Source organism: Mycolicibacterium komossense (assembly GCF_025822605.1).
Taxonomy (GTDB): Bacteria; Actinomycetota; Actinomycetes; order Mycobacteriales; family Mycobacteriaceae; genus Mycobacterium; species Mycobacterium komossense.
Window position 1 is genome coordinate 345,560 of the sequence record NZ_JACKTY010000029.1, and the last position, 56,940, is coordinate 402,499.

57 protein-coding genes, 1 pseudogene and 1 riboswitch (1 of these 59 running past the window's edge) are annotated in these 56,940 nt (G+C 66.3%); of the genes and pseudogenes, 20 read left to right on the plus strand and 38 right to left on the minus strand.

What is annotated here, in order from left to right; all coding sequences use genetic code 11:
- On the plus strand, positions 1-49 hold the final stretch of the coding sequence (locus H7J73_RS15085; RefSeq protein WP_264068264.1) for an Lrp/AsnC family transcriptional regulator. It extends 431 nt beyond the left edge of the window; only the last 49 of its 480 coding nucleotides appear in the window; the start codon falls outside the window, past its left edge; its stop codon occupies positions 47-49.
- Here H7J73_RS15085 and H7J73_RS15090 read toward each other — a convergent pair.
- Entirely contained in the window at positions 46-525 is a 480-nt protein-coding gene (locus H7J73_RS15090; protein WP_264068265.1) for an Lrp/AsnC family transcriptional regulator, read from the minus strand. The genes H7J73_RS15085 and H7J73_RS15090 overlap by 4 nt on opposite strands.
- 213 nt (positions 526-738) lie before the next feature.
- Here H7J73_RS15090 and H7J73_RS15095 point away from each other — a divergent pair, with 213 nt between their 5' ends.
- Complete coding sequence (locus tag H7J73_RS15095; RefSeq protein ID WP_264068266.1) at positions 739-1,608, plus strand: SDR family oxidoreductase; 870 nt, start codon at positions 739-741, stop codon at positions 1,606-1,608.
- 258 nt (positions 1,609-1,866) lie between these two features.
- Positions 1,867-2,289 carry a hypothetical protein gene (locus H7J73_RS15100; protein ID WP_264068267.1) on the plus strand — a complete coding sequence of 141 codons (423 nt, stop codon included), beginning with the start codon at positions 1,867-1,869 and terminating at the stop codon, positions 2,287-2,289.
- A 1,149-nt stretch (positions 2,290-3,438) separates the two neighbouring features.
- Here the strand turns inward: H7J73_RS15100 and guaA are convergent.
- The 5 genes from guaA to guaB all read right to left on the minus strand — a co-directional run bounded on the left by guaA (position 3,439) and on the right by guaB (position 10,223).
- On the minus strand, positions 3,439-5,013 hold the full coding sequence (gene guaA, locus H7J73_RS15105; protein ID WP_264068268.1) for a glutamine-hydrolyzing GMP synthase: 1,575 nt from the start codon (positions 5,011-5,013) through the stop codon (positions 3,439-3,441).
- A 9-nt stretch (positions 5,014-5,022) separates the two neighbouring features.
- Positions 5,023-5,511, minus strand: a complete 489-nt coding sequence (locus tag H7J73_RS15110) for a DUF1003 domain-containing protein (protein WP_264068269.1) — start codon at positions 5,509-5,511, stop codon at positions 5,023-5,025.
- A gap of 70 nt (positions 5,512-5,581) precedes the next feature.
- Complete coding sequence (locus H7J73_RS15115) at positions 5,582-7,318, minus strand: GMC oxidoreductase (protein WP_264068270.1); 1,737 nt, start codon at positions 7,316-7,318, stop codon at positions 5,582-5,584.
- Positions 7,319-7,449: 131 nt separating this feature from the next.
- Entirely contained in the window at positions 7,450-8,562 is a 1,113-nt protein-coding gene (locus tag H7J73_RS15120; RefSeq protein ID WP_264068534.1) for a GuaB3 family IMP dehydrogenase-related protein, read from the minus strand.
- A 65-nt stretch (positions 8,563-8,627) separates the two neighbouring features.
- The gene (guaB, locus tag H7J73_RS15125; protein WP_276031271.1) at positions 8,628-10,223 is read right to left on the minus strand and encodes an IMP dehydrogenase; all 1,596 of its coding nucleotides are present in this window, start codon (positions 10,221-10,223) and stop codon (positions 8,628-8,630) included.
- Positions 10,224-10,401: 178 nt separating this feature from the next.
- On the opposite strand from guaB, the gene H7J73_RS15130 reads away from it, so the two are divergent.
- Positions 10,402-10,806, plus strand: a complete 405-nt coding sequence (locus H7J73_RS15130; RefSeq protein WP_264068271.1) for a DUF5319 domain-containing protein — start codon at positions 10,402-10,404, stop codon at positions 10,804-10,806.
- Positions 10,807-10,825: 19 nt separating this feature from the next.
- Here H7J73_RS15130 and H7J73_RS15135 read toward each other — a convergent pair whose 3' ends face one another.
- The 3 genes from H7J73_RS15135 to H7J73_RS15145 form a co-directional block, all read right to left on the minus strand.
- Positions 10,826-12,109, minus strand: coding sequence for an anti-sigma-D factor RsdA (locus H7J73_RS15135; RefSeq protein ID WP_264068272.1), 1,284 nt, complete (start codon positions 12,107-12,109; stop codon positions 10,826-10,828).
- Positions 12,102-12,680, minus strand: a complete 579-nt coding sequence (locus tag H7J73_RS15140; RefSeq protein WP_264068273.1) for a sigma-70 family RNA polymerase sigma factor — start codon at positions 12,678-12,680, stop codon at positions 12,102-12,104. The genes H7J73_RS15135 and H7J73_RS15140 overlap by 8 nt, the downstream gene beginning before the upstream one ends.
- A gap of 88 nt (positions 12,681-12,768) precedes the next feature.
- Positions 12,769-13,641 carry a hypothetical protein gene (locus tag H7J73_RS15145; protein ID WP_435405499.1) on the minus strand — a complete coding sequence of 291 codons (873 nt, stop codon included), beginning with the start codon at positions 13,639-13,641 and terminating at the stop codon, positions 12,769-12,771.
- Between the two features lie 387 nt (positions 13,642-14,028).
- Between H7J73_RS15145 and H7J73_RS15150 the strand changes: the two genes are divergently transcribed.
- Positions 14,029-14,319: a WhiB family transcriptional regulator gene (locus tag H7J73_RS15150; protein ID WP_264068274.1), complete on the plus strand. Its 291-nt coding sequence runs from the start codon at positions 14,029-14,031 to the stop codon at positions 14,317-14,319.
- A gap of 62 nt (positions 14,320-14,381) precedes the next feature.
- Here the strand turns inward: H7J73_RS15150 and H7J73_RS15155 are convergent, their stop codons facing one another.
- The 13 genes and pseudogenes from H7J73_RS15155 to H7J73_RS15215 form a co-directional block, all read right to left on the minus strand.
- Positions 14,382-15,743 carry a threonine/serine exporter family protein gene (locus H7J73_RS15155; RefSeq protein ID WP_264068275.1) on the minus strand — a complete coding sequence of 454 codons (1,362 nt, stop codon included), beginning with the start codon at positions 15,741-15,743 and terminating at the stop codon, positions 14,382-14,384.
- 365 nt (positions 15,744-16,108) lie between these two features.
- Complete coding sequence (gene groL / locus H7J73_RS15160; RefSeq protein ID WP_264068276.1) at positions 16,109-17,734, minus strand: chaperonin GroEL; 1,626 nt, start codon at positions 17,732-17,734, stop codon at positions 16,109-16,111.
- 100 nt (positions 17,735-17,834) lie between these two features.
- Positions 17,835-18,137, minus strand: a complete 303-nt coding sequence (gene groES, locus H7J73_RS15165; protein ID WP_264068277.1) for a co-chaperone GroES — start codon at positions 18,135-18,137, stop codon at positions 17,835-17,837.
- A gap of 241 nt (positions 18,138-18,378) precedes the next feature.
- The gene (gene tsaD, locus H7J73_RS15170) at positions 18,379-19,404 is read right to left on the minus strand and encodes a tRNA (adenosine(37)-N6)-threonylcarbamoyltransferase complex transferase subunit TsaD (RefSeq protein ID WP_264068278.1); all 1,026 of its coding nucleotides are present in this window, start codon (positions 19,402-19,404) and stop codon (positions 18,379-18,381) included.
- Positions 19,401-19,877 carry a ribosomal protein S18-alanine N-acetyltransferase gene (rimI, locus tag H7J73_RS15175; protein ID WP_264068279.1) on the minus strand — a complete coding sequence of 159 codons (477 nt, stop codon included), beginning with the start codon at positions 19,875-19,877 and terminating at the stop codon, positions 19,401-19,403. The genes tsaD and rimI overlap by 4 nt, the downstream gene beginning before the upstream one ends.
- Complete coding sequence (gene tsaB, locus H7J73_RS15180; protein ID WP_264068280.1) at positions 19,874-20,515, minus strand: tRNA (adenosine(37)-N6)-threonylcarbamoyltransferase complex dimerization subunit type 1 TsaB; 642 nt, start codon at positions 20,513-20,515, stop codon at positions 19,874-19,876. Before tsaB ends, rimI begins: the two co-directional genes overlap by 4 nt.
- Positions 20,512-20,952 (minus strand): tRNA (adenosine(37)-N6)-threonylcarbamoyltransferase complex ATPase subunit type 1 TsaE, encoded by a 441-nt coding sequence (tsaE, locus tag H7J73_RS15185; protein WP_264068538.1) that lies wholly within the window; start codon positions 20,950-20,952, stop codon positions 20,512-20,514. The genes tsaB and tsaE overlap by 4 nt, the downstream gene beginning before the upstream one ends.
- A 28-nt stretch (positions 20,953-20,980) precedes the next feature.
- Entirely contained in the window at positions 20,981-22,105 is a 1,125-nt protein-coding gene (locus H7J73_RS15190) for an alpha/beta fold hydrolase (RefSeq protein ID WP_264068539.1), read from the minus strand.
- 11 nt (positions 22,106-22,116) lie between these two features.
- A complete protein-coding gene (gene alr / locus H7J73_RS15195) occupies positions 22,117-23,271 on the minus strand; it encodes an alanine racemase (protein ID WP_264068540.1) in 1,155 nt (384 codons plus the stop codon).
- Positions 23,272-23,354: 83 nt separating this feature from the next.
- Positions 23,355-24,749, minus strand: a complete 1,395-nt coding sequence (gad, locus tag H7J73_RS15200; protein ID WP_264068282.1) for a glutamate decarboxylase — start codon at positions 24,747-24,749, stop codon at positions 23,355-23,357.
- 10 nt (positions 24,750-24,759) lie between these two features.
- A complete protein-coding gene (locus H7J73_RS15205; protein ID WP_264068283.1) occupies positions 24,760-26,190 on the minus strand; it encodes an NAD(P)H-hydrate dehydratase in 1,431 nt (476 codons plus the stop codon).
- A 190-nt stretch (positions 26,191-26,380) separates the two neighbouring features.
- Positions 26,381-26,874 (minus strand): annotated as a pseudogene (locus H7J73_RS15210) (integrase catalytic domain-containing protein); the annotation flags it as partial.
- Between the two features lie 18 nt (positions 26,875-26,892).
- Positions 26,893-27,384 (minus strand): CGNR zinc finger domain-containing protein, encoded by a 492-nt coding sequence (locus H7J73_RS15215; RefSeq protein ID WP_264068285.1) that lies wholly within the window; start codon positions 27,382-27,384, stop codon positions 26,893-26,895.
- A 90-nt stretch (positions 27,385-27,474) separates the two neighbouring features.
- On the opposite strand from H7J73_RS15215, the gene H7J73_RS15220 reads away from it, so the two are divergent.
- From H7J73_RS15220 to H7J73_RS15230, 3 genes are read left to right on the plus strand one after another with little or no spacing between them, the layout of a single operon-like run.
- Positions 27,475-28,356: an alpha/beta fold hydrolase gene (locus H7J73_RS15220; protein WP_264068286.1), complete on the plus strand. Its 882-nt coding sequence runs from the start codon at positions 27,475-27,477 to the stop codon at positions 28,354-28,356.
- A 19-nt stretch (positions 28,357-28,375) separates the two neighbouring features.
- Positions 28,376-29,329 carry a DUF8686 domain-containing protein gene (locus H7J73_RS15225; RefSeq protein WP_264068287.1) on the plus strand — a complete coding sequence of 318 codons (954 nt, stop codon included), beginning with the start codon at positions 28,376-28,378 and terminating at the stop codon, positions 29,327-29,329.
- Positions 29,326-29,703: a hypothetical protein gene (locus H7J73_RS15230; RefSeq protein WP_264068288.1), complete on the plus strand. Its 378-nt coding sequence runs from the start codon at positions 29,326-29,328 to the stop codon at positions 29,701-29,703. The genes H7J73_RS15225 and H7J73_RS15230 overlap by 4 nt, the downstream gene beginning before the upstream one ends.
- 9 nt (positions 29,704-29,712) lie before the next feature.
- Here the strand turns inward: H7J73_RS15230 and glmS are convergent, their stop codons facing one another.
- Positions 29,713-31,578, minus strand: a complete 1,866-nt coding sequence (glmS, locus tag H7J73_RS15235) for a glutamine--fructose-6-phosphate transaminase (isomerizing) (protein ID WP_264068289.1) — start codon at positions 31,576-31,578, stop codon at positions 29,713-29,715.
- A 66-nt stretch (positions 31,579-31,644) separates the two neighbouring features.
- On the opposite strand from glmS, the gene H7J73_RS15240 reads away from it, so the two are divergent.
- Positions 31,645-32,487, plus strand: coding sequence for a dienelactone hydrolase family protein (locus H7J73_RS15240; protein ID WP_264068290.1), 843 nt, complete (start codon positions 31,645-31,647; stop codon positions 32,485-32,487).
- Positions 32,488-32,531: 44 nt separating this feature from the next.
- On the plus strand, positions 32,532-33,572 hold the full coding sequence (locus H7J73_RS15245) for an LLM class F420-dependent oxidoreductase (protein WP_264068291.1): 1,041 nt from the start codon (positions 32,532-32,534) through the stop codon (positions 33,570-33,572).
- A gap of 203 nt (positions 33,573-33,775) precedes the next feature.
- Here the strand turns inward: H7J73_RS15245 and H7J73_RS15250 are convergent, their stop codons facing one another.
- The 6 genes from H7J73_RS15250 to H7J73_RS15275 form a co-directional block, all read right to left on the minus strand.
- A complete protein-coding gene (locus H7J73_RS15250) occupies positions 33,776-35,206 on the minus strand; it encodes a hypothetical protein (RefSeq protein WP_264068292.1) in 1,431 nt (476 codons plus the stop codon).
- Between the two features lie 3 nt (positions 35,207-35,209).
- Positions 35,210-35,506 carry a type VII secretion target gene (locus H7J73_RS15255; protein ID WP_264068293.1) on the minus strand — a complete coding sequence of 99 codons (297 nt, stop codon included), beginning with the start codon at positions 35,504-35,506 and terminating at the stop codon, positions 35,210-35,212.
- Between the two features lie 51 nt (positions 35,507-35,557).
- On the minus strand, positions 35,558-36,895 hold the full coding sequence (glmM, locus tag H7J73_RS15260) for a phosphoglucosamine mutase (protein WP_264068294.1): 1,338 nt from the start codon (positions 36,893-36,895) through the stop codon (positions 35,558-35,560).
- Positions 36,896-37,001: 106 nt separating this feature from the next.
- On the minus strand, positions 37,002-37,454 hold the full coding sequence (rpsI, locus tag H7J73_RS15265) for a 30S ribosomal protein S9 (RefSeq protein ID WP_276031350.1): 453 nt from the start codon (positions 37,452-37,454) through the stop codon (positions 37,002-37,004).
- Between the two features lie 80 nt (positions 37,455-37,534).
- Positions 37,535-37,978 carry a 50S ribosomal protein L13 gene (rplM, locus tag H7J73_RS15270; protein ID WP_264068295.1) on the minus strand — a complete coding sequence of 148 codons (444 nt, stop codon included), beginning with the start codon at positions 37,976-37,978 and terminating at the stop codon, positions 37,535-37,537.
- A 227-nt stretch (positions 37,979-38,205) separates the two neighbouring features.
- Positions 38,206-39,474 carry a helix-turn-helix domain-containing protein gene (locus H7J73_RS15275; RefSeq protein ID WP_264068542.1) on the minus strand — a complete coding sequence of 423 codons (1,269 nt, stop codon included), beginning with the start codon at positions 39,472-39,474 and terminating at the stop codon, positions 38,206-38,208.
- Between the two features lie 157 nt (positions 39,475-39,631).
- Positions 39,632-39,752, plus strand: a riboswitch (cobalamin riboswitch).
- Positions 39,753-39,792: 40 nt separating this feature from the next.
- On the opposite strand from H7J73_RS15275, the gene cobO reads away from it, so the two are divergent.
- The 5 genes from cobO (at position 39,793) to H7J73_RS15300 (ending at position 45,183) form a co-directional block, all read left to right on the plus strand.
- A complete protein-coding gene (cobO, locus tag H7J73_RS15280) occupies positions 39,793-40,407 on the plus strand; it encodes a cob(I)yrinic acid a,c-diamide adenosyltransferase (protein ID WP_264068296.1) in 615 nt (204 codons plus the stop codon).
- A gap of 7 nt (positions 40,408-40,414) precedes the next feature.
- On the plus strand, positions 40,415-41,812 hold the full coding sequence (locus H7J73_RS15285; protein ID WP_264068297.1) for a cobyrinic acid a,c-diamide synthase CobB: 1,398 nt from the start codon (positions 40,415-40,417) through the stop codon (positions 41,810-41,812).
- On the plus strand, positions 41,812-42,903 hold the full coding sequence (cobT, locus tag H7J73_RS15290) for a nicotinate-nucleotide--dimethylbenzimidazole phosphoribosyltransferase (protein WP_264068298.1): 1,092 nt from the start codon (positions 41,812-41,814) through the stop codon (positions 42,901-42,903). Before H7J73_RS15285 ends, cobT begins: the two co-directional genes overlap by 1 nt.
- 69 nt (positions 42,904-42,972) lie before the next feature.
- Complete coding sequence (locus H7J73_RS15295; RefSeq protein ID WP_264068299.1) at positions 42,973-43,608, plus strand: precorrin-8X methylmutase; 636 nt, start codon at positions 42,973-42,975, stop codon at positions 43,606-43,608.
- A 60-nt stretch (positions 43,609-43,668) separates the two neighbouring features.
- Positions 43,669-45,183 (plus strand): precorrin-2 C(20)-methyltransferase, encoded by a 1,515-nt coding sequence (locus H7J73_RS15300; RefSeq protein ID WP_264068300.1) that lies wholly within the window; start codon positions 43,669-43,671, stop codon positions 45,181-45,183.
- Between the two features lie 22 nt (positions 45,184-45,205).
- On the opposite strand, the gene H7J73_RS15305 is transcribed toward H7J73_RS15300, so the two are convergent.
- The 6 genes from H7J73_RS15305 to H7J73_RS15330 are packed head-to-tail and all read right to left on the minus strand — an operon-like array spanning position 45,206 to position 50,691.
- Entirely contained in the window at positions 45,206-45,649 is a 444-nt protein-coding gene (locus H7J73_RS15305) for a hypothetical protein (protein ID WP_264068301.1), read from the minus strand.
- Positions 45,646-46,008 (minus strand): glycerol dehydratase reactivase beta/small subunit family protein, encoded by a 363-nt coding sequence (locus H7J73_RS15310; RefSeq protein WP_264068302.1) that lies wholly within the window; start codon positions 46,006-46,008, stop codon positions 45,646-45,648. Before H7J73_RS15310 ends, H7J73_RS15305 begins: the two co-directional genes overlap by 4 nt.
- Positions 46,001-47,875, minus strand: a complete 1,875-nt coding sequence (locus tag H7J73_RS15315; RefSeq protein ID WP_264068303.1) for a diol dehydratase reactivase subunit alpha — start codon at positions 47,873-47,875, stop codon at positions 46,001-46,003. Before H7J73_RS15315 ends, H7J73_RS15310 begins: the two co-directional genes overlap by 8 nt.
- A 27-nt stretch (positions 47,876-47,902) precedes the next feature.
- Positions 47,903-48,496 (minus strand): propanediol/glycerol family dehydratase medium subunit, encoded by a 594-nt coding sequence (locus H7J73_RS15320; protein WP_264068304.1) that lies wholly within the window; start codon positions 48,494-48,496, stop codon positions 47,903-47,905.
- On the minus strand, positions 48,493-50,217 hold the full coding sequence (locus tag H7J73_RS15325) for a propanediol/glycerol family dehydratase large subunit (RefSeq protein WP_264068305.1): 1,725 nt from the start codon (positions 50,215-50,217) through the stop codon (positions 48,493-48,495). Before H7J73_RS15325 ends, H7J73_RS15320 begins: the two co-directional genes overlap by 4 nt.
- A 9-nt stretch (positions 50,218-50,226) precedes the next feature.
- Positions 50,227-50,691 (minus strand): diol dehydratase small subunit, encoded by a 465-nt coding sequence (locus H7J73_RS15330; protein WP_264068306.1) that lies wholly within the window; start codon positions 50,689-50,691, stop codon positions 50,227-50,229.
- Positions 50,692-51,035: 344 nt separating this feature from the next.
- Between H7J73_RS15330 and H7J73_RS15335 the strand changes: the two genes are divergently transcribed.
- The 5 genes from H7J73_RS15335 to H7J73_RS15355 all read left to right on the plus strand — a co-directional run bounded on the left by H7J73_RS15335 (position 51,036) and on the right by H7J73_RS15355 (position 55,043).
- Complete coding sequence (locus tag H7J73_RS15335; protein ID WP_264068307.1) at positions 51,036-51,806, plus strand: (2Fe-2S)-binding protein; 771 nt, start codon at positions 51,036-51,038, stop codon at positions 51,804-51,806.
- Between the two features lie 212 nt (positions 51,807-52,018).
- Entirely contained in the window at positions 52,019-52,663 is a 645-nt protein-coding gene (locus H7J73_RS15340) for a response regulator transcription factor (RefSeq protein WP_264068308.1), read from the plus strand.
- 57 nt (positions 52,664-52,720) lie between these two features.
- On the plus strand, positions 52,721-53,359 hold the full coding sequence (bluB, locus tag H7J73_RS15345) for a 5,6-dimethylbenzimidazole synthase (RefSeq protein ID WP_264068309.1): 639 nt from the start codon (positions 52,721-52,723) through the stop codon (positions 53,357-53,359).
- Positions 53,356-54,492 (plus strand): uroporphyrinogen-III C-methyltransferase, encoded by a 1,137-nt coding sequence (gene cobA, locus H7J73_RS15350; RefSeq protein WP_264068311.1) that lies wholly within the window; start codon positions 53,356-53,358, stop codon positions 54,490-54,492. The genes bluB and cobA overlap by 4 nt, the downstream gene beginning before the upstream one ends.
- Positions 54,492-55,043, plus strand: coding sequence for a histidine phosphatase family protein (locus H7J73_RS15355; RefSeq protein ID WP_264068312.1), 552 nt, complete (start codon positions 54,492-54,494; stop codon positions 55,041-55,043). The genes cobA and H7J73_RS15355 overlap by 1 nt, the downstream gene beginning before the upstream one ends.
- A gap of 4 nt (positions 55,044-55,047) precedes the next feature.
- On the opposite strand, the gene H7J73_RS15360 is transcribed toward H7J73_RS15355, so the two are convergent.
- From H7J73_RS15360 to H7J73_RS15370, 3 genes are all read right to left on the minus strand, one after another.
- The gene (locus H7J73_RS15360; protein ID WP_264068313.1) at positions 55,048-55,482 is read right to left on the minus strand and encodes an OsmC family peroxiredoxin; all 435 of its coding nucleotides are present in this window, start codon (positions 55,480-55,482) and stop codon (positions 55,048-55,050) included.
- Entirely contained in the window at positions 55,479-56,087 is a 609-nt protein-coding gene (locus H7J73_RS15365) for a cob(I)yrinic acid a,c-diamide adenosyltransferase (protein WP_264068314.1), read from the minus strand. Before H7J73_RS15365 ends, H7J73_RS15360 begins: the two co-directional genes overlap by 4 nt.
- A gap of 79 nt (positions 56,088-56,166) precedes the next feature.
- Complete coding sequence (locus H7J73_RS15370; protein WP_264068315.1) at positions 56,167-56,892, minus strand: MIP/aquaporin family protein; 726 nt, start codon at positions 56,890-56,892, stop codon at positions 56,167-56,169.
- Positions 56,893-56,940: the final 48 nt, after the last annotated feature.

Genomic DNA, 56,940 nt, shown 5'->3' on the forward strand with positions numbered 1-56,940 from the left:
ACTGCGAGGCGGCGTCGGACAGGGATCGACAGCATCGCCTCCGGGTTAGTTTTGCCGGTCGACCGCATCGCGAAAACCTGCCCACAGATAGGAGTCCTCGAGAATCTCGAGGACCATCACCGTCTCGAGTCGCTCGATCCCCCGGATCCGTCGCACGGTCTCATGCACGAACGTCGACAGATGCTCGTTGTCGGCGCAGCGCACATCGAGCACGAGGTCGTAAGCCCCGAGCGCGGCACCGACGAACTTGACCTCGGGGTGCGCCGACAGCTGGCGAGCGACGCTGGCAACGGTTACTCCGCGGACCCGGATCGAGACGTGGGCCTCGACCTCTCCCAGCCTGGTCGCGTCGGGCATGCCGACCACTTGCACGATCCCCAGCTTGCGCAGCCGGTTGTAGCGGGACCGTACGGCGGCTTCGCTGAGCCCCACGTAACGACCGATCTCGCCGAACGATCTACGGCCGTCGATACGAAGCTGGTCGATGATGCGTCGATCGAAGCTGTCCGCGGCCAAGGGATCCATGTACATGATTCTGCGTCGGATCGGCGAGTTCTGCGCGAAAACGTAGCGCATGTTCGAATCGCCCTCCTCACGAATCTTTGGGACATCCGGTGATCACCTACTTGGGGTCCGCTGTGAATGCGCTGCAAAAGACGGAGGACGGGGCGCGCGGAGCCATCCGGATCTACATTGGCAGCAGCGACATTCACCACCACCAGAACGGGACCGACGGCCATGACCAGCCCATCGAGGTTGACGAAAGTACTGATCACCGGTGCGGGCACTGGATTCGGGCTCGAAGTCGCAATGCGATTGGCCGAGAAGGGATTCGACGTCATCGCCGCCGTCGAGATCTACGCCCAGGTCCAGACACTCAAGCGCCAGGCGGCCGAACGAGGCGTCGCGTTACAGGTCGAGAAACTCGATGTCACCAACGACGGTGACCGCCGTAAGGCACTGGGGTGGGATGTCGAGATTCTCGTGAACAACGCCGGTGTGGGCGAGGGCGGTTCGGTGGTCGACATTCCCGCAGCGAACATCCGCAACCAGTGGGAAGTCAACGTCACCGGGCCTCTGCTACTCACCCAGGGGATCGCCAAGCAGATGATCAGACGTGGTGCGGGCCGCATCGTCTGGGTTTCCTCGCGCGAAGGCCTCAACGTCAACCCGTTCACTGGCATTTATGCCGCCTCCAAGCATGCCGTGGAAGCGATCGCCGAAACGATGAAGCTCGAATTGCAGGAGTTCGGGATCGAGATCGCCACAGTCAACCCCGGCCCCTTCCTCACCGGCTTCAACGACCGCATGTTCCAGACACACGAAAGCTGGGAGGACGACGCGTCACAACGACTCTTCGACTACTCCAAGCTCGCGTTCCCCCGAGCGCAATTCGACCCAGAGCCGGTGTACGCCACCATGACCGCGGTCGCCGCAGGAGAAGTCGACGCCTATCGCAACCTCGAGCCCAAATCGATGATCGAAGAGACGAAGAGTCTGATCGAGGCTCCGTGGGGCAAGAAGACCACCGATGGGCTCGGTAGCCGGCCCGATCAGATCCAGCACTCCTACGACATGGAGCCCGAAACCCCGGTCGCACCGAGTTAGGTCAGATTTGCGGTGGCATCTGACTAAAGGGCTTCGCGCACTCCGCGCCGAAGTCGAGTAGCAAGTCAGCCGAAGCTGCCGCCAGATCCGTCGTCTGCTCTCAGCTCATTGCGGCCCTCCAGGAGATCCGCGCACGCCGTCGGCGTGGACAACCTGATCGCCGACCTGCTCACGATGCTGGTGCGGTTGCTGACCCAGACACACTCGATTGAATCGACTGAACGAATGAACACCTGCGGGTAATACCACCACGACCAAATGACTAGTCAAGTCATTACGCGCCGGTACCACCGCTATGTGCTGGACAAATCGGGCGCGCGCGACAAGGTCCTACTCCACGGGCTGGTGGACCGGGTGCCACTCGAACGCGTTCATTACGAAGTTGCCCAAGCCAATGGAAAAGCACCCTTACAGGACGTGCAGAGAAAGCCCATGAATCTCATCGACACCTTGGTCGGCGAGCGGCTGTTCGTCATTGGAAACCTGATAGATAACGGCGCCCGTTTCGAGCCCTGGAATACGCCACTGCCTGCTTCGATTCAGCGCCTCCGCGATATGTACATCGACGGTTACAACGATCCCGACACTTGGCAGTGGGCCTGCTGGCTCAATCTGACCACTAAGGGTGAACATGATTGCGCTACCGCTCGAAAGCGCCTCAACAGCGCATCAGGGACCTGAGCCGGCCGCGCCAACAAAGGCATTGAGCACGACATTGCTCAACATCGCGACGTCCGGACCCAAGACAGCACGTCGGCTCGATTCAACGAACACGGATTGCTGAATGAGAATCCCACGTCCTGGAACCGAAGTTCTCGCCGCGAAATAGCTGTGCTGAGCCCAAATCCAAAGGCCCGCAGCCGCAAAGCAACCGGTGCTGCGAACCGCACCAATCCTGTCTGCAGGAGACGACACCAACGGCACTGTTTCGATATCGACAGCCCCGAGGTCGACCAACGTGCAGCCTGCGAGCTCCAACAGCATTTTCGAAGCTACAGCACCGGAGTATCCGTACACTGCGATCGTCTCGCAACCATCCCTTCCACCGTCGGGCTGCGGGCCGCAGACGGAAATCCGCCAGGGTTGGCCCGATCTGCCTTCAAGTCGGCCCGAGCGCCAACCCGCCGGGAGATCCAGGCCTACGAGCCAGCCGGGCATCTGCTCTCTCGAAAGTTGTTGTAGATCAATGACATACCGCGATACCAAACCTACCAATGATGAGGCGGTGGAAACCCTGCCCCACTCCTCCGACGGCAGATCGACTGAGCCATTGCTCGTCATGGGCTAAGCACCCACTTACCCAACTCTCCGATTCCGGCCAATATCCCGATGCCGATACCGCCGATCACACCGATTACGCCGATGTCCTCCGGGGCGACTGGCGGAGCCCCTGCCCCTATCGTTGGGCTCGGCAAGCTGGGAAAAGGTAGTGGCTCCGGTGAAGACACCGCTATCGGTGCTGGGGCCGGCAATGGGGCCGGGTTCGGCTGCGGTGCTGACTGTGCCGGTCTCGGCCGCCGGCGAGTCGCACCTTGCTTCCAGCACGACCAGACCATCGATATCTGCTTCGAGCAAACCCATCTAAAGGCTATAACTAGGACGCGCGAATCGCGTTTACACCAATTTTGAGTGCCAACAGAGAAGCGACGCAGCAACGCCTCGCCACTTGAATCTGCTGGCGTGAACTTCGGCGACCTGAGTTGGCCCGCTTGGAGCGACATTCACCGAAGCGCTGACGCAGATTCGCTCGCTAAACGGGCAGAAGGACACCCGACTTCGGTCGAGTGACCGGTGGGACACGTGTAATCCCACCGCCCTCGCGCCGAGCAATTACTCCCACTCGATGGTGCCCGGCGGCTTGCTGGTGATGTCCAGCACCACCCGGTTGACCTCCGGCACCTCGTTGGTGATTCGGGTCGAAATACGTTCCAGCACTTCGTAAGGCACCCGCGTCCAGTCCGCGGTCATGGCGTCCTCACTGGAGACCGGCCGCAGTACGATCGGATGCCCGTAGGTGCGACCGTCGCCCTGCACACCGACAGAACGAACATCTGCGAGCAAGACCACCGGGCACTGCCATATCTGCGCGTCCTGGCCGGCCGCGGTCAGCTCTTCGCGGGCGATCGAGTCAGCCCTGCGCAGGGTATCGAGCCGCTCAGCGGTGACTTCACCGACGATGCGAATACCGAGGCCAGGGCCCGGGAAGGGTTGGCGCCCAACGATTTCCTCGGGCAGGCCCAGCTCCCGCCCGACCGCGCGCACTTCGTCCTTGAACAGCAGGCGCAGCGGCTCGACGAGCTTGAACTTGAGATCAGCGGGTAGGCCGCCGACATTGTGGTGACTCTTGATGTTGGCAGTACCGGTACCACCGCCGGACTCCACCACGTCGGGATAGAGCGTGCCCTGCACCAGGAACTCCGTCTCCGCAGAGTCCGGGGTGTCCGCCATGGCGTCGCGCACCGCACCTTCGAAGGCGCGGATGAATTCGCGGCCGATGATCTTGCGCTTGCCTTCCGGGTTGGTCACACCAGAGAGCGCGTTGAGGAAGGTTTCTTCGGCGTCGATAGTGACCAGCTTGGCGCCGGTGGCCGCGACGAAATCGCGTTGCACCTGCTCCCGTTCACCCGCGCGCAGCAGCCCGTGATCGACGAACACGCATGTCAGGCGGTCACCGATGGCCCGCTGAACCAGGGCCGCCGCCACTGCCGAATCCACTCCGCCGGAGAGGCCGCAGATCGCGTGACCGTCGCCGATCTGCGTACGCACCTGCTCGACGAGAGCGTCGGCGATATTGGCTGGCGTCCACGCGGCGTCGATCCCGGCGAATTCGTGCAGGAAGCGGCTGAGCACTTGCTGGCCGTGCGGGCTGTGCATCACCTCGGGGTGGTACTGCACACCCGCCAATTGGCGGACCCGGTTCTCGAATCCCGCGACGGGCGCGCCGGTACTGGTGGCCACCACATCGAATCCGTCCGGCGCGACCGTGACAGCGTCGCCGTGGCTCATCCACACCGGCTGCATCTCCGGTAATCCTGAATGCAGATCGCCGCCAACGACTTTCAGCTCGGTGCGACCGTACTCGCTGGTGCCGGTGTGGGCGACGGTACCGCCGAGGGCCTGCGCCATCGCCTGAAATCCGTAGCAGATGCCGAACACCGGAACCCCGAGGTCGAACAGCGCAGGGTCGAGCTGCGGGGCACCGTCGGCGTAGACGCTGGCCGGGCCACCGGACAAGACGATCGCCTGCGGGTCCTTGGCCTTGATGTCTTCGACGGTGGCGGTATGCGGGATGACTTCGGAGAACACCCGCGCCTCCCGCACCCGGCGGGCGATCAGCTGGGCGTACTGCGCGCCGAAATCGACGACAAGCACAGGGCGCGGTGACGAGGACGATCCGGATTCCACTGGCCCAGTCTAGTGGTGACCGGCGGATTCTCCGTCCACGACAGCCACCGACTGGTGGTTCTGCACCGGGTTGGCGCCCATATATTGGTGCACCGCTTTGGTCAGTTCGAGAATCTGTTGGGACAACTCGATCAACTGGCAGTTCTGCTTGTCCTCTTCCTGAACCAGCTGCCACTGGTGATCAGCAATCACCTGGCGCTTCGAGTCCGCACGATTCTGGCTGATCATGACGAAGGTGGACAGAAAAATCGCCTCCAGCGAGACGATCATGGTCAGCAGCCCGAACGGGTAGGAGTCGAACCCGATCAGCGTGCCGAACACAATCCAGACGACGAACCAGACGATGTGCAGATAGACGAACGCCATCGACCCGGCGAATGTGGTGATCTGGTCGGCGACCCGGTTCTGCAGGCTGTTGGCCCGTTCCTCGGCGTGCTTGAGCAGAGCCGGGTCGAGCGACCGATGGTGTTGCGCACTCTTAGGAGCCTCGATTGACATGGCTCACGGTAACCAGCCGCAGCCGTCGCACCACTGCTGAGCAGCGTATTCACAGCGATATAACAGTCGGCTAGCCCGCCGAGGTGACCGGGGTGATCGGCAGCCGGCGCAACGCCGCGGGAGCGTCGGCGGGCACCACCGGATGCTCGGGTGCGATGGGTGCCAGCCGCCGATACGGCTCACCCTGGGCGGGGCGCTGGTCGGCCTGCCCCTTGTTGGGCCACAACGATGCCGCACGTTCCGCCTGGGCGGTGATGCTCAGCGACGGATTCACCCCGAGGTTCGCCGAGATGGCGGACCCGTCCATGACCGACAGCGTCGGATACCCGTGCACCCGCTGGTAGGGGTCGATGACACCACGGTCGGGAGTCTCCGCGATCGCCGCACCGCCGAGGAAATGTGCCGTCAACGGAATGTTGAACAGCTCACCCCAGGTGCCGCCGGCCACGCCGTCGATTTTTTCGGCGATTCGCCGCGTGACCTCGTTACCCACCGGAATCCAAGTCGGGTTCGGCTCGCCGTGGCCCTGCTTGCTGTCGAGCATGCGGAACCCGAGCTTGGTCTTCCTGGTGAACGTCGTGATCGAGTTGTCCAAGTTCTGCATGACAAGCGCGATCACGGTGCGCTCGCTCCAGCGCGTCGGGTTGAGCAGCCGCAACGTGCCCTTCGAGTCGGATCGGGCATTCTGGAACAGCTGCTTCCAGCGCGGCACGTCGGTGCCCTGCGGCCCGGCGCCGTCGGTCATCAACGTCTGCAGCAGTCCCATGGCGTTGGAGCCCTTGCCGTAGCGGCAGGGTTCGACGTGCGTATCCGCGGTCGGATGGATCGATGACGTGATCGCCACGCCATGGGTCAGGTCGAGGTCGTCGGAGACTGCCAGCCGGCCCGCACCCACGATGGATTCCGAGTTGGTCCGGGTCAGCGTGCCCAGCTTGTCGGACAGCTTGGGCAGCCGGTCCGTATCGCGCATCTTGAACAGCAGCTTCTGCGTGCCATAGGTGCCTGCCGCGAGGACCACGTGCCGCGCGGTGAACGTCTTGCGCTGTCGGCGCAGTTTGCTACCTGTGCGCGCAGTCCGGACCTCCCAGAGTCCGTCGGCCCGCTGCTCGAAGCTCTTGACCATGGTCAGCGGATGGATGTCCGCCCCAGCCGACTCCGCCAAGCCGAGATAGTTCTTCAGCAGGGTGTTCTTGGCGCCGAACCGGCAGCCGGTCATGCACGCGCCGCACTCCAGACACCCGGTCCGCGCCGGCCCTGCGCCGCCGAAGTACGGGTCCGGCACGGTCTTGCCGGGCGTTTTCTCGCCGTCGGCACCGAAGAACACCCCGACCGGCGTTTGCACGAAGGTATCCCCGACGCCCATGTCATCGGCGACTTCCTTCATGATCCGGTCGGCGTCGGTGAACGTCGGGTTCGTCACGACGCCGAGCATCCGCTGCGCCTGGTCGTAGTGCGGCATGAGCTCGTCGCGCCAGTCGGTGATGCCCTTCCACTGCGGGTCGTTGAAGAACGGGTCCGGCGGCACGTACAGCGTGTTCGCGTAGTTCAGCGATCCCCCACCGACGCCGGCGCCCGCCAGGATCATCACGTTGCGCAGCAGATGGATGCGCTGGATGCCGTACATCCCGAACTGCGGCGCCCACAGAAACTTGCGCAGGTTCCAGGAGGTTTTCGCGAAATCGAGGTCCTCGTAGCGTCGGCCCGCCTCCAGTACACCGACGCGGTAGCCCTTTTCCGTGAGCCGCAAAGCGCTCACAGAGCCCCCGAAACCCGATCCGATAATCAGAACGTCGTAGTCCGGTTCCATCACGCCATTATGAACTTACCGGCGGGTAACAATCTAGAAAGGTAACCCTAAGTATGCCGTCCCGCGAGCAGACGCAAATCACCCCGATACTGGCGGCAAAAAGGGGACTTTGTGTCTGCTCGCGAGGAAGCTTAGGACCCGACGGCCAGGCCGACCTTCTGGAATTCCTTGAGATCGCAATACCCGGCTTTGGCCATCGACCGGCGCAGACCACCGACCAGGTTCAGCGTGCCGAACGGATCATCGGAGGGGCCGGTCAGCACCTGCCGCAACGACGGCCGATCACCCACTGCGATCTGCAGCAGTGCACCACGCGGCAGCGACGGGTGCGCAGCCGCGGACGGCCAGAACCAGCCGTCACCGAGCGCCTCGGACGCTGCCGCCAGCGGAGTGCCGAGCACGACGGCGTCGGCACCGCACGCGATGGCCTTGGCCAGTTCACCTGAGGTGTGGATATCCCCGTCGGCAAGCACATGCACGTAGCGGCCGCCGGTCTCGTCGAGGTACTCGCGGCGAGCGGCGGCGGCGTCGGCAATCGCGGTGGCCATCGGCACGCTGATGCCGAGCACCTCGTCGCTGGTGGTGACACCCGACGTCGACCCGTAACCGACGATGACGCCGGCGGCGCCGGTGCGCATCAGATGCAGGGCGGTGCGGTGGTCGAGCACGCCGCCGGCCACCACCGGAACGTCGAGTTCGGAGATGAAGGTCTTGAGGTTCAGCGGTTCGCCGTCGGACGCAACGCGCTCGGCAGAGATGATGGAGCCCTGGATGACCAGCAGATCGATACCGGCCGCCACCAGCGCCGGCGTCAGCGACTGCGCGTTCTGCGGGCTGACCCGGACAGCCGTGGTCACCCCGGCCTCGCGGATACGCGCCACGGCCGCACCGAGCAGTTCGGGATCGAGCGGCGCAGCGTGGAGCTGCTGCAGCAGCCGGATCGCCGCGGACGGGTCATCGGACGCCGCCGCGGTCTCCACGACCTGGGCCACCTTGGCTTCGACGTCGACGTGCCGCCCGATCAGTCCCTCGCCGTTGAGGACACCCAATCCGCCGCTACGTCCCAGCTCGATGGCGAATTCCGGCGACACCAGGGCGTCGGTGGGATGGCTGACGACGGGGATCTCGAAGCGGTATGCATCGAGCTGCCAGGTCGTCGACACATCCTGCGACGACCTGGTGCGTCGAGACGGGACGATGTTGATGTCGTCGAGTTCATAGGTCCGGCGGGCTTCTCTGCCCATGCCGATTTCAACCGTGTCGCGCACTGGATCCCCTCTTCGCGCAAGCGCTCATCGCTAGCGGTTCCCTAGCGCGTGTAGTAGTTCGGCGCTTCGGCAGTCATCGTGATGTCGTGCGGATGGCTCTCCTTGAGACCCGCCGCCGTGATCCGCACAAACTGCGCCTGCTGCAACTCTTCGATAGTCGCCGCACCGGTATACCCCATTGCGGCGCGCAGACCACCGGTCAACTGGTGAATCACGGTCGACAGCGGGCCGCGGAACGGCACCCGGCCTTCGATGCCCTCGGGCACCAGCTTGTCTTCGGAGAGCACGTCGTCCTGGAAGTAGCGGTCCTTGGAGAACGATCCGCGAACGGCCCCGGCAGCGCCGCGGCCCTGCATCGCACCCAATGAACCCATTCCGCGATAGCTCTTGAACTGTTTGCCGTTGACCAGGATCAACTCGCCCGGTGCCTCGGCGGTGCCGGCCAGCAACGAGCCGAGCATGGCCGTCGACGCGCCGGCGGCCAGCGCCTTGGCGATATCGCCGGAATACTGCAGCCCGCCATCGGCGATCACTGGCACCCCCGCAGCCTTACAGGCCGCGACCGCTTCGAGGATCGCAGTGATCTGCGGTGCGCCCACGCCGGCCACCACGCGGGTGGTGCAGATGGAGCCCGGCCCGACACCGACCTTGACCGCGTCGGCGCCCGCCTCCACCAGGGCGAGCGCGCCCGAGCGGGTGGCGACGTTACCGCCGACGACCTCGACCCGATGGCCGGCTTCGGCTTTGAGCTTGCCGACCATGTCGAGCACCAGCCGGTTGTGGGCGTGGGCGGTATCGACGATCAGCACGTCGACACCGGCGTCGACCAGGGTCATCGCCCGCACCCAGGCGTCCTCACCGACACCGACGGCGGCACCGACCAACAACCGGCCGTCACTGTCCTTGGTGGCGTTGGGGTGCTGCTCGGTTTTGACGAAATCCTTGACGGTGATCAGTCCGGTCAGCCGGCCGTTGCCGTCGACGATCGGCAGCTTCTCGATCTTGTGGCGACGCAGCAGGCCGAGGGCGGCGTCCGCGGTCACGCCTTCACGGGCGGTGATCAACGGGGCCTTGGTCATCACTTCGGCGACCGGCTTGTTCTGGTCCACCTCGAACCGCATATCGCGGTTGGTGATGATGCCGACGAGAGCGCCTGAGCCGTCGACGACAGGGAGCCCGGAGATCCGGAACCGCGCGCACATCGCGTCGACCTCGGCCAGCGTGTTGTTCGGCGAGCAGGTGACCGGATCGGTGACCATGCCGGCCTCGGACCGTTTGACGGTCTCGACCTGCCCGGCCTGTTCGGCCACCGGCAGGTTGCGGTGCAGTACGCCCATACCGCCGGCACGGGCCATCGCGATGGCCATCCGCGACTCGGTCACGGTGTCCATCGCGGAACTGACCAGCGGCACCTTGAGGCGGATCTTCTTTGTCACCTGGCTGGAGGTGTTCGCGGTCGCAGGCACCACATCAGAGGCGGCAGGCAACAGCAGGACGTCGTCGAACGTCAGACCCAGCATCGCGATCTTGTGGGGGTCGTCACCGCCCGTCAAGACGGCGTCGTCGGGGAAGCCGTTGGCGCGCACGCGCAGGGCTGTTCCGGCACTGCCTTTGGCGTCGGAAAAAGGTTGAGACATCAGTGGGGCCTCCATCAGGCATGCCTGGAGCAAACATGCCTCCACAAACGAGCGGAGCGAATGCCCCATCCTATCGGCTGCTCCGACCGTTCCGGGCCCGCCCGGCACCTGCGCCACGCTCGGCGAACACACCGAGGTGCGCTGGCGCGATTCCAGCGTGGCTGCGTACTGTAGAGACGTGCGCGACCACCTCCCACCGGGTTTGCCGCCCGACCCCTTCGCTGACGACCCCTGTGACCCGTCAGCGGCACTGGATGCGATCGAGCCCGGGCAACCACTCGACCCGCAGGAGCGATCCGCGGTAGAGGCCGACCTTGCCGACCTCGCTGTTTACGAAGCGTTGTTGGCACACAAGGGAATTCGCGGCTTGGTGGTGTGCTGCGACGAATGCCAGCAGGATCACTATCACGACTGGGACATGCTGCGAGCGAACCTGCTGCAGCTGCTCGTCGACGGCACGGTCCGCCCGCACGAGCCGGCCTATGATCCCGAACCTGATTCGTATGTGACCTGGGACTACTGCCGCGGTTATGCCGACGCATCGCTCAACGAAGCCGCCTCAGAAAGTGACGGATATCGCTGAGGGCCGAACGGACCTTCGTTCAGTTCCCGCCCGATAAGGGCAGCTGCAATATCGGCCGGGGCATCGTCGTGGTCACCACATCCGGGGCGCGCTGCGGCGCCGTCTGAGCGACGCTCGGCGCTGCCGGGGCCTCGACCGTCTGCGACTCCGCGGCACGGGGCGCCGCGGTCGGCAGTGTGGTGGTGGTAGTCGTCGTCGGAGTGACGAGGGACGTCGTCGCGGGCGGGGTGGTCGTGGCAGCCGCCGGTGACTGTGCGGCAGACGTCGGCGCGGTCGACGAGGGTGGCGACGACGCTGACGAAGTCGACGCTGAGGCGGACGACGAAGTCGATGACGGTGCGCTGCTACTCGGCGGCGCAGTGGTCGTCGTGACCACCGGCGGCGGGGCGCTGACGGTCTGCTGCGGCGAGGGTCCCGATGACGGCGATCCCGGGAACAGGGTCTGCGGCAGCGTCGGCAACGTCATCGACGGCAATGTCTCCGGCAGCGACGGCAACGTGAAGGACGGCAACGTCATCGACGGCAAGGAGTCCGGCAGCGAGGGCAATGTGATCGCCGGCAGCGTCTCCGGCAGCGAGGGCAATGTGATCGCCGGCAGCGTCTCGGGCAACGAGGGCAACGTGATCGCGGGCAGCGTCTCCGGCAGCGACGGGAGAGTCAGTTGTTCCAGCGGTCCCGGCGCCGCACTCGGCGGCACGGTCGCCGCCGGGTCGCGCTGATCGACCTTGACCGCCAACTGATTCCATTGGTCGATCAAGTTCTGCTTGCGCGCGGTGTCGTCGACGCCCTGGACCGACGTGCTGACCGACGCGAGTTTCTGCTGGGCCTGCGCCCAGTCACCGTTGTCGATCAAGGTCTGGACCTGAGCCATCTCCTGCTGCGCAGCCAGCGCCACGCGGTCGTCACGCACGGTCTGCGGTTCCCCCAGCAGTGCTGTGCGCAGTCCGTACAGCGGATCGCCCGGACCGGCGCCACTGACCACCGCACCGAACCCGCCGATGCACAGCACGGCGGCGGCGAGCGACGCCACGATCGTCAGACCGCGGTGCCCGCCACGCTTGGCCGGCTTCGAGTTCACGCCGTCGCGCAGCGCGGCCGCGGCCTCGCGTTCGGTGACCAGGTCGGTGGCCGGGGGCCAACGGACCTCATCGCGCCAATCCGCCAACAGGGCGAACAGCTCGGCTTCGTCGGCATCAGCGGGCTGGACGCGGCGCTCGGTGGCGATCGCATCCAGGAGTTGGTCAGTACGGGCGATGGCGTCCAGGGACTCCCCGCCCGATGAGCGCCGTCCGAAATCAGCCACGGTCATATCCCGTCGCCACGACTTCGGTCTTCAGCCGCGCCAGCGCGCGGTGCTGAGCCACCCGGACCGCGCCCGGGGTGCTTCCGACGGCGTCGGCGGTCTCTTCGGCCGACAGCCCGACGACGACGCGCAGAATCAGGATCTCGCGCTGCTTTTCCGGCAGAAGCTGCAGTAGAGCGTTCATCCGCTCCCCTGCGTCGGTGTTGATGGCGAGTTGTTCGGGTCCGGCTTCATAGGAAGCGCGCTCCGGCACGACCTCGGTCGGCTCGGCGCGATTGCGCCCTGCCGCGCGGTGCGCGTCAGCTACCTTGTGCGCTGCAATGCCGTACACAAAGGCCAGGAACGGTCGTCCCTGATCCTGGTAGCGCGGCAGCGCCATCATGGCGGCCAAGCACACCTCCTGAGCCACGTCATCAGCTGAAAGACCGCTGCGTTCCGCGGTTCCGATGCGAGCTCGGCAATACCGAACCACAACCGGGCGGATGGTCTCCAGCACTTCCCGAAGCGCATCTCGATCTCCCGCCACTGCCTCAGCAACGACAGCGTCGAGACGCTCTCCTGGAATTGTCATCGACGGCGATATCTCCAACGTTACGAACCGGACACATCCCGGCGGTGCGGCACAGCTAAACAATAGCGATCAGAGACCCCGAAGACCGTTAGCGGTGGCTCCAGATCCCGCCGCGTCGTCGCACCGCTTGCGCTGCGGCGTCCTTGATGGTTTGGACTTCCCGCTCGGTGCGCGAACCGCTTCCGATGCTGTCCAGCAAGGACGCCAAGGCCCATCGCAGCGGTATCAACCCCAGGTGGCCGGTGATCTCCAACTCCAGGTCGGCGATAGCCCTGGCCTTGTCCAGACATCCTGAACTGCACAGTGCGGCGGCCAGCACCACATTGCTCTTGACGCGATGGCGCGCCGAAGTGCCAGCAGAGTCTGCCATTGCGACGCCTCGCTCGGCGTGCCGCACGGCGGTGGCGCCGTCTCCGGTCGACATGGCCAGTTCCGCAGAGACCCAGGCCAGCCGGATCGGAAGCCGGGTCACCGACGCCTCCCAAGATGCCGAAGACTCCCAAAGACCCGAAAACTCCGAAAGGTCCGATCCGGCGAGTTCGGCCTCAGCTCGGCGCAGCAGTGTGGCCGACACGGCGAACCGGCCGATGCCGAGCGCATCGGCGGCCAGACCGACGAGCGCGTCGATCCGCGCCTCGGGGTGCCCACCGGCAAGGGCCAGGGCGCGGCCGTCCCACCCGCGGGCCCGCGTGTGCCAGCCGAGTTGCCGCAGCAGCGAACCCTGCGTGCTGGACGCCAGCGAGGCGAGCGGTCCATAGGGTTGCGCCCTACGTAGGGCTGACAGTTCTGTGTGGGCGACGGCGTAGTGCCCCTGCCCTCCCGCAGCCACGGCACGTATCCACCGCTGCATCGGCGTCGTGGCTGCCGGCAAAGGCCACCGGCTGGGATCGCTACCGAAGGCGGCCGCCTGCAAGGTCGCCAAGTCACCGATTGGCGTGGGCGGATCAGCGGGAGTTGTCACCGACGCGGACGGTACCAACCACTTGGATAGGGTTTTGACGCGGGCAATAGTTAACAGTTCATCGTCTCAATGTTACGAACAGATCAACTACCTACTGGATGCTAGGAAATGCGCATGACACGCGCACGAATCTGAGCTGCGGATATACAAGATCGCTCGACCCATGGTGACCGGTCCTACCATCGAACTCGTCGCGAAACTCGTCCAAGGATGAACGTGATGTAAATTCTCAGGCTGCGCTTATGTCATTTCGCACATATGCAGCCTATTGACGGAGTTTCCTGCACCGCCCTACTTTGTCTTCACGAGTAGTCATCGGCGACAGCACTCGGATCGGTTCCACAACTCACGCGGTGTCAAACATGCGCGGGGAGAGGGGTTTTCCAAATGCCACAGCCGCAGCAGCTTCCCGGCCCGAATGCCGACATCTGGGATTGGCAGATGTCAGGACTTTGCCGGGGCGTCGATTCCGCGATGTTTTTCCACCCCGACGGAGAACGCGGCCGTGCCCGGGCGCAGCGTGAAATGCGCGCCAAGGAAATGTGCCGACGCTGCCCAGTGATCACCCAATGCAGGTCACACGCCCTCGCTGTCGGTGAGCCCTACGGCATCTGGGGTGGACTGTCCGAGTCCGAGCGCGAACTGTTGCTGAAACGGGGCATTCGCCGCACGGCCTGACCACACGGAGTCGCCAGGAGGGCCCATCCCGGTCACGGAATGGGCCCTCCTTTTGTGCGGTGTCAGCGACTTACGCCTCGAGCCATCACACGACGTCGGCGAACCTTCCAGAAGCTCCATTCCCCCAGCGTGACGCCGGCCGCGAGGGCGCTACCGATCGCCATGGCACTCAGCACCGATGCGAACCCGACAGCGTGCTGGTCATTGAGAATGGCGTAGATGCCATGCAATAGGGCAAGGCCTGGCAGCAGCGGCACGATACCCGCGATCGACACCACCAACGGAGGCGCAAGACTGCGGCGCTCCATCAGTCGGCCGACCAGGCCGATCGGCACTGCCGCGGCAAACGATGCGACCACGGCGCCCAGCCCGAGCCCCTGCGTCAGCAGAAACGCGATGGTGCCCGCCGCGCCACCGAACGCCGCGGCCACCGCAGCAGTCCGTTCGGCATAACAGGCCAATGCATACGCTGCCGCGCTCGCCGCACCGAAGGCAACGCGCGCCGGCAACTCTGCCAGCGCAGGTGGCGCCTCGGCACTGATGGCGACGAACGGCGCGCCGAACCGGTTGGCGAGGTGCAGCACCAGCGCTACGCCGGCGATCGTCGCGGCAGTCATCATGACCAATTCGAAGAAGCGACCCGCAGCGGTGACCGGGGCGCCCGAGATGAGGTCGCCGACCGAGCCGACCAGCGAGAGACCGGCCAAAAGTACGACAAGACCAGCAGCGATCGCCACCGTCGGTTCGAAATGCAGTCCCAGCTTGGGACTGAGCCAGTAGAGCACCAGCGGCGGGGCGGTCGCGATGGCACCGCCGACCGCGTATTGGAAGAAGAACGGGAGTCCGTGCCGGTTCAGCCGCCGATTGACCCTGTCGATGGTCATCGCGCTGAGAGCGCTGACGAAACACGCCAGCAAACTCGCCCCGAGAGTTCCCGCCGTGAAGAAGGCCAGCGCACCCCAGGCGAGGGTGGCGACCCAGCGCTTGTAGGGGTGCGGCGCGGTGATGATGGCATCCAGTTCGTCGCGGGCCGTCGACGACGACAGCTCACCTGCACGGATGCGCGCGATCAGCCGGTCGACAGCCGCGAGCCGGCTGAAATCCATCGAGCGGGATCGCACGGTGTGCAACGTGGTGGCTGCCGGCGAGGTGGGCCCACGGTAGGCAGCGATGTGAATCGTCGTGTTGATGACATCGACTTCGCAGCGCCCGATCCCGTACGCCGCGGCGATGCCCGTCACCTGATCCATCGTGGCGGTCGCCGGCATTCCGGATGCCATCAGAATGGCACCGATGTTCCCGGCCAGATCGAGGACTTCCCCCACCCGCGCGCTGTAGGCCTCGTCGAGTTCACGACTGTCGGCCTTGGCCAATCGCGGCAGACTGCCGGTGGGCGGATCGGTTTCCCGAACGATCCGAGTCAAAATCTCACGCTGCCGTGCCCGCCAGGGGTGGCCCGCGCGATCCCGGGTCAACTCCACCACACTGCCCTCCTCGCCACACTTGCTGTCATTCAACGCTTTTCGATTTTCACTCGCACAGTCAGAGCCGGACTAAGTCAACGGCGACCATGTAAGGAGCAAAGCTGAGTTTACTCCTGGCAGCTCCTATGATCGACCGGCTCGTCAGTGAGACTGAGCACACGCCGTTACCAGCTCCCCGCTGCGCGCGGACCCGGCGGCTCGACCCAGCTGAGCGGAACCGCGGTCCGGTCCGAACACCTCACACGGCAGGGCCGAAACGAAAGCACCCCCGGCCAGCTGGCCGGGGGTGCTTCGTCAAGACGTTCCTAGTGGGCGTGGCCGTGATGGCCGTGCCCGTGGCCGTCGTCCACAGCCTCGACCGGCTTGTCGACGACCGCGGTCTCGGTGGTCAGGATCATCCGCGCCACCGAAGCGGCGTTGAGCACCGCAGAGCGGGTCACCTTGACCGGATCGATGACACCGTCGGCCACCAGGTCGCCGTAGGTCAGGGTCGCGGCGTTGAAACCGTGATTGAGAGGCAACTCGGAGACCTTGTTGACCACGACGGAGCCGTCGAGACCAGCGTTGGTGGCAATCCAGTACAACGGCGCCGACAGGGCAGCGGAGAAGACATCCACACCCAGGGCCTCGTCGCCGGACAGCGATGCGCGCAGATCCTTCAGCTTCGCGCCGGCCTGCACCAGCGCGGAACCGCCGCCGGCGACAATGCCTTCCTCGACCGCGGCCTTGGCCGCAGCGACCGCGTCTTCCACTCGGTGCTTGCGCTCCTTGAGCGCGGTCTCGGTGGCAGCGCCGACCTTGATGACCGCCACGCCGCCGGCCAGCTTCGCCAGTCGCTCTTCGAGCTTCTCGCGATCCCAGTCGGAGTCGGTGGCTTCGATCTCGGCGCGCAGCTGGGCGGCGCGACCGTCGACGGCTTCCTTGCTGCCACCGCCATCGACGATGACCGTCTCGTCCTTGCTCACTACGACGCGCCGCGCCGTGCCGAGCACGTCGAGCCCCACATCGCGCAGCAGCAGACCGACGTCAGGGTTGACCACCTGGCCGCCGGTGACCACGGCGAGGTCGTCGAGGAACGCCTTGCGACGGTCACCGAAGAACGGCGCCTTGACGGCAACTGCCTTGAGCGTCTTGCGAATTGCGTTGACGACCAGGGTCGACAACGCCTCTCCCTCGACATCTTCGGCGATGATCAGCAGCGGCTTGCCCGACTCGGCAACCTTCTCCAACAGCGGCAACACATCCGGCAACGAGCTGATCTTGTCGCGGTGCAGCAGGATCAGCGTGTCTTCGAGGACGGCCTCCTGCAGGTCGAAATCGGTGACGAAGTAGGCCGACAGGAAGCCCTTGTCGAACCCGACGCCGTCGGTGATTTCCAGTTCGGTGTTCAGTGTCGAGGACTCCTCGACACTGACGACGCCGTCGGCGCCCACCTTGGTCATCGCCTCGCCGACCAGTTCGCCGACTTCCTCGTCACGCGAGGAGACGGTGGCGACCTGACCGATCGACACCTTGTCGGTGACCTGGGTGGCCCCGGCCAGCAGGGCTTCGGACACCGCGTCGGCGGCCTTGCTGATACCCGAGCCGAGGGCGATCGGGTTGGCGCCTGCCGCGACATTGCGCAGTCCGGCCTTGACAATGGCCTGCGCGAGCACGGTGGCGGTGGTGGTGCCGTCACCGGCAACATCGTTGGTCTTGGTCGCGACCGACTTGACCAGCTGGGCACCCAGGTTTTCGAACGGGTCTTCCAGGTCGATCTCGCGGGCGATGGTGACGCCGTCGTTGGTGACCGTGGGGCCACCGAAGGCCTTGGCCAGTACTACATGGCGGCCGCGGGGACCCAGGGTCACCTTGACCGCGTCGGCGAGCTTGTCGACGCCGGCCTCCATGGCACGACGTGCGGTTTCGCTGAACTCAATCTGCTTGCTCATAAGTTTCTTTCCCTGTGCGGAATTGGTGGCAAACGTGCGCCGCCCCGGACACCGCCCGCACGAAGATGCGGGGACGTCCGGGGCGGATCACACGGTCGTATTATTTGGAGACGACAGCCAGCACGTCGCGGGCCGAGAGGATCAGGTACTCCTCGCCGCCGTACTTGATTTCGGTGCCGCCGTACTTGCTGTAGATCACGACGTCACCGGTCGACACGTCCAGCGGAATCCGCTTCTCGCCATCCTCGTCCCAGCGGCCGGGGCCAACTGCGACGACGGTGCCTTCCTGCGGCTTCTCTTTGGCGGTGTCAGGGATGACCAGACCGGATGCGGTCGTGGTCTCGGCCTCGTTGGCCTGAACGAGGATCTTGTCCTCGAGTGGCTTGATATTGACGCTCGCCACGATGGAGCCCCTTCACTAGATTCAGGATGTGGCTCGGGGTTATCCCCGAGACCTCACACAATTTCGAGCATTACAGGTGTTCGGCATTCGTCCATGCCCCCGATGCCGTCGTCGCGGGTGCCGGCACTGAGGTTGTCCGCTTGCCACCTAGCACTCTATACACGCGAGTGCTAATGCTCAAGGGTCGGGTCTCGGCTCAGATCCGAACTGCGCCCCTCGTACCTCGGCGCTCGTCGTGCCGCTAGGCCACCTGGCCCCGCACCACCGGCAGACCCGGATCGCTCGCCACATCCAGCGGCGACGGCGTGGCACCCGCCGCCAGCAGATGGGCGGCAAAGGAGGCGATCATCGCACCGTTGTCGGTGCACAACCGCGGCCGCGGAACCCGCAGCGTCAGCCCGGCAGCCGCGCAGCGCTCTTCGGCCAGTTCACGCAGTCGGGAGTTGGCCGCCACCCCACCGGCGATCAGCAGGGTCGAGACGCCGAGTTCGGTGGCGGCCCGGACCGCCTTCATAGTCAGCACGTCGGCGACGGCCTCCTGGAATCCGGCGGCGACATCAGCGGTCGAGGCGTCCGGGTTCTTCTCGACATACCGCGCGACGGCCGTCTTAAGCCCGGAGAAACTGAAGGCATTGGGATCGTCTCGCGGACCGGTCATCCCGCGGGGAAACACAATCGCGCCGCGGTCACCGGTGCGAGCGAGGTCATCGAGCACCTTCCCGCCGGGATAGCCCAGCCCCAGCAGGCGGGCGACCTTGTCATAGGCCTCCCCCGCCGCGTCGTCGACGGTGGTGCCGATCTCGACGATGGGCTCCCCCAGCGACCGCACATGCAGCAGGTGGGTGTGCCCGCCAGAGACCAGCAGACCCACACTCTCCGGCAGCGGGCCGTGATCGAATACATCGGCGGCCAGATGCCCACCGAGATGATTGACCGCGTAGAACGGCACCCCCCAGGCGGCGGAATACGCTTTGGCCGCCGCCACTCCCACCAGGAGCGCGCCCGCCAGACCGGGCCCGATGGTGGCGGCGACGATATCGGGTTTGGCTATCCCGGCGACCTCAAGGGCTCGGCGCATCGTCGGTCCGAGAGCCTCAAGATGTGCCCGCGACGCGATCTCGGGCACCACGCCGCCGAACCGCGCATGTTCGTCGACGCTGGAGGCCACCTCGTCGGCCAGCAGGGTCACCGCCCCGTCCGCGTCCAGCCGCGCGATCCCGACACCTGTTTCGTCGCAGGAGCTTTCGATCGCCAGAATGACGGTCATTGCTCTCCTTCCGGCTTGCGACGCATCGTGAAGGCGTCGGCACCGCTGACCCGGTAATAGCGTTTCCGTACGCCGACGACGACGAATCCGTTGCGCTCGTAGAGCCCGATCGCCGGGGCGTTGTCGGTCCGCACTTCGAGGAACACCGCTCCGCCGCCGGCGAACGCGAGCAGATTGTCCAGCAGCGCCTTACCTACGCCGCGCCCCTGATAGGCGGGGTCCACCCCGATGGTGTGCACCTCGTATTCGAACGGTGCGCGCCGCCCGAGGCGGGCAATCCCGGCGTAGCCGATCATCGTCGTGCCCTCACGGGCCGCGACGTAGTGGTCATGCGGCGTCCGCAGGGCATTCAAGAACGCCTGGGCAGGCCACGGATCATCGCCGTCGAACAACTGCGCCTCCAACTCGGCGCACCGGTCGGCGTCGGCACGGGTCAGCGCGTCGATGGTGACGGGTTCCAGACCCTGGGTCATGGTGCCACGCCCCGTTCCACCAAGGTCTTCGCATCGGGCCTGCGCAGGTACAGCGGCACCAGCGGATCTGGCTCGACGTCCCAATCAGAAACCGCCGCAACAAGTCCCGCCGAGGTCGGGTAGGTGCCGGCCAGCCGCGGCAGATCGAATAGCGCCGCGTGCTCGGGTGAACCTGCGACCGCCCGGGCGGCACCGGCGGGCACCTCGGCCGCCGCGTCCACCGCGGGTCCTTCGACCCGGACACCGTCGCGGTAGCGCGCCCAGTAAATCTCCCGGCGGCGGGCGTCGGTCACCACCAGAACCTCACCGGCGGTGAGTCCCCCGATCGCGTCGAGGCTGCACACACCGCGTACGGGAATCCCGAGGGCATGGCCGTACGCCGCCGCCGTGGCCATCCCGACCCGCAACCCGGTGAACGGTCCCGGCCCGCACCCGACAACGACGCCATCGAGATCGGCCATCGTGAGGCCGCACTCAGCCAGGGCAGCAAGCACATTGGGAGTCAGGCATTCCGCATGTGCCCGAGCGTCCAGCGTGACGAACTCTGCCAGAACCTCGATGTCGGCTCCGGCGACCCGGACGATCCCAGCGGTCACGGCAGGGGTGGCGGTGTCGATCGCCAGCACGGTGCGGGTCATGGCCGGCTCCAGCGCCAGGTCGCCGTGCGCATCTCGGATTCGTCGCCACGCTCCAACTGGATGTCCAGGTGCCGGTCGGAGAGTCGCTCGGCGAGCCCTTCACCCCACTCCACGACAACGACCGCGTCATCGAGATCGGTGTCGAGATCGAGCGAGTCGAGCTCGGCCAGCAAGTCCGCGGCGGCATGATCGAGCAGCCGGTAGACGTCCACATGCACCATCGCCGGCGCGCCCGGTCGGCGAGCGCGGTGCAATCGCGCCAACACGAACGTCGGCGATGTCACCGGCCCGTCGACATCCATCGCGGAGGCAATTCCTTTGGCCAGCACCGTCTTTCCCGCACCGAGTGGCCCTGACAGCACTACCACGTCACCGGCCCTCAGTTCGCGCCCGAGCCGCTCGCCCAGTGCCAGGGTGTCCTCCGCGCGGGCCAGCATCGCGGTACCCGCCGCAACGCGCCCGCCCTCAGCCACGGGACCGCGTCCGATCGCGCAGCCGTCGCGTCAACGCCACCAGCTTATTGGGGGTGGCGCGTTCGACGAGACGGACCAGAGCGTCGTCGATGATGTCGGGCTGTTCCAACTGCACGAGATGACCTGCGCCTCCGACGATCAGCAGCTCCGCTTTGGGTAATTGCGCCACCATCGCCTCGGATCTGTCCGGCAGCGTCAGCACATCTTCGTCACCACACGCGACCAGGGTGGGAATTGCCGCCAGCACCGGCAGGGCGGCCGACTCGTCGTGCACCTCCAGCGCGTGCAGGAATTCGACCATGGTCCGCACCGAGGTGTCGTGGATCATCTCCTCGGAGAACGCCACCACGGTCGGACTGACATGTTGATCGCCGTAGGAGGCGGCCTGCAGTATCGGCCCCAGCACCGAACGCACCGCCCCGCGCCCGCGGTGCACCAGCTTCGGCGCGTAGCGGGCCGCGAACCGCGCCGCCTCCAACGCCGGATTCTGCAGGATCTCGCCCAGCGGGGATCGCGATAGTCCTTCTGCCGCAGACGAAATGAGGGCGGCCCCGACCACGTGGGTACCGTAGCGCTGCGGGAACTGACGGGCGTGCGAGAGCACCGTCATACCGCCCATCGAATGTCCGACGAGCACAACCGAACCGCGAGGTGCCATCACCGCCAGCACCGTCTCCAGGTCCTTACCCAGCTGCGTCACCGTGTAGCTCTCCGAGGGCCCGTCGCCGGACTGACCGTGCCCGCGCTGGTCGTAGAACACCATCCGGACCTGATCGCCGAAGTCGTCGGCGAGCCGTTGACGCTGGAAGTGCCAGGCACTCATCCGCAGACAGAACCCATGCGCGAAGATCACCGTGGTCGGCGCGTCGGCGGGCCCGACTTCACGAACCGCCAGATCCACCCCGTCCGGCGTGGTCACCACACCGCCTCGATCGGCGTCGATCAGCTCGAAATCCTCACCGATATAAGGATCTTCGATGGTCACACGCCGCGTCACCGACCGGGCCACGGACAGCCCGGCGACGGTACCGACCGCTCCGAGGCCGGCGATACCCGCCAGCCAGTGCGCGTTCTTGCGGCCGCGCCTGCCCCGTACCGTCTCGGCGGTATGGCCAATCTCCTCGGCGCTCAATCGCCGACCTCACGGTAGGTACGCACGACCCGCCCACGCGGGCTGGTCACCACCTCGTAGTGAATCGTCCCCAGCAGATCGGCCCAGTCCTGCGCGGTGGATTCTCCCGAGCCGCCGGCCCCGAACAGCACGGCGTCGTCGCCTTCGGCAACGTCGACCGATCCCGGTCCGAGGTCGACCATGAACTGGTCCATGCAGATCCGGCCGACACTGCGCCGCCGGGTGCCGTTGATCAACACGTCGAAACGGCCACTGAGAGAACGGAATACGCCATCGGCGTAGCCCAGCGGGAGCAGAGCAACCGAGGTGTCCCGGTCGGCCACCCAGGTGTGCCCGTAGGACACTCCTTCGCCCGCGCGGACGGACTTCACTGCCGCGACAGGGCATTTCAGCGTCATCGCGGGGATCAGGCCGAACTCACCGCCCTGCGGGACGGGGTTCAGTCCGTAGACGGCGACACCGGGGCGGACCATGTCGAAAGCCAGGTCGGGGCGGGTCAACGTGGCCGGCGAGTTGGCCAGGTGCAGGACGTCGAAGGTGACTCCGTACTCGCGGGCCTGGGCCGCCATCTCGGTGAAGCGCTGCGCCTGCAGATCGTTGGTGGGGTGCTCTGGTTCGTCTCCGTGCGCCAGGTGCGACATCAGTCCGTGGACCCGGATCGCCTCGTCTGCCTGGGCGTTGCGCAATGCGACCAACAGTGCCGGGTACTCCTCTTTGGCGCCGTTGCGGTTGAGCCCGGTGTCCGCCTTGACTGTGACGGCCGCGGTCTTTCCGGTGCGCGCCACCGCCTCGAGAAGTTCGTTGAGCTGGCGGACCGAGGACACCGCGATCTGCACATCAGCCGCAACGGCAGAAGTGAAGTCGGTGCCCGGCGGGTGGAGCCACGCCAGCACAGAGGCGGTGATCCCGTCGCGACGCAGCGCCAGAGCCTCGCCGATGGTCGCGACGCCGAGCTGGGCGGCGCCGGCGGCCAGCGCCGCCTGCGCCACCCGGGTGGCGCCGTGCCCGTAACCGTCGGCTTTGACGACGGCCATCACGGCGGCACTGCCGGCGTGCTGTTGCAGGACGCGCACGTTGTGCGCGATCGCGCCGAGGTCAACCACCGCCGCCGGCGTGGTCAGGGCCGTGGCGTTGGGCGCGGTAGGCATCATCGGTTCAATAGGCTTCGTCATGGTCACCACCGTCGATTGTCCCAGACCCTGCCCCTGGCGCCCCAAACGAGGCAGACGTCACGTCAATGCGAGAACGGCTGCAGCGTGTCGAAGTGTCCGTTCGGCTTGAGTTCGTCGAGGGTCTTCAGCACGGTCAAGGCATCGTCTTTGAGCGCTCTGGCCAGGTCGGTTGAAAAGCCTTCACGGACCACGACGCGCAGCACCGCGACGTTCGTCGCGTTGTCGGGCATCGTGTACGCGGGCACCTGCCAGCCGAAGGACCGCAACGCGTGCGAGACGTCGAACTCGGTGTAGCCGCGGTCGCCCTTGAGCCGAAAGCTCACCACGGGGATCACCGAGCCGTCGGAGATGAGCTCGAAGTGTTCGCTGTCGCGCAGCTGGTCGCTGAGCCAGCGCGCCGTGCTCGACAGCGCCGTCATGACCTGGGCGTAGCCCGATCGTCCCAGTCGAATGAAGTTGTAGTACTGGCCGACGACCTGATTGCCGCCTTTGGAGAAGTTCAGCGTGAACGTCGGCATGTCGCCGCCGAGGTAGTTGACGCGGAACACCAGCTCTTCCGGGAGGTGTTCGGCACTGCGCCAGACGACGAAGCCGATGCCCGGATAGGTCAAACCGTATTTGTGACCGCTGACGTTGATGGACACCACGCGGGGCAGCCGGAAGTCCCAGACGATCTCCGGGTGCAGGAACGGCACCACGAATCCGCCGCTGGCGGCGTCGACGTGCACCGGGACGTCGACCCCGCCGTCGGCAGCCACCTGGTCGAGCGCCGCGCAGATCTCGGCGATCGGTTCGAGCTCACCGGTGTAGGTGGTACCGAGAATGGCGACGACACCGATCGTGTCCTCGTTGATCGCGCCAAGGACCTGCTCGGTGGTGATGACGTAGCGGCCCTCCTCCATCGGGAGGTAGATGGGCTCGATATCGAAGTACCGGCAGAACTTCTCCCAGACCACCTGGACGTTGGATCCCATCACCAGATTGGGTTTGCGGGTGCGCCAGCCGTCCTTCCCGTCGCCGACCTTCGCTCGCCAGCGCCAGCTCATCGCCAGCCCGGCCAGCATCACCGCCTCGCTGGAGCCCACGGTCGACACCCCGACCGCACTGCTCGGGTCGTCGTCGCGCAGGTTCTCGGCGTGGAACAGATCGGCCACCATGCAGACACAGCGCTGCTCGATCGCCGCCGTCGCCGGGTACTCGTCCTTGTCGATCATGTTCTTGTCGAACGTCTCGGCCATCAGCTTCTCGGCCTCGGGGTCCATCCACGTCGTGACGAATGTCGCGAGGTTCAGGCGAGAGCTGCCGTCGAGCATGAGCTCGTCGTGGATGAAGCGGTAGGCGGCCTCCGGGTCCATGCACTCGTCGGGCAGGCGCAGCGTGGGGACGGGCGACGTGGACAGCCTGCCGGTGTAGGCGGGCGAGATCGTCGGGGAAGGGGTGTGTCTCGGTGCGGTCATCAGTGCCCTCCTAGGGGGTTGGTGCGGATTCCAGCGATGCGATAGCTGCTCTGATGTGGGCGCGGATACTCGAAGCCGAAGTGGGCGCCGCGGCCGGTCCCGGGTCGGCCGCCGACAGCCCCGCGGCCCGCGCGTGCACGAAATCGGCCGCCGCCGCGGCCTCGCCCGGCGCCAGCCCCGCGGCCAGCAGCGCACCGAGGACGCCGGAGAGCACATCACCGGACCCCGCGGTGGCGGCCCAAGACTGACCGGCGGGGCTCAGGTACACCGGTCCACCCGGTTCGGCGATCACCGTCACGTTGCCTTTGAGCAGCACGGTCGCGCCTAACGCGTCGGCCAGGGACCGCGCGGCGCCCACCCGGTCATCGCCGGGCGGGCGCCCGGCCAGCCGGGCGTACTCGCCGGCATGCGGCGTCAGCACCGTCGGCGCAGTTCGCCTGCGTACCAGGTCGGAGTGCGCGGCAACGATGGTCAGCCCGTCGGCGTCGACGAGGACGGGCAGATCGGTGTCGAGTGCGAACGACAACGCGTCTACGCCCGCCTCGTCGGTGCCGAGCCCCGGCCCGACCACCCAGGCCTGAACCCGGCCTGCGGTTGCCGGGCTCGGCGTAGCGATCACCTCGGGCCAGTGCGAAACCACTTCCGCCGCAGCGGTTCCCGCGTAGCGGACCATGCCCGAGGTGGCGGCGACCGCGGCCCCCGTGCACAGTATCGCGGCACCGGGGTAGGTCGACGATCCGGCGAGGATGCCCGTCACGCCCTGGCTGTACTTGTCGTCCTTCGGCCCGGGCACCGGCCAGCGAGCGCTCACGTCGGCCGCCTCGAAGCCGAGTACGTCGGTCGCCGGAAGGTCCAGACCGATGTCGACGAGCTCGACGCGACCGCAATCGGCCAGTGCGTGCACCGGTTTGAGCCCGCCGAAGGTGACCGTCAGCGCGGCGCGCACGGCGGCTCCGGAGATGGCACCGGTGTGTACGTCGATTCCGCTCGGAATGTCGACGGCCACCACCGGGATGGTCAGGTTCTCGAAGATCGCTGCCGCGTTGGCTCGTAGCGGGCCGGAGCCGGAAATGCCGACGACACCGTCGAGCACCAGATCGGTTGTGCCCGAGATCTTTTCCACGATTCGTCCGCCCGCTTTGCGGAACGCGGTCAAGCCGGTGGAATGGGTGCGTTCGGGGCTGAGCAGGATGGCGTCGGCGGCAACACCGCGGCGGCGCAGGAGGGTCGCGGCCCACAGCGCGTCGCCACCGTTGTCCCCCGATCCGACGACGGCGCACACCCGGCGACCCGCCAGGCCGTGGGTCCGACGACGAAGCTCACCCGCGACGGCGGTGGCCAGCCCAAAGGCGGCCCGGCGCATCAGAACGCCATCGGGCAGGCTGGCCAGCAGCGGGGCTTCGGCGGCGCGGATCGCCTCAGCGGTGTAGTAGTGCCGCATCAGCCCCCGTTTCGTTCAACCTTGCCACGCGCCAAACAGGTTACGTGGCAACACTGACGATAGGTGGGATTCACCCCGAGCCGACCTTCCGAGGACCGACCGTGATGACCGCATGAGCGCTTGAGACCCCAGGTGGCCAGGGAGGTGCCCTGGGTCCCGACAGGGCTTTCGAACTCAGCGCCGAGTTATCCACAGTTCGCCAGTTTTTTTGCTCGACATGGCAGCCGTCGTTCTTGTTGCCCGGGCGAGCACGGGTGAAAGTGATCTGACGCCGTTCGCACCAGTGCAGCAGGGTGAGGTTGATAAATTCCGATCCGTTGTCGGAGTCCACGCCCAGGACCGGGAACGGCATCGTGGTGGCGATGTTATTGAGTGCGGCTGTTACGACCTTGGCGGTTTTGCTCGGTACCGAGCGGTCTCGGTCCAGCCGGTGGCGATATCGGTGACCGTCAGCGTGTAGGCGTATGAGCCGGTGAGATCGCCGCCGTCGTGGCAGACCAGGTCGATCTCGACGAACCCAGGTTGCGCGTCATCCCAGTCGGCCCAGGTGCGGATCGAGATCTGACTTTTCAGCAGTAATCCCGGCTTGGTGGTGCACCTGCCTTTAACGCGATGTTTGGCCCGTTCACCAGCCAATCGCCGATCGATCGTGGCTGCCGACATCGACACCAGCATCGCCGAGGTCGAAGAACGGCCACCGTTCTAATCCGCCTTACCCGCCGTCCGACTGTAGTGGCGGCGGGCCTTCATCCGGTTGCCGCACTCGCTCATCGAGCACCAGCGGCCGGTACCGCCCCGGCTGCGGTCGAGCAGAAACAGGTGACATTCCCCGTTGGCACACGGCCGGAGTCGACCAGGCGCGATGCTCTGCACCTCACCCCAGGCGAGGACCAACTGCGCGGGCCAGTCGGCCGCCACCAACTCCCAGTCCAGCCCGTCGTCGTGCACCCGCGGCACTCGCCGCACCCGGGCCAGATAACGGTTGAGCACTTCGGCGTCGGCGTGACCACGCACCACCTGCTGCAGGTCGTCGCGAACCCGGCGGGCCGTCGCGATATGGGTGCCATCGCCGGCGTGGGCACGCAACCAGTCCCTGGCATCGGCGTCAGTCTCGAGCAGGTCGGTGTTGGCGCCGTCTACCACCGGGGTGGTGTTCAGCACGTCGACCAGGACGTCGGACCACTCGATGCTCATACTAACCACCATAGCGCACTTGACAGGTTAGATTCCACGCTATTGACTACGGACGTACATAACCTTATAAAGCAATCAAAGGGGTTAGTCATGACCGGTTTGGACACCGCGACACATCACCGCTTCGCCGAGATCTCCGGGCGGCGACTCTTCTACCGGGAGGCCGGTTCGGCGGCAGCGCCCACCATCGTGCTGCTGCACGGAACACCGGCGAGCTCGCACATGTACCGCAATCTGATTCCAGCGCTGGCCGATCGTTACCACGTCATCGCCCCGGACTACCCCGGCTTCGGCCATTCCGAGCGACCCGGCGTCGACGAGTTCGACTACACCTTCGACGCGCTTGCCGACCACGTCGACGCGCTGCTCGACCGCCTCAGCCTGACCCGATATGCGCTGTACGTCCAGGACTACGGCGCCCCCGTGGGCTGGCGACTCGCCCTGCGGCACCCGGAGCGGATCGCGGCGATCGTCACCCAGAACGGCAATGCCTACGTCGAGGGCTTTGTCGGTGACGCCATGGAGCCGTTGTTCGCCTACGGCCGCGACCGGTCCGACGCCAACGCCGCCGTCCTGCGCAATCTCATCAGCCTGGACGGCATCACCTGGCAGTACACCCACGGCGTCTCGGATCCGACGGTGGTCGATCCGGACGCCTGGGTCACCGCCCACGGCGCGGTCGCCTCGGACGAGAAATCGGTCGCCATCCAGCTGGAACTGTTCGCCGACTACCGCACGAACGTCGAGTTGTACCCCCGCGTACACGAGTATTTCCGCGCCTCACAGGTTCCATTGCTGGCAGTGTGGGGTCGCAACGACGAGATTTTCGGGCCCGCAGGCGCCCTCGCGTTCGCTCGGGATCTACCCCACGCCGAGATCGATCTGCTCGACGGCGGCCATTTCCTGCTGGAGAGTCGACTCGCCGCAGTCGTTGCGTTACTGCGACCATTCCTTCAGCAACACCTGGGCTGACAGGTGTAGTTTGCCGCTCGTGGGTAAACGGCTCGGCTGGTCACGTGGCGTCGGCATCCGACGCCTGATCGTGGCAGTGCTGGTGTTGGTACTGGTCGTCTCCGCCAGCCTCGGCGGCTATCGATCCAGCCGCGACACCACGAATCGGACCAGTTTCTTCGGCGATTTCGACAGCCCCGATCACGTGGAGGCCACGCTGTGGATCACCAAAGTGGACGCCGCCGCGGATACCTTCTCGCTGACCATCACCGATGTCCGGCCCTATGGCTCGTTGGCGGACGACAACGGTAACTTCGCCGAAGACGCCACGTTGGTCACCAATGCGCTCGGTACGTGGCGAACGCAGATCACGCGCGGCGATTCCGCGCCGGACGCCGACCAACGGATCGCGCTCGACGGCTCGATCACCGACTATCCGTTCGACCGCTACAAGGCGTCCATCGAGATGCATGTCGATCGCGCCGACGGAACGGAGTTGCCGGTCGCCGTCATCGTGTTCAGCACGGACCCCTTCTTCAGCGTCACCCCGTCCCAAGGCGCAGCGCAGTCCGGGGGGACGATGGTGAATCTCGCCATCCACCGCACCCTGCCGACGATGGTGTTCGCCATCTTCATCATGGTGCTGATGCTCGGGCTCGCCACTGCCGCCGTCATCGCGGCCTACTTCGTCCAGAGCGGACGGCGCGGTCTCAATTTCACGGCCTGCTCGATGATGGGCGCCCTACTCTTCGCCTTGATCCCGCTGCGCAACGCGGTACCGGGGAGCCCGCCGATCGGTTCGGTGATCGACTTCGCATCCTTCTTCATCGCCGAAGCCATCATCTCGATCTCCTTGATCTCCACCGTCCTCAACGGCTATCGCCACGAGATGGCCGTCGAGCGTGCCGCTGCTGTCCCAGCGGAGGAGGTGTCCCCCGAGCCCGCCGAGGCTTCTGCCAGCCCCACCGACCAGCGTTTACCATCACTGCCATGACCTACGGCTACCCGGTGCCATCTGCCCAGGCGAAGCCGCCGATCTCCGGACGCGATTTGGGGATCTCGGTCACGGCGATCGCGCTGACGGTGATTTTCGCCGGCCTCGTGGCGTTGATCGGCTTCTTCAGCCTGGCGTTCCTCGACAGCTGTCAGCCGGCATACTGCAGCGCCGGCGGCGCGGTCACCGCGGTCGTGATCACCGTGCTCACACTGGCGGCCGTCGGACTCGCCGGAGTGGTGATCACCATCGTCCGGCTGGTGCAGCGAAAACCGGCGTGGCCGTTCGCCGTTGGCATGTTCGGTCTGTGCATGCTCACCTGCGTCCTCGGGTCCACCGGTTACGTTATGGCCACCGGCCTCACCTGGTCGTGAGCGCGGCGACTATTCGACGGTGACGGACTTGGCCAGGTTGCGCGGTTTGTCGACGTCGTAGCCGCGGGCCTGCGCCACCGCCGCGGCGAACACCTGCATCGGAATGGTCGACAGCAGCGGTTGGAAAAGTGTTGACACCGCCGGGATTTCGATCAGGTGATCAGCGTACGGCCGGACCGTCTCATCGCCTTCCTCGGCGATGACGATGGTCAGCGCACCGCGGGCCTGGATCTCCCGGATGTTGCTCAGCATCTTCGAATGCAGCATGGCTGCGCCCTTCGGGGAGGGCATCACGACGATGACGGGCACATCGTCCTCGATCAACGCGATCGGGCCGTGCTTGAGCTCACCGGCCGCGAACCCCTCGGCGTGCATATAGGCCAGCTCTTTGAGTTTCAATGCGCCTTCGAGCGCCACGGGGTAGCCGACGTGGCGGCCCAGGAACAGCACGGTCTGCGACTTGGCGAACCGGTGCGCCAGTGCCGATACCGGCTCCATGCACGTCAGTACCCGCGAGATCAGATCCGGCATCGCTTCGAGTTCGTTGAATTCGCGCAACACCTCGTCGGGATACTTCGTGCCGCGGGCTTGTGCCAGCGCCAGCCCGACCAGATAGTTGGCCGCGACCTGCGCCAGGAAGGTCTTCGTCGAGGCGACACCGATCTCCGGTCCGGCGCGGGTGTAGAGCACCGCGTCGCACTCCCGCGGGATCTGGCTGCCGTTGGTGTTGCAGATGGCCAGCACCTTGGCCTTCTGCTCCTTGGCGTGGCGTACCGCTTCGAGGGTGTCGGCCGTCTCGCCGGACTGCGAGATGGCGACCACCAGGGTGCTTCGGTCCAAAACGGGGTCGCGATAACGGAATTCGCTGGCCAGTTCGACCTCGACAGGCAGTCGGGTCCAGTGCTCGATGGCGTACTTGGCCAGCAGACCGGAGTGGTACGCGGTACCGCAGGCGACCACGAAAACCTTGTCGATCTCGCGCAGTTCCTGATCGGAGAGGCGCTGCTCGTCCAGCACGATGCGGCCGTCGACGAAATGACCAAGCAGAGTGTCGGCGACCGCGGCGGGTTGCTCGGCGATCTCCTTGAGCATGAAGTACTCGTAGCCACCCTTCTCGGCGGCCGACAGATCCCAGTCGATATGAAACTCGCGGTACTCGACGTCGGGGTTGCCGTGGAAGTCGGTGATCGTGTAGCCGTCAGCGGTCAGCACCACGGCCTGGTCCTGGCCGAGTTCGACAGCGTTGCGGGTGTATTCGATGAAGGCGGCGACGTCGGAGCCGAGGAACATCTCGCCCTCGCCGACACCGACCACCAACGGGGTCGAGCGACGGGCCGCGACGATCGTGTCTGGATGGTCCGCACTGGCGAAGACCAGGGTGAAATGGCCCTCCAACCGGGGCAGCACCGACATCACCGAGGCCACGAAATCGCCGGCAGTGGGTCCGTGGTGGTACTGCCACGACACCAGGTGCACCGCGACCTCGGTGTCGGTGTCGCTGGCGAACTCGACGCCGGTCCGCTCGAGCTCGGCACGCAGTGTCGCGAAATTCTCGATGATGCCGTTGTGGACCACTGCGATCTTGCCTGCGGCGTCCCGATGGGGGTGGGCGTTGCGGTCGGTGGGCCGTCCGTGGGTGGCCCACCGGGTATGCCCGAGGCCGGTGCTGCCGGTCAGCGTGTCCGGGTCCGTCTCGGCGAGCGCGGTCTCAAGGTTGGCGAGCCGGCCCGCGCGCCTGCGTACCGTCATCCCGCCGTGGCCGTCGAGCAGGGCGACTCCTGACGAGTCGTAACCCCGGTACTCCATCCGGCGCAACGCGTCGATGACGACATCGCGGGCAGACCGCTGCCCTACGTAGCCGACGATTCCGCACATGAGTGCCCAGAGTAATGCAGGTGGCGGGTCGACCCCCGAATCTTGCCCGTGAGCTACCGTCATCGGGTGGCCAGCACGAAGAAGCTCGTCGGAACTCTGACCCGGCGCGGTCCCTACCGCATTTTGCGTGGTGACCTGGCATTTGCCGGTCTTCCCGGCGTCGTCTACACCCCGGAATCCGGGCTGAACCTGCCCGCGGTGGCATTCGGCCACGACTGGCTCACACCCGCAGCGCGCTATGCGGGCACCCTCGAGCACCTCGCCTCGTGGGGCATCGTCGCCGCGGCACCCGATACCGAGAAGGGGCTGGCCCCGTCGGTGCTCAACCTGGCGTTCGATCTGGGGACGACCCTGGACATCCTCACCGGGGTGCGGCTGGGGCCGGGCAAGATCAGCGTGCATCCCGGCAAGGTCGCGGTAGCCGGTCACGGCTTCGGTGGTTCAGCTGCCGTATTTGCCGCGGCGGGGATGCCGAATCGGGTGAAATCGGTGGCCGCAGTGTTCCCCGCGGTCACCAAGCCGTCGGCTGAGCAGCCCGCGGCCACGCTGAAAGTGCCCGGCGTGGTGTTCGGCGCGCCCGGCGACCAGGTCACCCTGCGCTCCAACGCCTTGACACTGTCGCGGGTCTGGGATGGCGCCGAGCTGCGGATCGTCAGCAAGGCGGAGGCGGACGGATTGGCCGAGGGCCGCCGGATCGCCAAGTTCGTCGGGCTGGCCGGCTCCGACCGCCGGACACAGAAGAGCGTCCGGGCCCTGCTGACGGGTTACCTACTGTACACGCTGACCGGCGACAAGACCTACAAGGACTTCGCCGATCCCGAGGTGAATCTGCCGAGGACCGACGCCATCGACCCCGAGGTGGCTGTCGCCACCCCGGAGGAGAAGGTCCTCGCGCTCCTGAAGTCGTAGGGCCGCCACTAGGCCGACCAACCGGTTGGTGATATACATCCGGTATGCGGACAGGCATTTTCCTGAGTTATGCGGGCGGCTTTCGCGAGACCGTCGACGAGGTCGTCGAATTCGAACGCCTCGGCGTGGACATCGCCCTGGTCGCGGAGGCCTACTCCTACGACGCGATCAGCCAGCTGGGTTTCCTGGCCGCCAGGACCTCGACGATCGAGCTGGGCAGCGGCGTGGTGCCGATCTACACCAGAACTCCGACGCTGCTGGCGATGACCGCCGCCAGCCTCGACTACGTCTCGGACGGCCGCTTCCGGCTCGGGATCGGCACCTCAGGACCGCAGGTGGTGGAGGGCTTCCACGGCGTGCCGTTCGACGCTCCGCTGGGGCGGACCCGTGAGGTCGTCGACATCTGCCGACAGGTGTGGCGCCGCGAAAAGGTCAGCTACGACGGCAAGCACTACCAAGTGCCCCTGCCCGCGGATCGCGGCACCGGGCTGGGTAAGTCGTTGCGCCTGATCAATCACCCGGTGCGGGAGAACATTCCGATCACCATCGCCGCACTGGGCCCCAAGAACGTCGAGTTGACGGCGGAGATTGCCGAGGGCTGGCAACCGGTGTTCTTCTACCCCGAGAAGGCTGATTCGGTCTGGGGTGACGCGCTGCGGGCCGGATTTGCCAAACGCGATCCCGTCCTGGGGCCGCTGGATGTGATGGTCTCGGCGAGCCTGGCCATCGGCGACGACGTCGAGGACAGGCTGGCATGGGCCAAACCCCAACTCGCGCTGTACATCGGCGGCATGGGCGCCCGCGGCAAGAACTTCTACCACAACCTGGCGACCCGCTACGGGTTCGGCGAGGTGGCCGATCGCATCCAGGATCTCTACCTGGCGGGCAAGAAGGAAGAGGCCGTCAACGCCGTACCGGATGAGTTGGTACGCAATGTGTCCCTGGTCGGACCACGCGGTTTCGTGGCCGAACGCGTGGCCGCCTACGCCGAGGCCGGGGTGACCACGCTGCTGGTCCACCCGCTTGCGGCCAACCCGCAGGAATCGGTGGCGTACGTCGAGCAGCTCCTGGAGCTGACCAGCTAGACCGTCATGCCGTGATCAGACAAGTCGGTTGGGGTGACCAGCTCAGTGCGATCACCACGGGCTGGGTACCGCGCTCTGACATTCTCTTTGCACTCCTAGGGTTGAGTTCACCATCAGGGTCGCCAATGGTCGTGGAATGTCGAAGAATCACGACCACCAACAGCCCTCATGGTGAACTCGGCCCTAGCATCGCCGACGGTGTCTTACCGCCCGGCTTGCGGCAACTCGTCGGCGGCGATTTCGCACGGTGTTGAGCCCGCTGGTGCGGCCACCGGATCGGCCGGGGGTGCTTGCGCAACTGGCGGCGCGGGTACGGATCCGGTATCGACAGGCACGGGCTCGGGCTGGGGTTCTTGCTCGTCGTCGCCGCAGGGTTCGGCCGTTTCGTCCACGACTTCATCGGCGACGTCAGCGGCCGGTTGCGGAGCACCGGTGTCTTCAGGGTCTTCGGGATCGTCAGTCCCGCCCTTCGGTTCGTCCTCCCCATCGGCCAGGTCCGGCTCATCACCGATATCGCTGTCGGGCAACGACTCCGGCGGCGAGGTATCGGCCGCCCCACCGAGCAGATCACTCAGCAGACCCCCTAACCGCTGCGGAACTCCACCGCCGGGCACTCCCCTACCCAGACCAGGCAGCGATCCGAGACCCGGTGCGGAAGAGGGGAATTCGGGTGTCGATACCGGCAGCGCCGCCGCCGGCGGTGTCGGCGGTGGCGGCGGTGGCGGTGGCGGTGGCGGTGTCGGCGGTGGCGGTGGCGACAGCTCCGGTGCAACCGATGCCGGCGGCGCGAATGACGCGGACGGCAGAGCCGGCGCTGATGCGGGCAGCGGTGCGGCGCCCGGTTCGGCGGGCCAGGTGTCATCGACGGCGGTGGCTGCTGCCGGACGAACGGCAGCCACCGCAGCCGCGGACGTCGGTGCCGCTGCGGCGGGTGCCACAAACCGCGGCCCCAGGTCGCCAGGCACCTCGAAATACCCGCGCGGTCGCGCGTCGACAGCATCCCTGGCCACCCGGTAGGCGGCCGAGACCTCGGCAGTCGCCGAACGCATGGCCGGAACCCAACCGGCGCGAATATCATTGTCCACGAACGGCTTTACCTGGGAATCGATCACGGTTGCCGAGCCGTCGTCCTGAGCGCCGGCGATCACCTCGCGGGCCGCGGTCAACCAGCCGGGCCGCTGCGATCGCGTTCGCTCATCGATCACCACTGTTGCCTCCACCCTGCGGTCGACGACGTTCCACAGCTGGTCGCGCAGCGTCGCGCAGGCATCGGCCGCACGCCGAGCCGCCTCGGCCACCCCGGCGCCCGCAGTACCGTGTCGCCGGAGGAAGGCAACGGCAGCAATCCCGCCGCTGCCGGCCCACGCATGCTCCAGTGCCGTGGCCTGTTCGGACAGCACGCGCAGCGCCTCCTCGGCCGTCTGTGCCGCAGCCCGCAGGGCCGCGCAGTCGGCGTCGAGCACATGCAGATCCAGCCCATCCTCGGTGCCGTACCACTCCCCGATCTGCGCACTGGGTGTCAGCGCCGCATCGACGTAGCCACGCGCCTGACTCGCGGCCACATAGGTCTGCAGATCGTCGACCGCGGGCCGCCCCTCGGCCAGCCGGGCGGCGACGTCGAATCGGCCGGCCATGATTCACGCGATCCTGGCGGTGGCGCCGAGATCGGCGTCCACGTACCGGTCGGCGCCGGCCCGCAGACCGGTCGCGATCTCAGCGGCGGCCCTGGCCCACACCGCCAGGTCCCCGATGATCTGATCCAGGGCAGCGCGCAACGCGGCGCCATCGGCGCCGTGCGCCCGCCCCGCGGTTGGCCCGTCGAAGGTCAGCGGGATACGAGCGACCCGTTGGAGATCGTCGGCGACGCCGTCGAAGCGCTCGGCAGCGGCACGGACGGCGGCTACATCCAGCCGCGCGGAGTCTCGTTCACCCATGCTCTGTTTGACGCAATCCAATCCGGATCGGTTCCGTCAGAACCGGGCGACCTACCGCTGGGCGCTGACCGACTCCGCGACCCGAACGGCGAGCTGTCGGGCGGTGTCCTCATCGGCAGCTTCCACCATCACGCGGACCAGCTGCTCAGTTCCCGAGGGACGCAACAGAATTCGACCGGTATCACCGAGCTCGGCCTCGGCCTGGGCCACCGCGGACTGGACCGAAGGAGCTTCGGCGACGGTTGCCTTGTCGGTCACCTCGACATTGATCAGCACCTGCGGCAGTGTGCGCATCGGCGCGGCCAGCCGACTCAGCGTCGCTTTGGTCAGGGCCATGCGCGACATCAGCCGCAACCCGGTGACAATGCCGTCGCCCGTGGTGCCGTAGGCCGGGAGCACGATATGGCCGGACTGCTCGCCGCCGAGGGTGTACTCACCGGCCCGCATCTCTTCGAGGACGTAGCGGTCACCGACGCCGGTCGTGCGAACCGTGATGCCGGCCTCGCGCATCGCCAGGTGCAGCCCGAGGTTGCTCATCACCGTGGCGACCAAGGTGTTCGAGGCCAGCTCGTCGGCTTCCTGCATCGCCAACGCCAGCACGACCATGATCGCGTCGCCGTCGATGACCTGCCCGGTCTCGTCGACGGCCAGGCAGCGGTCGGCGTCGCCGTCGTGGGCGAGGCCGAGGTCGGCGCCGAAGCGCTGCACCGCCGCCTGCAGCACGTCGAGGTGGGTCGAACCGCACCCCTCGTTGATGTTGAGGCCGTCAGGCTCGGCGTTGATCGCGTGCACGGTGGCGCCTGCCGACCGGTAGGCCCGTGCGGCGGCCGTCGAGGCAGCCCCGTTGGCACAGTCGACGACGACCGTCAAGCCGGCGAGGCTGCTCGTCGCGGCTTTGCCGACGTGGCGCAGATAGCGTTCCAGGGCGTCCTCGGCGTCGACGACACGGCCGATGCCGGCGCCGACGGGGCGCTCACCGGGGCCCGAGGCCACCAGGTCTTCGATCCGGTCCTCGGTGGCATCGTCGAGCTTGTGGCCGCCGGGGCCGAAGATCTTGATGCCGTTGTCGGGCATCGGATTGTGCGACGCCGAGATCATCACGCCGAAGTCGGCGTCGTAGGCGCCGGTCAGATAGGCAATTGCCGGAGTGGGCAGCACGCCGACCCGCAGCGCATCGACACCTTCACTGGTCAGGCCTGCGATCACGGCTGCTTCGAGCATCTCGCCGCTGGCCCGCGGATCACGGCCCACCACCGCGACGCGGCGTCGGGCAGGACTACGGCTGGACAACTGCCGGGCCGCCGCCGAACTCAGCGCCAATGCCAGTTCAGCGGTCAGATCGCGGTTGGCGACGCCACGGACACCGTCGGTACCGAACAGTCGAGGCATACACATCCCTTTCCGGAGCCGAACCTGCCGAGAAGCCGAGCCTCCATGAAATGCCGAAGGCGGGCGTGTCAGTAGTGCGACACGCCCGCCCAACGAGCAGAAACGATCAGCGCTTGGAGTACTGCGGCGCCTTGCGGGCCTTCTTGAGTCCGTACTTCTTACGCTCGATGGCACGCGGATCGCGAGTCAGGAAGCCGGCCTTCTTCAGGGCCGGGCGATCATCGGGCGCCACCAGGATCAGTGCGCGGGCGATGGCCAGACGCAGCGCGCCTGCCTGTCCGGACGGGCCGCCACCATCGAGGTGGGCGAACACGTCGAACGCGTCGACGCGGTCCACGGTCACCAGCGGCGCCTTGATGAGCTGCTGGTGCACCTTGTTCGGGAAGTAGGCCTCCAGGCTGCGACCGTCGAGGTCGAACTTGCCGGTACCCGGCACCAGGCGCACCCGGACCACGGCCTCTTTACGCCGACCGACGGTCTGGATGGGCCGGTCGATGATGATCGGCTCGCGCGGCGCCGACTCTTCGGCGGGCGCGTAATCGACACTCTCATCGACCAGCACGGCGTCATCACCGAACACTTCTTCGACGGCTGCTTCTTCGGCCGCCTCGGCGATTTCTGTGTTGTCAGTTGTCTCGGTCACTGGCTTACCTGCTTGATCTCGAACGGAACCGGCTGCTGGGCGGTGTGGGGATGTTCCGGCCCTGCGTAGACGCGCAGCTTCTTCTGGATCTGATGGCCCAGCTTGGTGTGGGGCAACATGCCGATGATGGCCCGCTCGACCACCCGGTCGGCGTGCTTCTGCATCTCGTCACCAATGGAGCGCGCCCGCAGACCACCGGGGTAACCCGAGTGGCGGTAGGCCATTTTGCTCTTCAGCTTGTCGCCGCTGATGGCGACCTTGTCGGCGTTGATGACGATGACGAAGTCACCGCCGTCGACATTGGGAGTGAACGTCGGCTTGTGCTTGCCGCGCAACAGGGTGGCTGCTGCAACAGCAAGGCGGCCGAGCACCACATCCGTGGCATCGATGACGTACCACGTGGTTGTGGTGTCACCGGCCTTCGGCGTGTAGGTAGGCACAGCGTTACCTTCTCTATCTCGGGTTGGTCCCGGCTCCAACGAATCCGGGTGTCGGTCTTGGCGCGGCGGATCGGACTGTTCTCGGCGACCGACATCGACCCGAGATCCGTGACGCTCCGCACGCCAACCGAGCAGCTTACCGGCGTTCGTCACCGCAGGTCAAAACGCCCTCATGCGCCCGAGTCGACGATCCGGTCGAGGGACGACACCGGTGCGGAGCGAGGAGATCAAGCCAAGTCGAGATCGAGGCCGAGCAGATGCCCACGAGCCTGGGCCTGGCCCACCGACCCCGCCTGTGCGGAATCGTGCAGCATTCGCCACCCGTCGCGGTCGTCGCGTCCTTCGGGCAGGTCCAGCCACCGTCGCAACAAAGAGGGGTCGCCGGTGGCCAGTACTGCCCCACGCACGCTGGCGCTCAGTTCGGCACGGATCCTGCCGATGGCCGGCGACATCGACGACGGCAGCAGCGCCCCGGGGTAGAGGTCGAGTGCCGACCCCACATCACCGGCCTGCAGGTTGTCGAACACCTGGCCCAGGTCGCTGGTCACGGGTTGGAGTAGCCGGTACGGCCGGGATTCCACGATCCCAGGGGCGATGACGCGACGCAGCCGTGACATCTCGGCACGCACGGTGACGACGTCGAGGTCCTTGTCATCGAGCAATATCGCGAGGTGATCTGCGGACAGGCCCTCGGGATGGCGATGCAGCAGAACGAGGATGTCGGCGTGCCGCGGCGTCAGGGGCACCGAATGGAGGCAGCCGCTCTGGTCGGTGAGGGTCCATTGGGGCCGGTCGGCACCCAGTACGGACAGCCGCGCCCGTCCGGTCGCCGTGGCCCCGGCATTCGGTCTGGTCAGCCGCAGCAGCGCGAGGTGGTTCTCCACCGCGACGACGGTGGCGCGCACGAGTGCCAGTGTCTGCGAGGTGGCCACCTCGGTACCGCCGGTCAGGTCGATCGCGCCCAACAACAGCCCCGTGGTCGGGTCGTGCACGGGGGCGGCGGTACAGCTCCAGGGCTGGGCGACGCGGGAGAAATGCTCGGAACTCCGGATCTGGATCTCCCGGTCGAGCGCCAGCGCCGTGCCCGGCGCGTTGGTGCCCGCGCTGCGTTCACTCCAGTCGGTGCCCGGCACGAAGTTCATCGCCTCGGCCTTGCGGCACGCGGTGGGGTCACCTTCGACCCACAGCAGGGTGCCATCGGCGGCGGACACGGCGACGACGACTCCGGAGTCGACGGCGTCGTCGACTAGGAGCCGACGGATCACCGGAAGCGCGGAGGCCAACGGATGACTGTCGCGCATCTGGGCCAGGCTGAGCGTCACTGCGGAGGCGAGCCCGCCATCACGGTCGGGGTCCACGCCGGTCGCCAGGCTGCGACGCCAGCTTTCGGCCACGACGGGCCGGATGGTCGTGGAATCGAGATAGGACGCGTCGACCTGCCCGGCGACGAACAACTCGTGCACCGCACGCATCGTCACAGTCGAACGACTGTCCATGATCCTCGACAGGGCCACCGGAGACCACACTCCTCGCGCAGCCGGTGATCGCAATGCCGGGTAACCCGGTCCGCCACGCCTAGTCGCCACCCTAGCCGAACGAACTGACTAATCGGGCGAACTCCGTGCTCACGGATAGGTTTGTACCCGGTTGGGCTACTATCGGGTTGCGTTTGGCGTACAGGAATTTGGTGGAAATCCAGAACGGTCGCGCCGCTGTGAGCACACAGTTTTCGTGGTGTGCAAGTCAGATGATGGGCCACACGCATCCTTGCCAGCACGACGAGGGACGCGTCATCCCTCGAAAGGAAACCAGTTATGCCGCAAGGGCGTCCGCTAGTTATCCCCGACGACGGCCGGACCACCAGAGCTCGCCGCAACTCCCCGGTACTGGCGGTGCACACCGGCCCCGGCAAAGGAAAGTCGACGGCGGCGTTCGGGATGGCGCTGCGGGCCTGGAACTCCGGAATGAATGTTGCGGTATTCCAATTCGTCAAGAGCGCCAAGTGGAGAGTCGGCGAGGAAGCCGTCTTCGGCCGGTTGGGCGACCTGCACGACGAACACGGGGTGGGCGGCAGCGTCGAATGGCACAAGATGGGCGCGGGCTGGTCGTGGTCCCGCAAAACGGGAAGCGCCGAAGACCACGCGGCGGCCGCGGCCGACGGATGGGCCGAGATCGCCCGCAGGCTGGCCGACGAACGCCACGATTTCTATGTACTGGACGAGTTCACCTACCCGTTGAAATGGGGCTGGGTCGACATCGACGAGGTGGTCGACACCCTGCTCGCGCGCCCCGGTAGCCAGCACGTGGTCATCACCGGCCGCGACGCGCCGGCCCGGCTGCTCGACTCCGCTGACCTCGTCACCGAGATGACCAAGATCAAACATCCGATGGACACCGGGCGCAAAGGGCAAAAGGGCATCGAATGGTGAGGTTGGTGTGGTGACCACTCCCGCAGTGGTGATCGCTGCCCCGTCCTCGGGTAGCGGCAAGACCACCGTGGCCACCGGATTGGTTGGGGCTCTTCGGCAGTCCGGCCATCGGGTGGCGCCGTTCAAAGTCGGTCCGGATTTCATCGACCCCGGCTACCACGGGCTGGCCGCGGGCCGCCTCGGCCGCAACCTGGACGCGGTGCTGGTTCCCGAAGAGCGAATCGCCCCGCTGTACCGACACGGCTGCGCTGGCGCCGATATCTCCGTCATCGAAGGCGTGATGGGCCTGTTCGACGGGCGCATCGATCCGCACCGGGTCGCCCCGGCGCCCGGTTCGACCGCACACGTGGCCGGCCTGCTGCGTGCGCCAGTTCTGCTGGTCATCGATGCAGGCGGCCACAGCCAGAGCATTGCCGCACTCCTGCACGGATTTTCGACGTTCGATACCAACACCCGCATCGCCGGCGTCATCCTCAATCGGGTCGGCTCGCCCCGTCACGAGCAGGTGCTGCGCCAGGCCTGTGAGCTGGTCGGCATGCCGGTCCTCGGCGCAATCCCTCGGGCCGACGCACTGTCGGTGCCGTCGCGGCACCTGGGATTGGTGACGGCCGTGGAACACGGCAGGCAGGCGTGGGAAGCCGTCGAGGCGATGACGACACTGGTCGCCCGCCACGTCGATATCGCCGCCGTCGCGGCTCTGGCGGCGGCCACGGTCCCGGACGCGCCGTGGGATCCGGTCGCCGCAGTCGGCGGCCCGGTGGACAGCCATCCGTTGGTCGCAATCGCGGCCGGGCGTGCCTTCAGCTTCAGTTACGCCGAACACAACGAGCTGCTGCGGGCCGCCGGCGCCGACGTCGTGGAGTTCGACCCGATGTCCGAGCCACTGCCCGAGGGCACCAGCGCACTCGTGCTGCCCGGCGGGTTCCCCGAGCAGTACCCCGGCGAGTTGTCCGCTAATACTCAAGTCCGCCAACAGATCCGCGAGCTGGCTCAGTATGCGCCCATCTACGCCGAGTGCGCAGGGCTGACGTACCTGGTGTCCGATCTCGACGGTAATCCCATGTGCGGGGTACTGGCCGGCTCCGCGCGGTTCACCCGTCGCCTGACCCTGGGTTACCGCGATGCGGTGGCGCTGACCGACTCGCCGCTGTACACCGCAGGACAGCGCGTGGTCGGACACGAATTTCACCGCACCACAGTTGATTTCGATACCCACTATCCCCCCGCCTGGGCTTTCGACGTCCAGGGCACCACGGTTCGCGATGGCGCGATCCAGCACCAGGTCCACGCGGCCTACCTGCACACCCACCCCGCCGGTCAGCCCGAATCGGTCCGCCGATTCGTCGCCCGCGCCGCAGAAACAACCAGGCCTAGTACCGATTTTCTGATGGGAATGGAGATCTGATGGACCTCACCGACTTTGCCGAATTCTCCGAGATCACCGCGCCTGACGCGGGAGCGGCGGACGCCGCCCGCGCCCGCCAGGACATCCTGACCAAACCGCAAGGCGCACTTGGCCGCCTGGAGGATCTCTCGGTCTGGGTGGCGGCCTGCCAGGGCGTCTGCCCGCCCCGGCAGTTCACCCGGGCCAGGGTCGTGGTCTTCGCCGGCGACCACGGCGTCGCCAAGGCGGGCGTCTCGGCGTTTCCGCCCGAGGTGACGGCACAGATGGTCGCCAACATCGACTCCGGTGGCGCCGCCATCAACGTGCTGGCCGGGATCGGTGGGGCCACCGTACGCGTCGCGGATATCGCTGTGGACTGCGATGAGCCGCTGTCGGAGCAGATCGGCGCACACAAGGTCCGGCGCGGCAGCGGCAATATCGCCGTCGAGGATGCCATGACCGAAGCCGAGACCATCGCCGCGGTCGAGGCCGGGCGACGGATCGCCGACGAAGAAGTCGACGCCGGCGCCGACCTGCTCATCGCCGGCGATATGGGCATCGGCAACACCACCCCGACGGCCGTGTTGATCGCAGCCGTGACCAACCACGAGCCGGTCGAGCTGGTCGGTCGGGGCACCGGTGTCGACGATGCCGGCTGGGCCCGCAAGACCGGCGCAGTGCGGGACGCGCTGTATCGCAGCCGCGCGGCCGGGTCCGATCCGATTGCGCTGCTGCGGATCTGCGGCAGTCCTGATCTCGCCGCGATGGCCGGGTTCTGCGCACAGGCAGCGCTGCGGCGCACCCCGGTGCTCCTCGACGGCGTCGTCGTCACTGCGGCCGCACTGGTCGCCGATCGGCTGGCGCCGGGAGCCCGGCAGTGGTGGCGGGCCGGGCATCGTTCCACCGAGCCAGCCCATTCGATCGCGCTCGCGGACTTGGGCCTGGATCCGATCGTCGACCTGGGTATGCGTCTGGGCGAGGGGTCCGGTGCCGCGGTGGCGCTGCCGATCCTGCGGGCGGCGGTCGCCACGCTGGCGGCGATGGCGACCTTCGGTGAGGCCGAAGTCTCCGATCGCTCCGACGCCGAGCAGCTGGCCCTGCGCCCGCAGTAGCGAATCCTCAACGGAAACTGTTCTTTTGGCCGGTATCGCACCGATGACACCGGCCCGTACTGTGGTCGGATGCCCGGCTGTTCGTACGACTACATCCGCGATGGCGCGGAAATCTACCGGCGTTCTTTCGCCATGATCCGGGCCGAGAGCGATCTCACCGGAATCCCCGCCGACGCCGAGGGCACGGTCGTCCGGATGATCCACGCCTGCGGGCAGACGGATCTGGCCGCCGATGTGCGTGTCAGCGCGGGGTGCGTCGCGGCAGCGCGGGCGGCGCTGGCCGCCGGTGCGCCCATTCTCTGCGACGCGCAGATGGTCGCCTCCGGCGTCACCCGCAAGCGGCTACCGGCGGATAACGACGTGCTCTGTTTCCTCGGCGACGAGCGGATACCCGAACTCGCCGCCGAGCTCGGGACGACGAGAACGGCTGCCGCGCTGGAACTGTGGCGCCCGATGTTGGCGGACTCCGTCGTCGCCATCGGCAATGCGCCGACGGCGCTGTTCGCACTGTTGGAGATGATCGACGCCGGCGCCCCACGACCCGCCGCCATCGTCGGGGCACCCGTCGGGTTCATCGGGGCCGCCGAATCCTGTGATGCCCTGCACGCCCGCGATGACGTCGACTACGTGACGGTGCTCGGCCGCCGGGGCGGTTCGGCGATCACCGCTGCGGCAGTCAACGCGCTGGCCAGCACGGCCGAGTAGCACCTATTCGTTCGATGAGGATGTCGACCAGAACGCCGGTGAGCCGTCTAGGGTGGCTGGGTGGATAGCCAGCACATTGCGCCTGGAAAGCTCTGGGCTGTCGGACTCGGCCCCGGCGACAGCGAACTCGTCACCTTCAAAGCGGCCAAGGCGATCGCCGGCGCGGACGTCGTCGCGTTCCACTGCGCCCGGCACGGGCGCAGCGTCGCACTCTCGGTGGCCGAACCCTATCTGCGGACCGAAGGCCAGATCCACGAACGGCTGATGTATCCCGTCACCACCGAGACCACCGACCATCCGGCCGGCTACCGCGGTGCGCTCGACGACTTCTACACCGAGGCCGCCGAGGTGCTGGCCCGCCATCTGCGCGCGGGGCGCAGCGTCGCGCTACTCGCCGAGGGCGATCCGCTGTTCTACAGCTCGTATATGCACATGCACAAACGGCTTGCCGACGAGTTCGACACCGAGATCATCCCCGGCGTCACATCGGTGAGTGCGTCGGCGATGGCCACCGGCGTCCCGCTGGTGGAGGGCGAGGAGACGCTGACCGTTCTGCCGGGGACGATGCCGGCCGACGAGCTCGTCCGACGTCTGCGCGACAGCGATGCCGTGGCGATCATGAAGCTCGGCCGGACGTTCCCCAAGGTCCTCGCCGCGCTGGAGGAGGCCGGGGTGGCCGACCGGGCCTGGTATGTCGAACGGGCGTCGACACCCGCACAGCAGGTGCTGCCGGTGCGGGACGTCGACCCGGCCACCGTGCCGTACTTCTCGATGGTGATCGTGCCCGGCCTGCTGAACAACCCGATCCAGACCACGGGTGAACCCGCGATGGGTGAGGTCACCGTCGTCGGGCTCGGCCCGGGGGCCGACCGCTGGACCACCCCCGAGGTCCAGGCCGAGCTCGCGCGCGCCACCGATCTGGTCGGGTACAAGACCTACCTGTCCCGACTCTCCCCACGCCCGGGCCAGCGACTGCACCCCAGCGACAACCGCGTCGAATCCGAACGGGCATGCATGGCCCTGGATATGGCCAAGCGCGGCGCCAGGGTGGTCGTCGTAAGCTCTGGTGATCCCGGTATCTTCGCGATGGCCGCCGCCGTGCTGGAGGTGGCCGCCGAGCCGCAGTGGAGCGACGTCCCGGTGCGGGTGATCCCGGGTATGACAGCGGCGAACGCCGTCGCCGCGGCCGTCGGCGCACCGCTGGGTCATGACTACGCGGTGATCTCCCTGTCGGACCGCTTGAAGAGCTGGTCGGTGATCGAACGGCGCCTGCACTCGGCCATCGACAGCGACCTCGTGATGGCCATCTACAATCCGGGTTCGGGCAGTCGCACCTGGCAGGTCGGCGCACTCAAAGACCTTCTGGTCCAACGCCTTCCAGCGGATCGGCCGATCATCCTCGGGCGTGACGTCGGTGGTCCCGAACAGGAGTTGACGGTGACCACGGTGGCCGAGCTCGACCCCGACGTGGTGGATATGCGGACCCTGCTCATCATCGGCTCCTCGACGACCGCAGTGGTCGAGCGGGCGGCGGGCCGGGCGGTCTTCACCTCCCGGCGTTACTCTCCGACCTGACCATCCGCAACTGCGAACACCGTCACCGGGCACCGGAGGTGCAGGGCTGTTCGGCCCCGCTGGTGTCGTGCAGGTTCGTTTCTGCCAGCTCGATCACCGCGCGCCAGAAATTTTGTCGCTCGACCCGCGTGCGGCCGATCACCACCGCCCGCCATTGTGCGATGAACGGTTCGAAATGGCGATGCTCGTCCAGCAGCTCAGTGGTTTCGGTGACCAGCTCGCAGGGGACCGGATCGGCCGCGTTGAGCGACCGCCAGAGCCGACCGGTGACCCGGATGCGTCGCCGATGCTCGATCAGCGCCGACAGCAGCCAGCGGATCGCGCGGAGTTGTTCGTCGCTGATCCAGCTGGCGTCGGCACAGCTGTTCAGGATTGCCTGCTGCGCTTTGGTGGTCTCGTTGAGTTCGGCGAAGACCCGGACGGCATCGCCGCGCATGCGCGCGCCGGCCTCCTGCTGGTGGCTCACGACAACTCGTCCGTGCGCAGTGGGATTCCCACCACGATGCGGGCCGCATTATGCCCAAGCATACGAGCAACTTTCCGCTCCGCCGGTTCCGCAGTGGACAGCCCGGGAGGAGACTGCGCGAGCTTTTGATGCTGGACCGATACCCGGCCACGGTCATCGATGCCCACCCCTACACTCAGCGACGACCGGCCGGCGGCGAGCCGGCCGAGGGTGTCGGCATCCCCGTCACCGCGCGGCCGTTCGACCACGCACGGCACGCCTTCTTCTTCGATGCCGGCCAGCACCTCGTTCTCTATCGCACCTGCACCGGAACTGAGAACCAGGATTGCCGGCTTGTCCGGCTGTCCGCCCTCAAGCATGAACTGCCGCCGGCACATCCTGCGACGCAAGCGACTCCGCATGGGCCGCAACGAGACCGGATGCGACGGCGTTGCGCGGCCCTTCGGTGCCGCGGACATTACCGGTGCCGCACACGATGCCGAACGGGGCGACGGCATCGGCGATCAGCTCGGGAATCTCGAAGTCGAGTGCGCACCCGCCGAGGAGTACGACGAAGCCGATCTGACGCAGGTCACCGCCGGGTGCAATGGTCCGCAGCGCGCGTAACGCGTTGACCACGAATACGCGGTCCTTGGCCGTCCGGCGCACGGTACGGATCCGCTCCAGCGAATGACGGGTCGGGATCGGGTTCAGCCCGGTCTCCCCCAACGCGACCACCCGCGCGAACGCCGTCGGCGGCAGCGGAGTCTCGAAGAACTGGACGGTACCGTTCTCCAGACGGATGTGAAAGAAGCTCTCCGCCTTGCCCAACGGGCAGCGTTTGATCTCCTCGGCCAGCTCCAGGTTGTCCAGCCCGAGCTCGGCGTCGATCAGTTTGGTGACCAGGTCGCCTGCCCCGGCCAGATGGGTGGCGTCGGTGTGACCGTCGGTGTCGATCACCGCGGCATCGGTCGAGCCGCCACCGAGGTCGAGCACCACCAGCGGCTTGTCGGTTCCCGGAGTGGTCAGCGCGCCCAGGACGGCCATCTCGGCTTCGACGCCACCGACGACCACCGTGACCTTCTCGGCACCGGCTTCACGTAGGTGGGCGGCCACCGCGTCCGCGACGGCCTTCATGCCGCTTTCTTTGGTACGGACCATCGCCGCCAGCGCCACCGCGTTCTCCAAGGCGACCTCGCCTGCAACACCACCCCGAACCTCTTGCGGCACAAGGGTATCGATAGCCAGCAGATCCTGGATCCGGACATCTGCGAGCGCATGCTTGGACAGGTCAGCCATGCTCTGCCGAACGTTGGCGATCATGCCGCCGGTGTTGGTCCCCGCCTCGCCGACGACGTCCACCAACGGACTGACCCGCTGCACCTCGGCCATGATGTCCGCGGCACCCCGCGAGACGTCGACCTTGGCCTTCTTCGTCACGCCGAGCAGCTCCAGCGAGCCGGCGGGGATGGTGCGGTCCTCGACGTCACCCGACGGTGTCCGCACCACGACCGCCGACCGGTTACCCGTGAGGGCCCGCGCGACCGGGGACACCACCTTGGTCTGGTCGGGGTCGAGGCCGAAGATCGTCGCCAGTCCATAGGCGTTGGACAGGGTGCGGATTGACTGACCGGGCCCGGCGACCTCGACAGCGGCCACCATCCCGACCGGCACCAGGTCGATCCGCGACACCTCGTCGATGATGGGGATCTTGATGGTCAGCCGGTTGGCCACCAGCACGGCATCGTCGTTACAGAGGATCGCCCCGGTGACGTCGATGCCCCCCTCGACGGCGGTGTTGATCGCGCGCGCAGTGACATCGAAGTCGGTACCACGCGGCACCAGAACGATAACCGGTGCCCCCGTTTGCGTTTCGGCCAGGGACTCGAAGTCGACGATGGTGCCGACTCCGAGTCCCCGACCACCGGGCGTCCGGGGATCGTGACCGATCATGGTCGACTCGGTGATGATGGTCTCGGTGATGGTCTCCATCGCCAACCCACTGATCACCGGGGTCGCCTCGTTAAGCAGGATCAGGTCGAGGTCGGCCAACTGCATGCCGGCACCCTCGAGTGCCCACATCACCGACTTCGCGACACCATCGACATTCTTGACGGTGCCCTTGATACCCGTCGTGCGCGTCAACGCAGCGCCGACATACTCGACCGACCCGTCAGAGTCGATGGTGGCCAGACTGGCCTCCGTGGTGGAGTTGCCGATATCGACCCCGACGACCGTCCGATTCACCCGTGTCAACTCGTTTCTATCGTCTGATCAGACCGCTGCCGCGGAGAACTCGGGGATCACCTCGACGGCCTTCGCCCCCTTGCGCACCAGTTCGGTCTCCTTCAGGTGCAGGAGAGCCGCCTTGGCCTGCCACCGGGGGCGGGCCATCTGGTCGTTGAGGGTCGGAACCGGCTCCGGCGATTCACCTTTGGCGTACTGAGCGGCATTCGAGCCGATGCTGCGGTAGGTCTCCAGAGTCAGCAACGGGCACTGCGGGAACAGCTCAAGGCTCGACAGTCGCGGTAGGTCACGCTGGTGAATCATCGACGTGCCACGGGCCAGGATGCCGATACCGATGCCCGATCCCGACAGCTTGGCCGCCGTGTGCGCCATCAGCGCCAGGTCGGCGCTGTTCTGGATACGGATGATCCGGGCGCTGACTTCCTGCTCCTCGATACCCGCGAGGATCTGGCGGATGACCTCCGAGTGCGGGATGTCGACGATGGTCTGATTGAAGAGACTCCCGAATGCCGGCGAGATCGCAACCACCACCTCGTCGGGTCGCTTGCCACGTTCCGCCGGGCCGATCTCGCGCAGCGAGAGCGTCCGCTTGCCGTCTTCCGTATTGGTCGACACGGTCATTCCACCTCCACCTCAGGGTTGGATGCGCTCGTCACGTGGCGCAGCTTCTTCATTTCTTCCCAGCGTGCGCCCGACGGCCGATAGCCGGTACCGGGGCCGGCGTAGTCATTCGAGTCGTTGACGGCAGACAGCGGCTGAAGGTCCTTTGTCATGATCGCCGACGTCTGGAGCAAGTCACCCGAAACACGCTGGCGCAGAACGGCAAGCAAGTTCTCGGCGATATCGGAGAATCCGGTCGCCTCCAACGCCTTGACCAGGTCCAGGCCGGTGACGTTGCGGTCCATCACCTGCTGCGCGCCCTTGAGGTCCTCCAGCACATCCCGTGGGATCAGTTCCTTGCTGCCGTTGGCGTACACCGCGGTGTCGATCTCCGCATCGGTGATGGGCGGCAGATCCAGGTACCGGAACACCGCCTGCAGAGCCTTGCCCGCACGGGTACGGACCGCCAGGATGTCGGATTCCTTCACATGCCGCAGCCCACCGTCGATCTGCAGATCTCGCTGGATGGTGTTGAAGTCGTCGTAGTCGTCGCTCTCCAGATTCGAGCCCGCAAACATGTTGTCGTAGTTCGGCATCGTGGAGTAACCCGAGCAGACGAAATCCGTTCCCGGCATCATCTGCGGCATCAGACGCGCCGTCCGGCGCATTGCGGAGTGGGAGAACGACTGGTCGTTGCCCGAGGCGCATTCGAGGTCCACCGAAGACGCGATCAGATTCTCGGCCGCGACCGCACGAATCCCTGCCGGCACTGCGCCGGGAACGCCGATACACGAGATCGAACCGTTCTGCAGGCCCTGCACACCGGCGCCCTTGGCGACCAGGATGCACCGAATCTCCAGGTACAGCATGGACTTTCCCTGCGCATTACCCATCTGCACCTCGGAACCGGTACCCGAGGTGAAGCGCATCTTGATGCCACGTGAGGCGTAAGCCCCGGCCAGGAACGCCTTCGACCACGGCGTATCGTCACCGTCGACGAAAACCGGCTCGGTGCCATAGACCGAGATCGTCTCGGCGTAACCCGTGATGCCGCGCATACCGAGGTCGAGCTCTGTCGCTTCCTCCAGGGCGCACTGCGTCAGTGGGCCGCCGGTGCCCACCTGGCTGCCGATCTGCTGCGCCATCGCGACCAGCGGTGCATAGCGCACCACGCCCAAAGTTGTTTCCACTTCTGAGAATCCGCGGATCGATGCCTCTGCCGCGTCGCAAGCCACCTGGAGCGGGTTGTCCCTGGCGCTGGTGCAGTGCCCCTGGTTCGCCGGCGTGCGCCGGGCCCGCATCTTCTGCATGCCCATCATGATCTCGACGATGTTCAGGTTCTTGGCGACCGCGAGCAGCTTGGCGGGCGTGAGTCCATTGGTGACCGCGATGACCTCTTGGCGGGTCACCGCCGGGTCGACCAGCATGCGGGCAATTTCCTGCGCCGAAAGCGCCATCGACTGCTCGGTGGTCTCGGCGTCGATAGCCTTGTCGGCGATGAACTGATCGATGAAGTCGAAGTCGGCGCGGGCGACCCCGTCCATCTCGACGATGACCCCGTTCTCGACACGCACGCTTGGCTGGGGATCGAAGTCGCTGTCCATCGCGACCATGCCCACCTCGGGCCACTCCTCGACAAAACCGTCGAGGTTGACCGGCCGGTCTTCCAGGATCTGGGTCCGAAGTGAATGACGGACGCCATTACCCGAAGCGCCTGCCTTCTGAATTGCCTCTGCTGTCATAGCTCTCTCCTATTCGCTTTCCGCGAGAATGTCGCGTCGCTCATAAACTTCGGCTGCCTCACGCACCAGTTCGGCGAGTAATGTCGCGCTGTACTGCGTTTCCAATTCCTCGGCGATCGCTTCGAGTTCAGCCTTGGTCGACGCATTCGGGCGCAGGGAGTTGTAGATCTCCAGCACTCGCGAATCACTGATCGCGACCATCTCCGCCGCCCGCCGCAGGTTGGCGCCCAATTGTTTACGCCCGGCCTTTTCCGAGACCTGCGCCTGCAGCCGGAGAGTGTCGGGTGTGATGCGTAGATCGGTGGCCTGAACATGGCCGGAAACGACGGCTTCCAGAGTGATCTCGTCGATCGATTTCCCGGTGGGCGTGAATAGCAGATCCTTGCGGTGGACACTCAGCGGATAGTCCACCGCGGGATCGAGGGTCGGTTGCGTCATGCACTGCTCCAAGAGGTGAGGGGTGATCAGCGTCACCCAACGTCCACATACGTGACACGGTTGGTCGCGCGTGGCCCAATTGTGTCTCGTATCACGTTGCAGGAACGTTGCAGCGAAACCGCTACCCAAAAGGGCAGGTGAGGACGTCCGATCGGGTGGGCGAGGCCGGCCGTTCGGAGAGGGTTGCAGAACATTGCCGAGCTCCGACGCGGCTCGAGCGCCGCGCGCCCGGGACCTCGGTAGCCCCGCCCTGAAGCCGATTTCGTACTTCACACCTGGGCTTCACACCTGGGCTTGGCCCCACCGTTCGGTGGGGAATCGGACTGATCACCGCAGTCCCGCCGCCTTGCGCGCGGCCGCGAAGTTAGCGTGAAAACATCATGGACGACATCGCAGCGGCACCGTGCGGGACTTCTGTTCCGCTCGACGGCCCCCGGCTGCTAGCCAGTACCGCCGAAATCGGCGAATACTTTTCGCTTCCACGTGTCGAAGACGACACGTGGCGGCCGCTGGCGCAGTTATTCGATGACGCGACACTCAAGGATTATGTCGAGCGGACAAGACTCGCCATCGCCACTTCGTCGCACTGCGAGCCCGACGATATTTCGACGAAATTGGCTGCCTCATCATTTCAGCTCGGAATCGCGGCGCGACTGCTGTCGCCGGTAGTGGGGGCGGCAGCATGCTTCGGCGCCGTGCCAATTCTGGATAACCGATCTCTGGTATGGCGACCCACCTCTCGACATCATGCGCAGTTCGCGGTCACCGAGGTGAATTGGGTTCGGGCAGCCAATCCAGAACGGGCTGCCGCCCTGATCTCCGAATCCGTGATGAATGGCGTCCTCGGTCTACTCAACAGCAGGCTCAAGGCGCTGGTGTCACTGTCACCCCAGGTGGCGTGGGGCAATGTCATCTCGTCCGCGAACGGTGCGGTAACCGTGCTGGCGATATCCCGTCCGGAGCATGAGGACGCCGGGCGGGCACTGGTGCGGGCACTGCTGCGCATCGAACCATTGGTCGAGACCGGCGACTTCGAAGGCGGCACGTTCGTCCGCCGGAGCTGCTGCCTGTTCTACCAAGCTCCCCGGTCAGGGCTCTGCGGCGACTGTGTTTTGACCATGTCAGGCGGGTCACAACGAATCGGGCGGTGAGGAGTTCATCGCTTTGCAACGTTGCTGCAACGCACCCCGAGATAACATTCGCCCCGCTGACCGGCAGGACGGAGTCAATCATGGGTTGGTCACAAACGCGCTACGCACCGGCTCACATCGGTCTACGGGGTGCAGAACCGGTTCACTCTCGCGGAATCGCCGACATACGAGGAACTTTCGTCAACGCACCACGGCTGCGCACAGTATTCGTGATGAATGACGAGCTACTGCGTCACGGGCTCATGCACGTGGTGTCACAGGCCAATGGTGTCGAGTTCGTCGGCGATCTGCAACACGGCAACGGGCTGACCGATCGCCTCCGCGCTCTGCGACCGGAGCTACTCGTGGTTGGACTCGAGCCCGGCGTGTCGTTGTCAGGACTGCTGGCCGGACTCGATCCCGCGCCCAAAGTCGTCGTGGTCGTCGACGGGGAAGACGCCTCTGCGCGGTCCCTGGAGCTGATCCAGGCCGGCGCGGACGCTCTGGTCGATCGCAGGTCGCCGTCGACCGACCTGCTCAACACCGTGCTGCGGGTGATGAACGGTCAGACAGCGCTGGATGCGCGCAGCGCCAACGCACTCATCGCCGAGCTACGTTCACAACGAACCGAATCCCCCACCGACTATTCTCGGCTGTTGACCCGACGGGAACGGGAAGTGTTGAGTCTGCTCACCGACGGGCTGGACAATCGGGCAATCGCGACGAAGCTGTTCATTTCCGAGGCAACCGTGAAGTTCCATCTGCACAACATCATGGACAAGTTCGGCGTACACAAGCGCGCTGCGCTGGTCTCGGCGGCACTGCGCGGCAACCGCGGTGGAACGGATGGCTACGCGTCCGCTATCCGCAATGGGTGATCGCCGTCGGCAGTATGCCGTCGACGATGGCTCTGCACACCTGACCGGAGGTCAGCAATGACATCAGCAGGACTGTACGACGTCATCGGCCGACGCCGCGACGTCCGCGCCGAGTTCACCGGTGATCCGGTCGACCCTGCGGTACTCAACCGCATCCTCGAAGCTGCGCATACCGCCCCGAGTGTGGGCATGAGCCAGCCGTGGGACTTCGTCCTGATCTCCGATCGCGACACCAGAGCTGCGTTTCACGCCCACGTCATGGCAGAACGCAGGGTCTTCGCCGAGTCGTTGACCGGCGAGCGCGCCGAGACCTTCGACACGATCAAGATCGAGGGGATCCTCGACTCGACCATCGGCATCGTGGTCACCTACGACCACCTGCGCGCCGGTCCGGCAGTGCTCGGCAGACACACCAACTCCGATGCCGGGCTCTACTCGGTCTGCCTGGCGATCGAGAACCTTTGGCTGGCAGCCACCGCCGAGGGGCTCGGCGTCGGCTGGGTGTCGTTCTTCCGGGAACCGTTCCTGCAGGAACTCCTCGACATCCCACCGGCGATCCGCCCCATCGCCTGGCTCTGCGTCGGCCCGGTGACGTCGTTACAGCACACCCCGGACCTTCAGCGCCACGGATGGCGTTGTCCGGCACCGCTGTCCAGCGTCGTGCATTACGAACACTACGACAGCACGCGCTCATGACAGACTCGATTTCGGTCCAGCTGCCAGTGCGCGGTCGACCGGTGACCGTCGCCGGATCGAGCGGGCGCGCGATGAGTGCCACCGGCTCGTTGATCCGGGCCGGCGCGACGGTCACCGTCATCTCCCCCGACCCGACCCCGTACCTGAGCGACCTGGCTGATCGCGGCCTGATCACGATCCGCGAACGCGAATTCGCCTCAGCCGATATCGACTCGGCTGCACTGGTTTTCGCGTGCACAGGGATCGAAGCGCAGGATATGTCGATCGCCGAGGCCGCTGCTGCGCACGGCGTGTTCTGCATCAGCGACGACCCGGCGGACGTCGCGCCGCCGGCGCTCCGTAACGGCCATCCACGTAGCGGACGGGTGATCCTGGTCGGCGGCGGCCCCGGCAATCCGGGCTTGCTGACGGTCGCCGGTCGCGACGCCATCGCCGGCGCCGACGTGATCGTGACGGACCGCCTCGCACCGGTCGCGGTGCTCAGCGAGCTCGCACCGCACGCGCAGATCATCGACGCCTCGAAGATTCCCGGCGGGCGCCGGGTGGAGCAGAGCGAGATCAACTCGATGTTGATCAGCCATGCCCTGGCAGGCAAGACCGTGATCCGACTCAAGGGCGGTGACGGTTTTGTCTTCGGTCGCGGCGGTGAAGAAGTCGACGAGTGCGTGCGCGCGGGTATCGCCGTCGACGTCATCCCCGGTGTCAGCTCGGCCATCGCCGCACCGGCTTCGGCGATGATCCCCGCCACGCATCGCGGCCTCACCCAGGGATTCACGGTGATCTCGGGCCACGTCCCACCCGAGCATCCGGAATCCGGGGTCAACTACGCCGCACTGGCACAGGCGAATACGACGATCATCCTGATGATGGCCGTCGCGAATCTCGATGCCATCACCGAAGCCCTGATGGGCGGCGGAATGGACAGCGACACCCCGGCCGCGGTCATCGCCGACGGCAGCCTGCCCAGTCAGCGCGAGATCCGGGCCACGATCGCCACGATCGCCGCCGCTGCCCGAGCGGCCGATATCGGTCCCCCGGCGACCACGATCATCGGAGCTGTTGCGGGTTTCGTGCCTGGGCATGCGATACGACAGCTGCAGGCAAGCGGGGCGCCGAGGGTTAATGTCGGCTGATGGAATTGGTCGGCGGCCGGCGAAGCCACCGCATATGGGTGGTGCGACACGGTGAATCGACGTGGAACGCCGAGGGCCGGATGCAACGTCAGGTTGCCCACCCCCCGCTGACTGCACGTGGCACCACCCAGGCCTACGCCGCGGGTTATGCACTGCAGCACAAGCAGATTCGACGTGTCATCAGCTCAGATGCAGTGCGGGCCACCCAGACCGCGCAGGCGATGGCGACGGTTCTCGGCGTCGAGGTAGTGGTGGACAACCGCCTCCGAGAGCGCGGCTTCGTCGCCGGTCGCCTGGTCGACGCGCGAACATCCGGACGCGAGCACCTGGAGGACCCGACTGAACGGGTGCGTTCGGCGCTGCTCGACATCGCGTCGATGCCCGGTCCGACTGCGGTGGTCACTCACGGTGACATTGTGTGCGCGATCCTCGACATGCTCGGGGCGCGTGATGCAACCACCAGCCAATGGGCAACCGGCACAGACGTTCCCAACGGGGCGGCCGTCGAGCTCAGCCTGCGCAAACTGCGCGGGCCGGCCGATCTCGTCTGACGGCTCAGGTGCTCAGTGCCGCATCGACGGTGACCGGGACACTCGAGAGCGCCCGACCGATCGGGCACACCGATGATGCGGTGGCGGCGAGCTGCACGAACTTCTCGTTGGTGGCGTTGACCCCACGGCCGCGGACGATCAGCGCGATATCGGCGATGCCGAAATCGACCTCGGGGCCGCCCTGGGTGACCACCGCCTCGACGTGCAGAACAGGGCTTTCCTCAAGTCCGGGATCGAGCAGAGCGGACAGTTGCATGGCGTAGCACGAGGCGTAGGCAGCGGCCAAGAGCTCCTCCGGCGAGGTGGTCGTCGCCGCGTCCGCCGCCCGCGTTGCCAACGAATAGTCGAAGGTCGCCTGTCCGGAGGACGTCAAGGCGATCGACCCGGCACCGCCGACCAACGATCCCTGCCATTGCGCGGTTGCCACCCGAGTGCTCATGTTCGTCCTGTCTCCTGGGTTCGGTCTGATGGCGGCGCCGACCGGTCGCCACCGGGACGCCAGAGCACATCGCCGTCCGGATTCTCATAACGCGCCACGATGAACAGCAGATCCGACAGGCGGTTCAGATAACGCAGTGCGCAGTCGTTGACCGGAGCCGTCTCGGCCAGACACCAGGCGCTGCGTTCCGCCCGACGTGCCACGGTCCGGGCGTGGTGCAGATGCGCGGCGGCGAGGGTACCCCCGGGCAGGATGAAACTGGCCAGCTTGGGCAACGCCGCATTGAACTCGTCGCACCACGATTCCAGCTGTGTCACTTGTTTTTCGGTGACCCGAAGCGGTTCGTACTCGCTGACTTCTGCCACCGGGGTGCACAGATCGGCGCCGACGTCGAACAGGTCGTTCTGGATGACACCCAGCACCTCGGTGGTCCGGGCGCTCACCCCGCCCGCCGCAATCGCGATGCCGATGATGGCGTTGGTCTCGTCGCAGTCGGCATAGGCGCCGACCCGCACATCCGACTTGGCAACTCGGGACATATCGCCCAGGGCGGTGGTGCCCTGGTCGCCGGTGCGGGTGTAGATCCGGGTCAGATGAACGGCCATGACCCACTGCCCGGTCGTCGTGTCCAGGCCCGCAGCGCCAGGACGGCCGGCCACATCAGGGCGACAGCGAAGTGGATGCTCACGATGACGCGACCACGGGCAGGATCTGCGCGAGACCCGCGGCCAACGTCGCGCCGATCAGCGGAGCCACGATGGGAACCCACGAGTAACTCCAGCCGGGGTCGGCCTTGCCCTTGATGGGCAGCAGCGCATAGGCGAGGCGAGGACCGAGGTCACGGGCGGGGTTCACGGCGTAGCCCGTCGGTCCGCCGAGTGCAAAGCCGATCGTGATGATGACGAAGGTGACGCCGGCGTAGCCGAGGGCCTCGTTGGCGGGCGGGTTCACCAACACCCACAGGATCAGTACGAACGTCGCGATGGCCTCGGTCACCATGTTCCAGGGGGCGTTGCGGATGGCCGGCGAGGTGCAGAAGATTCCGCGGGTCCCCGAGTTGTCCTCCATGGCGTCGAACTGCAGCTTGAACGCCGCCCACGCCAGCCAGGCGCCGACGAAACCGCCGAGGAGCTGTGCGGCCCAGTACACCGGGACCGACGACCACGGAACGCCACCGGAGATGGCCACCGCCAGTGTCACGGCCGGGTTGATGTGACCGCCGGAAGGCGCAGCGACGCTGGCGCCGGCGAAGACGCCGAAGCCCCAGCCGAGAACGATGACGATCCAGTCGCCACCACCACCGTGGGAGAACGAATTCTTCAGCACCACCGCGGCCACTGAGCCGTTACCGAGGAGACAAAGTACCGCCGTACCGAGGAACTCCCAGATGAAGATGTCGATATTCGACACTGACCACAACCTCTCTGATGGGCGGTTTTGACGGCCGTAGCTTGACGC

Bases quoted from the DNA above. Each gene is read 5' to 3' on its own strand.
- H7J73_RS15090 (WP_264068265.1), bottom strand. From the start codon at position 525: ATGGATCCCTTGGCCGCGGACAGCTTCGATCGACGCATCATCGACCAG.
- H7J73_RS15095 (WP_264068266.1), top strand. From the start codon at position 739: ATGACCAGCCCATCGAGGTTGACGAAAGTACTGATCACCGGTGCGGGC.
- H7J73_RS15100 (WP_264068267.1), top strand. From the start codon at position 1,867: ATGACTAGTCAAGTCATTACGCGCCGGTACCACCGCTATGTGCTGGAC.
- H7J73_RS15110 (WP_264068269.1), bottom strand. From the start codon at position 5,511: ATGTCAATCGAGGCTCCTAAGAGTGCGCAACACCATCGGTCGCTCGAC.
- H7J73_RS15115 (WP_264068270.1), bottom strand. From the start codon at position 7,318: ATGGAACCGGACTACGACGTTCTGATTATCGGATCGGGTTTCGGGGGC.
- H7J73_RS15120 (WP_264068534.1), bottom strand. From the start codon at position 8,562: ATGGGCAGAGAAGCCCGCCGGACCTATGAACTCGACGACATCAACATC.
- guaB (WP_276031271.1), bottom strand. From the start codon at position 10,223: ATGTCTCAACCTTTTTCCGACGCCAAAGGCAGTGCCGGAACAGCCCTG.
- H7J73_RS15140 (WP_264068273.1), bottom strand. From the start codon at position 12,680: ATGACAATTCCAGGAGAGCGTCTCGACGCTGTCGTTGCTGAGGCAGTG.
- H7J73_RS15150 (WP_264068274.1), top strand. From the start codon at position 14,029: ATGCCACAGCCGCAGCAGCTTCCCGGCCCGAATGCCGACATCTGGGAT.
- groL (WP_264068276.1), bottom strand. From the start codon at position 17,734: ATGAGCAAGCAGATTGAGTTCAGCGAAACCGCACGTCGTGCCATGGAG.
- tsaD (WP_264068278.1), bottom strand. From the start codon at position 19,404: ATGACCGTCATTCTGGCGATCGAAAGCTCCTGCGACGAAACAGGTGTC.
- rimI (WP_264068279.1), bottom strand. From the start codon at position 19,877: ATGACCCAGGGTCTGGAACCCGTCACCATCGACGCGCTGACCCGTGCC.
- tsaB (WP_264068280.1), bottom strand. From the start codon at position 20,515: ATGACCCGCACCGTGCTGGCGATCGACACCGCCACCCCTGCCGTGACC.
- tsaE (WP_264068538.1), bottom strand. From the start codon at position 20,952: ATGCTGGCCCGCGCGGAGGACACCCTGGCACTGGGCGAGCGGCTCGGG.
- alr (WP_264068540.1), bottom strand. From the start codon at position 23,271: ATGATGCCTACCGCGCCCAACGCCACGGCCCTGACCACGCCGGCGGCG.
- gad (WP_264068282.1), bottom strand. From the start codon at position 24,749: ATGACCGCACCGAGACACACCCCTTCCCCGACGATCTCGCCCGCCTAC.
- H7J73_RS15205 (WP_264068283.1), bottom strand. From the start codon at position 26,190: ATGCGGCACTACTACACCGCTGAGGCGATCCGCGCCGCCGAAGCCCCG.
- H7J73_RS15215 (WP_264068285.1), bottom strand. From the start codon at position 27,384: ATGAGCATCGAGTGGTCCGACGTCCTGGTCGACGTGCTGAACACCACC.
- H7J73_RS15220 (WP_264068286.1), top strand. From the start codon at position 27,475: ATGACCGGTTTGGACACCGCGACACATCACCGCTTCGCCGAGATCTCC.
- H7J73_RS15230 (WP_264068288.1), top strand. From the start codon at position 29,326: ATGACCTACGGCTACCCGGTGCCATCTGCCCAGGCGAAGCCGCCGATC.
- glmS (WP_264068289.1), bottom strand. From the start codon at position 31,578: ATGTGCGGAATCGTCGGCTACGTAGGGCAGCGGTCTGCCCGCGATGTC.
- H7J73_RS15245 (WP_264068291.1), top strand. From the start codon at position 32,532: ATGCGGACAGGCATTTTCCTGAGTTATGCGGGCGGCTTTCGCGAGACC.
- H7J73_RS15250 (WP_264068292.1), bottom strand. From the start codon at position 35,206: ATGGCCGGCCGATTCGACGTCGCCGCCCGGCTGGCCGAGGGGCGGCCC.
- H7J73_RS15255 (WP_264068293.1), bottom strand. From the start codon at position 35,506: ATGGGTGAACGAGACTCCGCGCGGCTGGATGTAGCCGCCGTCCGTGCC.
- glmM (WP_264068294.1), bottom strand. From the start codon at position 36,895: ATGCCTCGACTGTTCGGTACCGACGGTGTCCGTGGCGTCGCCAACCGC.
- H7J73_RS15275 (WP_264068542.1), bottom strand. From the start codon at position 39,474: ATGGACAGTCGTTCGACTGTGACGATGCGTGCGGTGCACGAGTTGTTC.
- cobO (WP_264068296.1), top strand. From the start codon at position 39,793: ATGCCGCAAGGGCGTCCGCTAGTTATCCCCGACGACGGCCGGACCACC.
- cobT (WP_264068298.1), top strand. From the start codon at position 41,812: ATGGACCTCACCGACTTTGCCGAATTCTCCGAGATCACCGCGCCTGAC.
- H7J73_RS15295 (WP_264068299.1), top strand. From the start codon at position 42,973: ATGCCCGGCTGTTCGTACGACTACATCCGCGATGGCGCGGAAATCTAC.
- H7J73_RS15310 (WP_264068302.1), bottom strand. From the start codon at position 46,008: ATGCTTGAGGGCGGACAGCCGGACAAGCCGGCAATCCTGGTTCTCAGT.
- H7J73_RS15320 (WP_264068304.1), bottom strand. From the start codon at position 48,496: ATGACCGTGTCGACCAATACGGAAGACGGCAAGCGGACGCTCTCGCTG.
- H7J73_RS15325 (WP_264068305.1), bottom strand. From the start codon at position 50,217: ATGACAGCAGAGGCAATTCAGAAGGCAGGCGCTTCGGGTAATGGCGTC.
- H7J73_RS15335 (WP_264068307.1), top strand. From the start codon at position 51,036: ATGGACGACATCGCAGCGGCACCGTGCGGGACTTCTGTTCCGCTCGAC.
- H7J73_RS15340 (WP_264068308.1), top strand. From the start codon at position 52,019: ATGAATGACGAGCTACTGCGTCACGGGCTCATGCACGTGGTGTCACAG.
- bluB (WP_264068309.1), top strand. From the start codon at position 52,721: ATGACATCAGCAGGACTGTACGACGTCATCGGCCGACGCCGCGACGTC.
- cobA (WP_264068311.1), top strand. From the start codon at position 53,356: ATGACAGACTCGATTTCGGTCCAGCTGCCAGTGCGCGGTCGACCGGTG.
- H7J73_RS15355 (WP_264068312.1), top strand. From the start codon at position 54,492: ATGGAATTGGTCGGCGGCCGGCGAAGCCACCGCATATGGGTGGTGCGA.
- H7J73_RS15360 (WP_264068313.1), bottom strand. From the start codon at position 55,482: ATGAGCACTCGGGTGGCAACCGCGCAATGGCAGGGATCGTTGGTCGGC.
- H7J73_RS15365 (WP_264068314.1), bottom strand. From the start codon at position 56,087: ATGGCCGTTCATCTGACCCGGATCTACACCCGCACCGGCGACCAGGGC.